Source organism: Aliidongia sp. (assembly GCF_035943795.1).
Taxonomy (GTDB): domain Bacteria; phylum Pseudomonadota; class Alphaproteobacteria; order ATCC43930; family CGMCC-115725; genus Aliidongia.
In genome coordinates, this window is the sequence record NZ_DASZBY010000137.1 from 1 (window position 1) to 54,977 (window position 54,977).

The window sequence follows — 54,977 nt, forward strand, 5'->3', positions numbered from 1 at the left end:
CTTGAGAGCGATGGGCACCAAACTGCGCGGCCGTCGCTGCGCATCACGTCCGCGTTCGATGAAGCCGGCATCCTCAAGCACCTTGAGGTGTTTCGAGATCGTCGGTTGGCTGAGTTCGAACGGCGCCATGAGCTCGGACACTGTTGCCTCGCCCCCGGCGAGACGAGCCAGGATCGCGCGGCGCGTCGGATCAGCCAGAGCGGAGAAGGCCCTGCTCAATCGGTCGGGTTCGGAATTCATAATTGCCATACGGCTATATAGCTATATAGCAATCTATATGTCAAGGCAGTGACGGCCGACGCTCGTCGGGACGCCGCACTGAACGCCGTGGTCAGGCGAGGATCGGCATCAACCCGTGAAACACCGCTTCGAACATTTCGGTCGTCAGGCGCCCGGTGTTCGTGTTGTAGCGGGAGCAATGATAGCTGTCGGCCAGCACCAGCCCGTTCGGCAACATGTGCCGGGCCTGATGGGCGAACTTGTAGGCCGCCTGACGCAGGCCCAGCGTCGCCAGCACCTGGGTGTGGGCCAGTTGGCCGAGCGCCAGGATCGCCTTCAAACGACCGAGTGCCGCGAACTCCGCGATCAGGAACGGGCGGCAGCTTCTGATTTCCGATGGCTCCGGCTTGTTCTCCGGTGGCACGCAGCGCACGGCATTGGTGATGCGGACGTCGTCGAGCCGCAACCCATCGTCGGCCGATTGGCGATAGGTCCCATCGGCCAGGCCGAATTTCAGCAGGGTGGCGTACAGCAGGTCGCCGGCATAGTCGCCGGTAAAGGGGCGGCCGGTGCGGTTGGCGCCTTTGAGACCAGGCGCCAGTCCGACGATCAGCAGGCGCGCGTCGGCACCGAAAGACGGGACCGGCGCATTGTGCCAGTCGGGATGGGCTACGCGATGGCGCTCACGAAAGGCCACCAGTCGGGGGCAGTTCGGGCAATCTCGTCCCGGGCCGGAAAAGGGCAGGTCGGTCATTCGCGAGAACCTGGGCTAATCGTCGTCGGCCTCGTCGTCCTGGGTCGGCGCGTGATATTCCTCGCGCGGCGTATGGGCACGCATGATGCTGGGCGCCAGATCCTGCAGTTCCATGAAGGTGTCGGCCTGGCGCCGCAGTTCGTCGGCCACCATGGGCGGGTTCGAGCGGACGGTGGAGACGACCGTGACGCGCACGCCCTTGCGCTGGACAGCGTCGACCAGTCGCCGGAAATCGCCGTCGCCGGAAAACAGCACGATATGGTCGAGATGTTCTGCCATCTCCATCACGTCGATCGCCAGCTCGATATCCATGTTGCCTTTGAGTTTCCGGCGCCCGGTCGCGTCGGTGAACTCCTTGGTCGGCTTGGTGACCATGGTGTAGCCATTGTAATCCAGCCAATCGACCAGCGGACGGATCGGCGAATATTCCTGATCTTCGATCAACGCGGTGTAATAGAATGCCCGGATCAGCTGGCTGTTCTTGCGGAATACATCCAGAAGCTTCTTGTAATCGATGTCGAAACCAAGAGCGCGGGCGGCGGCGTAGAGATTCGACCCATCGATGAAGAGCCCTAGGCGCTCTTGCGGATAGAAAACCATTTTTTTAAATCCTTTTGGGCGAACGCGCCGAAAAATGCATGCGACTGAAAACATCAAATAGTCGCCACAATTATGGAATGACACGCGGTGGCGAAGCAAGTCCGGTTTTCCGTGCAACTTTGTCGATCAATATGCTCGCCGATGGTGGGCGCACCGGGTAAAGCAGGCAGGTCTGGGTAGTAATGCGAGTCGTATCCGATGATTTACGTGGCCTTGGGCGCCAATCTGCCGAGTCCCATCCACGGCCTTCCGCGCGCGACGCTGGAGGCGGCGCTGGGGGCGCTCGGGCAATCGGGCCTGCGGGTCGCCGCGCGCTCGGCCTGGTACGAGACCGCGCCGGTTCCGGTATCGGATCAGCCCTGGTACGTGAACGGCGTCGCGCGGATCGAGACCATGCTCGGGCCTGCCGACCTGCTGGAGTGCCTGCATCGAATCGAGGCGGCGTTCGGCCGGGTGCGCGAGGTGGTGAATGCACCGCGCGTACTCGATCTCGATCTGCTGGCCTGTGGCGACATGATCTCGGTCGGCTGGCCGCTGTTGCCGCACCCGCGCCTGCACGAGCGCGCGTTCGTGCTGCGGCCGCTGGCCGACGTGGCGCCCGGTTGGCGGCATCCGCTGCTCGGGCTCGATATTGCGGCCATGCTGGCTGCGATCGGGCCGGAGCAGACGACTCGTCCGTTGGTCTGAACCCACCCGCCATGAGCGGGCGACAGGGCTGCGCGGCAAGAGAAGCGGGGCCGCTATGAGGATCGTGGCATTGCACCATGGCGGCTCGCGTCGTATATCTGGCGGCTACCCATTAATTCGGCGGGCTTGATCAGAATGGCGCGTGTAACGGTTGAAGATTGCGTGACGAGAGTGCCGAACCGTTTCGAGCTCGTGCTCGTAGCGGCGCAGCGGGCGCGGGACATCGCGTCCGGCGGCCTGATCACGGTCGACCGCGACAATGACAAGAACCCGGTCGTGGCGCTGCGCGAGATCGCGGACTATACGATCGAAGTCGACGCCCTGCAGAACGCGCTCGTCACCGGCCTGCAGAAGCAGCCGGAAATCGACGAGCCGGAAGAAGACCACGATCTGTCGATCGGCGAGCAAACCTGGCCCGACGGCGCCGGCGCCGTGGCGCTCGAGGAAGAACTCAAGGACGACATGCAGTTCGTCGACGCCGAGGAAGGCGATGCCGAACTCGAGGGCGAGGCCGACGAGCTTTCGGAAGAGAAACTCGGCGGGGCCGAATTCTCCGACGAGATCTGACCGTCCCGGGCGAGCGTCAGGTCGCGTGGCACATCAGCCGGCTTTCCCGATGCGTCGCCCCATTCATGAAGCATTTCCGATGACGGCCCGGCGCTCAGCGCCGGGCCGTTCGTCCCTCGGGGCGGTGCGGCCGTGATCCGTCAGTACGATCTGGTCGAGCGGGTCAAGGCCTACGATCCCAATGCGGATGAAGACGCGCTCAACCGCGCCTACGTCTTTTCCATGCATGCCCACGGTTCGCAGAAGCGTGCATCGGGCGATCCCTATTTCTCCCATCCGGTCGAGGTCGCGGGCATCCTGGCCCAGATGAAGCTCGACTCGGCGTCGATCGTCACCGGCCTGTTGCACGACACGGTCGAAGATACGGTCGCGACGCTCGACGATATCGAGCGGCTGTTCGGTCGCGACATCTCCCGCCTGGTCGACGGCGTCACCAAGCTGTCGCGCCTGGAGCTGCAGTCGGACCAGACCAAGCAGGCGGAGAATTTCCGCAAGCTCGTGCTCGCCATGTCGGAAGACATCCGGGTGCTGGTGGTGAAGCTGGCCGACCGTCTGCACAACATGCAGACGCTCCACTACATCAAGAGCGAGGACAAGCGCCGCCGGATCGCGCGCGAGACGCTGGATATCTATGCGCCGCTCGCCGAGCGCATCGGCATCCATCGGATGAAGGACGAGTTGGAGGACCTGGCCTTCGCCGTGCTGCATCCGGAAGGCCGCGAATCGATCAAGACGCGCTTCGCCTTCCTCAAGGAACAGGGCGGCAGCCTGGTCGGCAAGGTCATCGATCAGCTGACCAAAACGCTGAACGAGGACGGCCTGCCGAACGCGACGGTGACGGGGCGTGAGAAGACGCCCTATTCGATCTGGCGCAAGATGCAGCGCAAGAACGTGGGATTCGAGCAGCTGTCCGACATCATGGCGTTCCGCGTCACGGTCGAGACGGTCGGCGAGTGCTATCAGGCGCTGGGCGTGATCCACAGCCACTATCCGGTCGTGCCCGGCCGCTTCAAAGACTATATCTCGACGCCGAAGCCGAACGATTATCGCTCGCTGCACACCGGCATCATCGGCCCGGAGCGACAGCGCATCGAGGTGCAGATCCGCACCCGCGAGATGCACGAGGTCGCCGAACTGGGCGTTGCCGCGCACTGGAGCTACAAGCAGGACGGCGGCAAGACCGAGGGGCGGCAGTATCGCTGGCTGCGGGAACTGCTCGACATCCTGGAGCACGCGTCGGGGCCGGAGGAATTCCTCGAGAACACCAAGCTCGAGATGTTCCAGGACCAGGTGTTCTGCTTCACGCCGAAGGGCGATCTCATCGCCCTGCCGCGCGGCGCCACGCCGGTCGATTTCGCCTATGCCGTCCATAGCCAGGTCGGCGACACCTGCGTCGGCGCCAAGATCAACGGCCGCATCGTGCCGCTGCGCTCGCAGCTGTCGAACGGCGACCAGGTCGACATCATCACCTCCAAGGCGCAGACGCCGTCGCCGACCTGGGAACGGTTCGTCGTCACCGGCAAGGCGCGCGCGCGGATCCGCCGCTTCATCCGAGCCCAGCAGCGCGCGCAGTATCTCAACCTCGGCAAGGAGATCCTGACCAAGGCGTTCCGCCACGAGCATCAGGACCTGTCGGAAAAGGCGCTGGACGCGGTCACCAAGAATTTCAGCGTGACCAATGTCGAGGACCTCTACGCCGCGGTCGGCGAGGGGCTGGTCACCAAGGGCGAAGTGTTGAACGCGGTCTTCCCGAACCGCGTCGAGCCCAAGACCGCCAAGATCGTGCCGCTGCCCCGGCCACGCTCCAAGTCGTCAGACAATGCGGTGCCCATCCGTGGCCTGATCCCGGGCATGGCACTGCATTACGCCGGCTGTTGCCACCCGCTGCCGGGCGACCGCATCGTCGGCATCGTCACGACGGGCAAGGGCGTCACGATCCATACGATCGATTGCGATACGCTCGAAAGTTTCGCCGATACGCCGGAACGCTGGCTCGACGTCGCGTGGGATACCGCCGACGAAGGGCAGGGCCATATCGGCCGCATTTCGGTCATGCTCGGCAACGAGCCCGGGGCGCTCGGCAACCTGACGACGGTGATCGGCAAGAATGCCGGCAACATCACCAACCTCAAGATCACCAACCGGTCCAACGACTTCTTCGAGATCCTGGTGGATATCGAGGTCAAGGACGTCAAGCACCTGACCAACCTGATCGCGGCCTTGCGCGCGATGCCGTCGATCAATTCGGTGGAACGCGCGCGCGGCTGACGCCGTTCGCCGCCTGTCCCTAGTTCGAGCGAGAACCCATGGCATCCGTCCATCAGCACCTGCGGCTCGGCGTCAACATCGACCATGTCGCGACCGTGCGGAACGCGCGCGGCGGCAGCCATCCCGACCCGGTGCGCGCCGCGCTGCTGGCGGCGAAAGCCGGTGCCGACGGCATCACCGCCCATCTGCGCGAGGATCGGCGCCACATCGTCGATGCGGACATCGAGCGGCTGATGGCGACGATTGCCCTACCGCTCAATTTCGAGATGGCAGCGACCGACGAGATGGTCGCCCTGGCGCTGCGCCACCGGCCGCACGCCGCCTGCCTGGTGCCCGAGCGGCGCGAGGAGCGCACGACCGAGGGCGGCCTCGACGTGGTGGGCGGCCAGGGCGATCTGGGGCCGAAGATCGCGCGCCTGCGCGACGCCGGCATTCGCGTTTCGCTGTTCATCGCACCGGACAAGGCCCAACTCGACATGGCCCGGCACCTGGGTGCGCCGGTCGTGGAACTGCACACCGGTCCCTATTGCCATGCGGTGGCCGGGGCCGAGCGGCAGCATGAAACCACGCGGCTGGCCGACGCCGCGACCCATGGTCATGGCCTGGGACTGGAAATCCATGCCGGCCACGGCCTCGATTTCGAGACGGTCGGCGCGGTCGCGGCACTGCCGGAAATGGCGGAACTCAACATTGGCCATTTCCTGGTGGGCGAGGCGATCTTCGTCGGGCTGGACGCGGCGATCCGCCGGATGCGGGCCGCGATGGATACGGCGCGGGGTGCACGCGCATGATGATCCTTGGCCTCGGCAACGATCTCATCGACATCCGGCGCATCGAGAAGACGCTGGAACGCTACGGCGACAAGTTCACCCAGCGCTGCTTCACGCCGGTCGAGATCGCCAAGGCCGATCGCCGGGCCCAACGCGCCGCGACCTACGCCAAGCGCTATGCCGCCAAAGAGGCCTGCTCCAAGGCGCTCGGCACCGGGTTCCGCTCAGGCGTGTTCTGGCGGGACATCGGCGTGGTCAACTTGCCGACCGGCCAGCCGACCCTGCTCCTGACCGGCGGGGCCAAGGCTCGGCTCGACGCCATGACCCCGGCCGGCATGGTGGCACAGATCCATCTGACCCTGACCGACGAGCCGCCGCTCGCCGAAGCCATGGTCATGATTGTCGCGGTCCCTGCCAGCGCTTGACGCCAGGGCTTGCCCCGCGCTTCATGACGGCCACCTTCCGGCCATCCGCCCGAATCCGATAACCCGAACCCCGCGAGCCCCGATGGCCACCGCCACCAAGAGCAAGACCAAGAACGGCGACAGCCTGTTCGAGATCATCAAGACCGTCGTCACCGTCGGCCTCGCCGTCTTGATCCTGCGGACCTTCGCCTTCGAGCCGTTCAACATCCCGTCGGGCTCGATGATCCCGACCTTGCTGATCGGCGACTATGTCTTCGTCTCGAAATATTCCTACGGATTCAGCCGCTATTCTTTCCCGCTGATCCATCCGCCGTTCTCGGGCCGGATCTTCGGCCGGGTGCCGGCGCGGGGCGACGTCGTGGTGTTCAAGCTGCCGCGCGATCCGTCGATCGACTATATCAAGCGGATCATCGGCCTGCCGGGCGACAAGATCCAGATGGTCGACGGCGTGCTGAACGTGAATGGCAAGCCGGTCGACCTGAAGCGGGCGGAGGATTTCTTCGACGACGAATACCAGCGCAACGTCGAGACGCCGCAATATACCGAGACCCTGCCGGAGGGCCGCCAGCACCCCATCCTGAAGCTGAGCAAGCCCGGCACCGGCACTTACGACAACACGCCGGTCTTCGACGTTCCGGCCGACAGCGTGTTCGCCATGGGCGACAATCGCGACAATTCGCTGGATAGCCGCGTGCCGCCGCGCAACAACGGCGTGGGTTTCGTGCCGTTGGAGAACCTGGTCGGCCGGGCCGAGTTCCGGTTCTTCTCCTACGACGACAATGTCGCGTCCTGGTGGCAGGTCTGGGAATGGCCCTGGGCGATCCGGTTCTCACGTCTGTTCACCGCGGTACGCTGAGCCGCGACGCCTGCCGCCCTTGACGCAGCCCGGTACCGGCGGCTTGATGGCCGCATGAGAAGACGCAGGAAAAGACAGGAAGGCCCGGTGGATATCCTTGGCACGGTTCTCTGGGCCGTGTTGCTGGCGCTGGTGTTCCGTAGCTTCGTCTATCAGCCGTTCTCGATCCCGTCGGGCTCGATGGTGCCGACATTGCTGGTCGGCGACTATGTCTTCGTCTCGAAATTCGCCTATGGCTTCAACCGCTATTCGCTGCCGTTCTGGGCGCCGCCCGTCGACGGTCGGCTGTTCGGTCGGCTGCCGGCGCGGGGCGACGTTGCGGTCTTCCGGCTACCGGCCGATCCCGACCAGGACTATATCAAGCGGATCGTCGGATTGCCCGGCGACCAGGTGCAGATGGTCGGCGGCGTGCTCACCATCAACGGCGAGCCGGTCAAGCGCGAGCCGATGGCCGATCTGGTGATCGACGATGGCGCGGAAAAGCTGTCGCTGCGCCGTTTCGTCGAAACTTTGCCGAATGGCGTCGCCCACGAGATCATGCAGGAGAGAGACGACGGACCGCTCGACGATACCAGCATCTATGTGGTGCCCGACGGCCATGTCTTCGCGATGGGCGACAACCGCGAGCACTCCCAGGACAGCAGGATGTTGACCAAGGTAGGCTATATCCCGCTGGAGAATCTGGTGGGGCGGGCGGATCTGCGCTTCCTGTCGATCGTGCCGCACGAAGCCTGGTGGAAGATATGGCAATGGCCGAGCCGGATCCGCTACGACCGGACGATGCGGTCCGTACGATGAGCGAGCCCGCGACGACCCCAAGCCGCCGCGTCGCGCTCGAGGCGAAGCTCGATCATCGCTTCGCCGACCCGGACCTGCTGGAAGAAGCGCTGACCCATCGCAGCGCCGCCTATGTCGCCGGCGGCCGCAAGGATCGGCGGGGCGCGCGCCGCTCGCTGGGATATGAGCGTTTGGAATTCCTGGGCGACCGGGTGCTGGGCCTGCTGGTCGCCGAAATGCTGATGACGACCTTCCCGCGCGAGGCCGAGGGCGCGCTAGCGCGCCGCCATGCCGAGCTGGTGCGCAAGGAGACCCTGGCCGCCGTTGCGGTCGAGATCGATCTTGCCGAGCATGTCATGCTGCCGCCGCTCGAAGACGGCGGCGCCCGGCACAATCCCAGCCTGCTGGCCGACGTGTGCGAGGCGATCATCGCGGCGCTCTATGTCGATGGCGGCCTCGAGACCGCCCGCCGCTTCGTTGCCGGGCGCTGGACCGATCGGATGAACGCGTCGGTGGCGCCGCCGAAGGATTCCAAGACTGCGCTGCAGGAATGGGCGCAGGGCCGCGGGCGGCCCTTGCCGGTCTACCGTCTGGTCAAGACCGACGGCCCGCCTCATCAACCGATCTTCACGGTCTCGGCTTCGGTCGAAGGCGAGGCCGAGGAACTGGCGAGCGGCGCTTCCAAGCGCCTGGCCGAAGCCGCTGCCGCCACGATATTGCTGGCCCGCATCCGCGGCGCCAAAGGAGAAGCGACATGACCGACAGCCCGACCGATCCGACGGGCGTCCCGCCGACCGAACCGGCACCCAGCGGCCCGACCAAGTGTGGCTACGTCGCCATCCTGGGCGCCCCCAACGCGGGCAAGTCGACATTGCTTAACCGCCTGGTCGGCGCCAAGCTGTCGATCGTCTCGCCCAAGGTGCAGACGACGCGCACCCGCGTGCTCGGCATCCAGGTGCTAGATGCCGCCCAGATCATCTACATCGACACGCCCGGCATCTTCCGGCCCAAGCGGCGGCTCGACCGCGCCATGGTCGCGGCCGCCTGGAGCGGGGCTGCCGATGCCGACGTGGTACTGCTGCTGGTCGATGCCGAGGACGGCCTGACCGAGGAAGTGAAGTCGATCGTCTCCGGTCTCAAGGATGCCGGCCGGCGCGCCGTGCTGGCGCTCAACAAGATCGATGCGACGCGGCACGAGAAGCTGCTGCAACTGGCGAGCGCGCTCGATCTCGAAGGGATCTTCGACCGGATCTTCATGATCTCCGGTCTGAGTGGCGACGGCGTTGCGGACGTCGAGAAGTACCTGCTGGACCGCCTGCCGCTGGGGCACTGGCTGTTTCCGGAGGATCAGCTGTCCGACGTGCCGCAGCGCCTGCTGGCGGCGGAAGTCACGCGCGAGCAGCTGTTCCTGCAGCTGCACGACGAGCTGCCGTACGAGACGACGGTCGAGACCGAGAGCTGGGAAGAGCTCAAGGACGGCAGCGTCAAGATTTCCCAGATCGTCTATGTCCAGCGTCCCAGCCAGAAGGCGATCGTGCTGGGCAAGGGCGGTCGCCAGATCAAGCGCCTGGGCGAACGCTCGCGCCTGGAATTCGAGAAGATGCTGGAGCAGAAGGTCCATCTGTTCCTGTTCGTAAAGGTGCGCGAGGACTGGGCCGAGGACCGCGAGCGCTACGCCGCGATCGGGCTCGAATTCGACCACTGATCCGGCATGGACTGGACCGATCAGGCGGTCGTGCTCGGCGCGCGCAAGCAGGGCGAGGGCAGCCTGATCGTCTCGCTGCTGACCCGCGCGCAGGGGCGGCAGCGCGGACTGGTGCGCGGCGGGGCGAAAAGCCGCCAGCGCGGCGCCTACGAGCCCGGCACCCTGGTCACGGCGACCTGGCGTGCCCGGCTCGAGGAACATCTGGGGCATCTGCAGATCGACCCCGGCACCAGCTATGTCGCCGGACTGCTCGACGATCCGCTGCGGCTCGGCTGCCTCGAAGCCACGGTCGCGCTGATCGAACTCACCCTGCCGGAACGCGAGCCCCATCCGACCGCCTTCGACGGGCTGGTGCGGCTGCTGGGCCATCTCGACCGCGACGATGGCTATGCCGCCGCCCATCTCGCCTGGGAGATCGCGTTGCTGACCGAGCTCGGCTACGGGCTCGATCTGTCCGCCTGCGCCGTCACGGGAACGACGGAGGATCTTGCGTGGGTTTCGCCGCGCACCGGCCGCGCGGTCAGCAAGGCGGCGGGCTTCGCCTATCGTGACAAGCTGCTGGTGCTGCCGCGCGCGCTGGGGGGAATCGGGCGCGAGGGATCGGCCGTCGAAGACCTGCTCGACGGGTTGGCGCTGACCGCGAGCTTTCTCGAACGACAGGCGCTCGCCCCGCGCGGCCAGAGTCTGCCACCGGCCCGCACACGATATGTTGACCGACTCGGGCGGCTCGTGGCCATATCTCGTGGAACATCGAGTTAGGGCAGCTCAAGTCCGTCATCCCCGCGAAGGCGGGGATCCAGCATTACGCGCGGCAGCGCGGAAAAGCGTCACGTCGCCGCAGACGCGGCTCTTGCCGGATTCCCACCTGCGCGGCAATGACGGATAAAAAGGCGGCCGTAGCTCAAGGTCTGATTCGAATACAAGAGCACCCATGGCCTCGACCTCTCTCGCCGGCGAAATTCGCGATACCGAACTGCACGACGCCCTGTCGGAGCGCTACCTGTCCTATGCGCTGTCGACCATCATGGCGCGCTCGCTGCCGGACGTGCGCGATGGGCTGAAACCGGTGCATCGCCGGATCCTGTGGGCGATGCGGCAGCTGAAGCTCGACCCCGGGTCCGGCTACAAGAAATGCGCGCGCGTCGTCGGCGATGTCATCGGTAAGTACCATCCCCATGGCGACGCCTCGATCTACGAGGCGCTGGTGCGCTTGGCCCAGGATTTCGCGGTGCGCTATCCGCTGATCGACGGGCAGGGCAATTTCGGCAATGTCGATGGCGATAACGCCGCGGCGATGCGCTACACGGAAAGCCGCCTGACCACGGTCGCCCGCGCGCTGATGGACGGCATCGAGAACGATACGGTCGATTTCCGCGACACTTACGACGGCGAGGGCGAAGAGCCGGTCGTGCTGCCGTCGCGCTTTCCGAACCTGCTGGCGAACGGCGCCACCGGCATCGCCGTCGGCATGGCGACCAGCATCCCGCCACACAATGTCGGCGAGCTGTGCGACGCCATGCGAATGATGATCGCCGAGCCCGACTGCTCGATCGACAGGTTGGCGATCGCGGTCCATGGCCCGGATTTTCCGACCGGCGGCGTGCTGGTCGAGACGCCGGAGAACATCCGGCAGGCCTATGCGACCGGCCGCGGCAGCTTCCGCCTGCGCGCGCGCTGGGAAAAGGAGCCGCTGCCGCTCGGCGCCTACCAGATCGTCGTCACCGAGATCCCCTACATGGTGCCGAAGGCCCGGCTGATCGAGAAGATCGCCGAGCTGCTGGAGGAGAAGAAGCTGCCCTTGCTGGCCGACATCCGTGAGGAATCTGCCGAACAGATCCGCCTGGTGTTCGAGCCCAAGACGCGCAACGTCGACCCCGACGTGCTGATGGAATCCCTGTTCCGCTCGACCGACCTCGAAGTCCGCATCCCGCTCAACCTCAACGTCCTCGATTCCAAGGGCGTGCCGCGGGTCATGAGCCTGAAGGATGCGTTGCGCGAATTCCTCGACCACCGCCTGGTCGTGCTGGAACGCCGTTCGCGCAACCGCCTCGACGAGATCAGCCGGCGCATGGAGATCCTGCGCGGCCAGATGGTCGTCTACCTGAACGTCGACGAGGTCATCAGGATCATCCGCGAGGCCGATGCACCGAAGCCAGCGCTGATCGAACGGTTCGACCTGACCGACCTGCAGGCCGAAGCGATCCTGAACCTGCGCCTGCGCGCCCTGCACAAGCTGGAACAGATCGCGATCCAGAAAGAACTGGACGAGCTGGCGGACGAGGCGACCGGCATCGAGACCCTGCTGGCCGACGAAGGCCTGCGCTGGCGGGCGATCGACCAGGAAGTGGTCGAGATCAACGAGGAATTCGGGCGGCAGACCGAGCTCGGCAAGCGTCGGACCGAACTGGGCGGTGCGCCGTCCGCGATCATCGTGCCGGTCCATGCGCTGGTCGAGCGCGAGCCGGTCACCGTGCTGTGTTCCGACAAGGGCTGGATCCGCGCGGTCAAGGGCCACAACGTGCCGCTGGCCGACCAGCGCTACAAGGAGGGCGACGGGCCGCGCTTCGCGCTCGAGACCCAGACGACCGACCGGCTGCTGATCTTCGCGTCGAACGGCCGCTTCTTCACGCTCGGCATCGACAAGCTGCCCGGCGGCCGGGGCCATGGCGAGCCGCTGAAGCTGATGATCGACTTGCCGAACGATGCCGAGATCATGGCGCTGCGGGTCTATAAGCCTGGCGAGAAGATGATGCTGGTCTCGACCGACGGTCGCGGCTTCATCGTCAACCAGGACGAGGCGCAGGCCCAGACGCGCGCCGGCAAGCAGGTGATGAACCCGGCGGACAAGGTGACGGCCCGTTTCTGCCTGCCGTTCACCGGCGACGGGCTGGCGCTGGTCGGCGACAATCGGAAACTGCTGGTGCTGCCGCTGGCCGACATCCCGGAAATGATGCGGGGGCGCGGCGTCGTTCTGCAGAAATACAAGGATGGCGGGTTGGCCGACGCCAAGATCATCAACCTGGCCGAAGGGCTGAGCTGGCCGTCGGGTTCGCGCATGCGGAGCGAACCCGACCTCACCGCCTGGAAGACCGGCCGCGGCTCGTCTGGCCGCATGGTCCCGAACGGCTTCCCGCGGCCGACGCGGTTCGAGGGCTGAGGCCCGCGCTCAGACGCAGAGGTTGAACGCGACAGAGATGCGGACGGCATCGCCCGTGTAGGGTTGCACGGCATGGAATAGCCAGGCCGGGAACAGCACCATGTTTCCGGTCTTCGGCTGGAACGTCTCCGACCCGCCGGCGGTCAGGCAGCCCTTGATGCCCATGCGCACGAGCGGCGCGTACATCATGGGCGTCACGCCGCGCGGATCCATCAGCTCCAGCGCGCCGCCGACCTCGACCCCGCCATCGTCGACGTAATAGACCCCCGACCAATAGGCGCCGGCATGGGTATGCATGTCGTTGGTGTTGCCGGCGCGGTTGATATTGGCCCAGGCGTTCGTCTTCCATGCAAACGCCGCGGGGGCGAACCCGTCGGCGGTCTGCACCGCGCTGATCTTGGTCGCGACCTCGCCGGCGAGCGCCAGCATCGCCGCGCCGTCCGGACCCGCCCATTCGGTGAAATCCGTATCCGACTGCCAGCCGCCGCGGTTGCTCTTCAGCACCGAGGGATGGCTTTCGGCCTGGGCCAGGATGCGCGCCTTGAGCCGATCGTTGGCGCCATCGTCGCTGCCCAGCAGCAGCACGACGAGGGGCGTCGGGAACAGCGAGTTGATGTCGAGGTTCTGCGTGACGAACGGCATGAGGAAATCCGATCCGGCGATGATCTGCCGAGCCTAGGCGGCCATGGTTAACGGGAACCTAAGCCGCTGCTGCTGACGAGCATTGACGATCTCCACGCCGCTCGATACCATTCCTAAATACCGGATAGTAGTCTGGTATTTCGGACAATCGACGCTGCACATTTTCCGCGAAGGGGCAGGGCCGGCGTCGCGCATCAGGCTTCCTCAGCATTTTCCCTGCATCGAGCCCTATCAGAAGACGGTCGACAGTGGAGGATGACTCATGGCACCGAACGACAAGAATGACTCCGAACCCGGCTTTTCCCGGCGCAGCCTGCTCATGGGCGCTACGGCGATGACCGCCGTTGGCCTGGTTCCGAAGGCGCTCGCGGCAACCGTCGCAGCGCAGGGCGGCGGCGGGGTTCTGGCCTATGCCGGCTGCTACACGCCGAACGGCGGCGGCATCTATCAGTTCAGGATCAATCTCGCCACCGGGGCGCTAACCCAGGCGAACCTGTTTCCCGGCGTGCCCAACCCGTCCTGGATCACTTTTGGTCTGGGCGGCACCACGCTCTACGCCACCAATGAGATCGATAATTACAACGGCACGACCAGCGGCTCGGTCAGCGCCTTCCGCATCGATCGCTCGACCGGGACGCTCACGGCGCTGAACGTGGTGAGCTCCGAGGGCGGGGCACCGGTGTATCTGAACCCGCATCCCTCGGGCAAATTCCTGTTCGTCGCCAACTATGACGGCGGCTCGATCGCGGTTCTGCCGATCCGCTCCGACGGTAGCCTGGGTGCGGCGACCGACGTCAAGCTCGACACCGGCAATGTCGGGCCGACCACGCCGACCGGCGCGCCGCCGGGCAGCTTCGCCAACAGCGGGCACGATGCGCCCCACGCCCATTTCATCCATAGCGATCCGTCCGGCCGCTTCGTCCTGCATGTCGACCTCGGCCAGGATCGGATCTATTCCTGGCGGTTCAACGCGACCGCCGGCACCCTGTCGCCGGCCGCCGTGCCGTTCGTCGCCGTGGCACCGGGCGCAGGCCCGCGCCACCTGGCCTTTCATCCCAATGGTCGCCTCGTCTATCTGCTGACCGAGGAAAGCTCGACGCTGTCGACCTATGCTTATAACGGCAATACCGGCGCCCTGACCCTGCTGCAGACCGTCTCTGCCCTGCCGCGCGGCTTCGCCGGCACCAGCTACGGTTCGGAAGTGGCGCTGTCTGCCGACGGTCGCTTCCTCTATGCCGCCAATCGCCTGCACGACAGCATCGCCACCTTCGCGATCGATGGCGCGGGCGGCTTGACCCTGGTCGGCCATACCCCGACCATGGGCGATTATCCCCGCAGCTTCGCGATCGATCCGACGGGGAATTTCTTCTACGCCACCAACCAGCACAGCGATGCGATCACGGTCTTCAAGATCGATCGGACGACCGGTCAGCCGGCCTTCACCGGCCAGTACGTGCCGATCGGCAGCCCCGCCCGGTTGGCCTTTCTGATCTAGCGCGAGCGAGGCGGGCGATCGGATGGATCGCCCGCCCTTCTTCGTCAGGCCAGCGGGATCGACTGGCTGTGATGGAAGCGGTTGTTGGGATCCCAGACCTGCTTCGCCTGGATCAGCCGCGGCAGGTTGCCGCCGTAATAGAGCCGCAGCGCCGTCGCCTTGCCATGGGCGTTCAGGTCGACGTCCGGATAGTTGACGTAGCAGCCGTCGACATTGTTGGTCGGATCCTTGGCGGGGTCGGGGATGCCGCCATAGGCCCCATACATCTCGCCGTAGAAATCACGGATCCAGGCGATGTGATTGTCGCCGTTGGCGCTCGGTCCCTCCGTCTGGTCCTGCCAGTAGGTCTGGTATTGCAGCTTGAAGATCGAGCTCCGCTGCCACACCGCGGTCGCCGTCGGCGCCACGGCGTTGATCTGACCGGCATAGGTATCGACCTGGAGGAGCGAGGACGAGAGGTCGACCGGATTGCCCGACCCGTCGGTGCGGCTTTGGGTCAGGTATTTATAGATGGTCTGGACTTGGCTCGTCGGGAAGCCGGCACGCATGTAAGCGGACTTGTACTTGCCCTTCTGGTTGTCGCCGGAGCCGTTCAGGTCCTGCACGACCTCCCACCACCGATAGTCGACATAGGCCGCGGAGCTGGGGGCCGAGACCGGATGGCCGATGATCGCGCCGCGCGGCTGCACGACATTCGCGACGCCATGTTTCGCGAGCATGCTGTTGATCTGCGGCATGACCGTGGCCGAGCCGATCGGGCCGTCGTAGTTCGCCTGGATGATGATCTTCACCTGGCCGGCGCTCGAATGATTGAGTTTGAGCAGGCCGAAGATGCTGTTGCCGCCGGTCTGGGTCAGGTCCTGGAAATAGCTGATGATGCCGCCCAGGTACGAAGCCCCGCCGCCGGCGATGATGTCGGACCAGTTCCAGGCCAGCACGATCAACTCGGCATTCTGCGGCGCGGTCGGCAGATCGGCGAACTCGTACCGGGTGATCAGGCCGAAGTTGCCGCCGCCGCCGCCGGTATGGGCCCAATGGAGCAGCCGGTCGTTGGGATCGCTGCTCTGGTTGGTGACATGGCGCAGCTGGACGCTGTCGCCCTTGCCGATGGTCGCGACCTCAACGCCGGTCAGCCAGTCGACGGTCAGGCCGAACGCGCGGGACATCAGGCCGTAGCCGCCGCCGCAGATATGGCCGCCGAGCCCGACCGAATAGCAGGAGCCGGCCGGAAGCGTCTTGCCGAACTGCCAGTAGAGATGCCGATAGAGGTCCCAGTTCGTGCCGCCGGCCTGGGCGAAATAGGTGCCGCGCTTCTGGTCGTAGCCAATCTGGTTCAGCAGGCTGACGTCGATGATTGCGCGGGTGTCGGCGTTGAAGACGAAATCCTCGTAGCAGTGGCCGCCGCCGCGGACCCGGAAATTCTGCGCCCAGCCGCCGGACACCACATTGGCCAGCGCCTCGGCCGCGCCGGCCTCGGTCAAGGGCACGAATACGACGGCGGCGTTGGGTGCGACCCAGCGGCGATTGAAGCCCTGGGTCAATCCGCGGAACTGGGTGCTCGACGGGTCCAGGATCAAGAGATCCGTCCCGGCCGAGCCGCCCGCGGCCGTCACGAGATCGGCCTTCGCCTGCGCTTCAGCCTTGCCGGTCAGGGCCAGCAGGCCGGCCATGGTTCCGGCGGTCGCGGCGCCGGCCTTCAGGAAATTACGTCGTTCCATCTCGGGGTTCCTCCTGGTGCAGTTCCTCCTTCACGCCACGCGGGCGCAGGGGTTCGAATGTTCCCGTCGAATGAAGGCACAACTCTGGAGCGACGCGGTCCGGTCACAGGCGCGTTGAGAAGACAGGACGCGCGCGTTTTTATCGCTGCATCTGCAAATAATTTAGGCGACCGAGGCGCGTTTTCCTCGGACTTGATCCGAAGAAGCCCATTTGTCTGATATACCAGACCAAAGTCTCGTATAGCGGATGACGGGAAGAATAGATCGATCGCCCGAAGGTTGCAATGGAATTGATGGAAATCGGGAAGAGACCGCTAGCTTGAGCGGCGTCGTTCGGCGCGCGCCCGCGCCTTGGCGCGGCTGCCGCACACTTCCATCTCGCACCAGACCCGGATGCCATTCTTGCTGCGGTCCAGGAACAGCCAGCCGCACTCATGGCCGGGACATTGCTTGAGACGGTCGAGCGGCTCGCTGAGGAGCACATGGGCGGCCGAGCGGGCGACCGGCCCCAGGGGTCCGTCGGGTGCGCCATCGACAGCCGGATAGCGCCAGGCAAATCCCTCGGCAGCCCGGGTCAGGCTCTGGCCGCGATGGCTGGCGGCGAGCGCCGCGTTCAAGCCCGCAAGCGCACTGGTCGGCGGGTCTTCTCCATGTGCCAGGGCATGGAACAGGGAATAGAGCGTGCGGCGGAGCTCCAGCGCCCTGTCGAGGGCGGCGCGCGCCGCCGCGGGGTCTTCCTCGGCCAGCGCGCGCAGGACCTCGGAGTCGGCGGCGGTGATCCCGCCCGCATGGACCGTCCACAGCAGCAGATGCTCGAACTCGAGCAGGTGCTCCTGGCAATGCCCGCTGCCGAGCCCGCTGGTCGTGTTGCAGAAATCGAGCGCCAAGGCGCCCCCGACCAGGGGCAGGCGGCCGGCTCGGGAAACAAAGCCACCGTCACTCATCGAGAATGACTCCACCAAAAAGCATTTTGGTGGTTATAACGGATTGTCGGGTGGGGATCCGGCGAAACAGGGAGGCAGGCATGAAGCGAAGTATACTCGTGGTGGCGGGGCTCGTCGCCGCGCTCGCGGCAGGAACCGCGCGAGCGGACATCAAGATCGCGGTCGCAGGGCCGTTGACCGGACAGTATGCCGCGTTCGGCGACCAGATGAAAATCGGTGCGCTCGCGGCGGTCGACGCCCTTAACGCCGCCGGCGGCGTACTGGGCCAGAAACTGGTGATCGAGCAGGGAGACGACGCGTGCGATCCGAAGCAAGCGGTCGCCGTCGCCAATCAGCTGGTCTCGAAAGGCGTCGTCGCGATCTTGGGTCACTATTGCTCCGGCTCGTCCATCCCAGCCTCGGCGGTCTATGAAGAGGCGGGCATCATCGAGATTTCGCCGGCCTCGACCAATCCGAAATTCACCGACGACGGCAAGTTCAACACCTTCCGCACTTGCGGCCGGGACGATCAGCAGGGCATCGTCGCCGGCGACTACATCGCCGCCCATTTCAAGGGCAAGAAGATCGCGCTCCTGAACGACAAGAGTTCCTATGGCCTCGGTCTCGCCCAGGAAACCCAGAAGCGCCTGAAGGCGCTCGGCATCGAGCCGACGATGAACGAATCCTACACCGCCGGCGACCGGGATTATACGGCGCTCGTCACCAAGATGAAGCAGGCCAACATCGACCTGATCTATCTGGGCGGCTATCACACCGAGGCCGGCCTGATCCTGCGCCAGGCGCGCGAGCAAGGATTGCAGGCCAAGATGATGTCCGGCGACGCCATGGTCACCCAGGAATTCTGGTCCATCGCCGGCCCGGCCGGCGAGGGCATGATGATGACCTTCAGCCCCGATCCGCGCAAATCGCAGGCAGCGGCCAAGGTGGTCGCCGACTTCAAGGCGAAGAAGATCGATCCCGAAGGTTACGTGCTCTACACCTACGGCGCCCTGCAGGCTTGGGCCCAGGCGGTCACCAAGGCCGGCACGACCGACGGCAAGAAGGTCGCAGCCGCACTGAAGGCCAACAAGGCCGACACGGTGCTGGGCATGATCGGCTTCGATGCCAAGGGCGATGTGACTGCGCCGGGCTATGTCGTCTATCGCTGGCACGAAGGCAATTACGACTACGCGGTCGACTGAGCGACCTGGGGGAGCCCTCATGGGCTCCCCTTTTCAATCGTTCAGCTTCAGCAGGTCCCAGCGGTTGCCGTACAGGTCCTCGAACACCGCGACGGTGCCGTAGGCCTCGTGGCGCGGCGCCTCGTGGAACTGCACGCCGTTGGCTTGCAGGCGCTTGTAGTCCCGTTGGAAATCCTCGGTATGCAGGAACAGGAACACGCGGCCACCGGTCTGGTCGCCGATCCGTGCCGCTTGCGCCGGAGTGACTGCTCTCGCCAGCAGCAGACGGGTTTCGCCGCTGCCCGGCGGGGCCATCAGGACCCAGCGCTTGCCGGCACCGAGCGGCGTGTCCTCGACCAGTTCGAAGCCGAGCTTGTCGCGGTAGAAGGCGATCGCCTCGTCATAGTCGCGGACCACGAGGGCGATCGCACCGATATGCTGCGTCAAATGCAGCGGCCGCCGTCGACCTCGAGCGCCACGCCCGTGATGAACGAGCCCTCGTCGGATGCCAGATAGAGCGCCGCATTGGCGATGTCCTGCGGCGTCGACAGCCGGCCGAGCGGCACACTCTGGCGGAATTTCTCGCGCAACTCCGGCGTGTCCCCACCCATGAACTGGCCCAGCAGCGGTGTCTCGCCCGCGACCGGGCACAGCGCGTTGACCCGGATGTTCTCCGGTGCGAGTTCGATCGCCATCGCCTTGGTCAGCGAGATCGCCGCCCCTTTGGAGCCATTGTACCAGGCGAGGCCGGGGCGGGGCCTGAGACCGGCGGTCGATGCGGTGTTGACGAACACGCCGCCGGTGCCCTGCCGCCGGAACACCGGCAGAACATGGCGCGCCGCCAGATAGATCGATTTGACGTTGACCGCGAAGATCCGGTCGAACTCGACTTCCTCGACCTCGAGCATCGGCCGGTTCAGGTGGGTGATGCCGGCATTGTTGATCATGATGTCGATGCGGCCGTGATAGTCGAGCGCCGCCGCGACCAGGCCGGCGACGGACGCGTCGGACGCCACGTCGGTCTGGTGAAAGCACGCGGTCGCCGGGCGATGTTTCTCGTCGATCTCGGCACAGACGCGCATGCCGCCGTCCACCGCGATGTCGGCGATCACCAGCCGGGCGCCTTCGTCGGCGAACCGCTTGGCGATACCCTCGCCGAACCCCGAGCCGCCGCCGGTGACGATGGCGACCTTGTCTTTCAACCGCATACCGCTTCCTCCGCTCGTTTCGTATGAGTATGGAGGCTTCCGTGCGTTTGTTGAAGCGGCCGGATCAGTCCGTGACAAACGCCGCCCAGCCGGTCGGGCCCAACGCCTCGAGCGGCTGGAAGCGGGTCTTGTAGGCCATCTTGCGGCTACCGGCGATCCAATAGCCCAGATAGACATAGGGCCGGCCCAAGTCGCGGGCCCGTTCGATCAGGGCCACGACCAGCCAGGTGCCGAGGCTGCGCTTGGGCTGGTCGGGATCGTAGAAGCTGTAGACGGCCGAGGCGCCGTCGTCGAGATCGTCGGTCAGGCAGACGCCGACCAGGCGCCCCGCCCGGTCGCGCAAGGTGACGAGCCTGGTCGAAACCGGGCTGCCTTCGATCATGGCGCGGTAGTCGCCGAAGCCCATGTTGGCCATGTCGCTTTCGGCATGGCGGGCGAACTGGTACCGGGTGAACAGCCGGTATTGCTCGACGGTCCCAGCGGCCTCGACGGTCTCGATGGCAAGATCGGCGTTCTGCGCCTCCAGGCGCCGGATCGAGCGGCCCGGCACGAAGCCCGCGACCGCGACCCGCACCGGAACGCAGGCGGTGCAGGCGGGGCAGGCCGGCCGGTACGCCAACTGGTGGGAGCGACGGAAGCCGGCGCGCGACAGATCATTATACAGGACCTGCGGCGCCGGGCCGTTCAGTTCGGTGATCACCTTGCGCTCGACGAACCCGTCCAGATACGGGCAGGGCTGCGAACTCGTCCGATAGAAATGATGCAGCGGCGAGACGAGCGGCTTGTTCATCGCGGGTGATGCCTATTGCGGCGGAGGGACGGCCTCGACATCCGGTACCGTCGGCAGCACGCCGAAAAAGGCGACCGCCAGGCGGTTGGTGATGTCGGACAATTGGCATTGTATCAGATCGATGAATTCATGCAGCCCCGCGCCGAGAATCTCGTCGATCGTCTTGGTCGACAGAACGGCGTGCAACTCGTCGACCGCGTTGCAGGCATCGCTGCCGCCGCGCAGCGAATAGCGCGACCGGAGTTCGTTCAGGTAATTGTCGATCTCGCGCAGGCACAGATAGACCGAGCGCGGGAAACGGTGGTTCAGCAGCAGGAAGCCCGCGACCCGTGCCGGCGTGATGCCATTCGAATGCAGGCGTCGGAAGGCGTGGTAGCCGGCGGCCGAGCGCAGCAGCGCGCTCCATTGGCTGGCATCGACCGGCGAGCCGACGTCGGCCGTCTTCGGCAGCAGCAGATGATACTTGATGTCGAGCAGGCGGGTCGTCTGGTCGGCGCGTTCGATGTAGCGGCCGAGCTGGTAGAAATACCAGCCCTGGTCGCGGAAGAACGTGCCCTCGGTGATGCCCGTGTGGGTCTGGCAGGATTCCTTGATCCAGGCGAGCGATCGGGTCAGCGTCCCGGGCGCCAGATCGACTTTGTCGATCGCCTTCAGGCGATTGTAGAAAACGTTCAGGTGCACCCACATCTCGGTCGAGATCAGCGGCCGCAAGGTGCGCGCATTCTCGCGCGCAGCCCGGATCGCCGCGATGATCGAGGTTGGGTTCTCGACGTCGGTCACATAGAACCGGATCACCGCGTCGGCCGTCGCGATCGGGTGCTTTTCGAAGAATCGCTTCTCGTCGGCGTTCAGCTGGACGATCGACAGCCAGTTCTGGCTGCCGCGCGCATCGCGGCTGAAGGTCTCGTTGACGTCGAGGATGCGGGCGAGATCTTCGGCGCGCTCGACGAAGCGAGCCAGCCAGAAGATGCATTCGGCATAGCGGGAGAGGAGACTACTCAAGCACCCACGTGTCTTTCGACCCGCCTCCCTGCGAGGAATTGACGACGAGCGAACCGCGCCGCAAGGCGACGCGGGTGAGACCGCCGGGCAGCACCCAGGTCTTTTCGCCGGTGATCGCGAAGGGGCGCAGATCGACGTGGCGCCCCTCGATGCCGCCATCGACCAGGGTCGGTGAAACCGACAGGCTGATGACGGGCTGGCTGATGTAGTTGGAAGGATCGGCGATCAGCTTCGCCCGGGCCTCGGCCAGTTCGTCCTTGGTCGCCTTCGGGCCGATGGTGATGCCATAGCCGCCGGCCTCGCCCACAGGCTTCACCACCAGGTTGTGCATGTTGTCGAGCGTATACCGCAGCGCATCGGCCTCGCGGCAGATGTTGGTCTCGACGTTGGGCAGGATGGCGTCCTCGCCCAGGTAATATTTGATGATGCGCGGCATGTAGGCATAGACCGCCTTGTCGTCGGCGACGCCGGTGCCGACCGCGTTGGCCAGCGAGACGTTGCCCGCGCGATAGGCGCGCATCAGGCCCGGCACGCCCAGCATGCTGTCGGGCAGGAAGGCTTCGGGGTCCAGGAAATCATCGTTGAGGCGGCGATAGATCACGTCGACCCGCGACAGGCCGCTGATCGTCCGCATGTAGACCTTGTCGTTCTCGATCAGCAGGTCGCGGCCCTCGACCAGCGGCACGCCCATTTCGCGCGCCAGGAACACATGCTCGAAATAGGCCGAATTATAGGTGCCGGGCGACAGCAGGACCACTTGGGGGTCCTCGACGCCGCCCGGTGCGATCTCCTGCATCGCGGCCTGCAGCATCAGGCCGTAATTGTCGACCGGCCGAATGCCGATGCCGTTCATCAGGTCGGGGAAGGCGCGCGCCATCATGTGGCGGTTCTCGATGACGTAGCTGACGCCGGACGGCGTGCGCGCATTGTCCTCCAGCACCAGGAAGGTGCCGTCGCCGCCGCGCACGATGTCGGTGCCGCAGATGTTCACATAGGACTTATGGGGCACGTTCACGCCCTGCATGATCGGGCGATAATTGGCATTGCCCTTGATCAGCTCGGCCGGGACGATGCCGTCCTTCAGGATCTTCTCGTCGTGATAGATGTCGTCGAGCAGCAGGTTGATCGCGGCGACCCGCTGGATCACGCCCCGTTCGATGTGCGTCCATTCCGCCGAGGACAGCACCCGTGGGATGACGTCGAACGGCAGGATCCGGTCGATCGCATCCTTGTCGGAATAGACGGTGAAGGTGATGCCCAGGTTATAGAGCTCGGCCTCCGCATCCGCCGAGCGCCGCTGCAGCCCGTCGATGGTCAGGTCGGCCAACCGATCGCGGATCGGTTGGTTGGCCGCGCTGCGCAGCATTTCACAGTAAAACCCCTTCGGGTCATACCCGTTGAGAACAGAATCGCCGCGTTCATCCGCCATGCTACGCGTCCCGTATGCCGTGCCACGTAATCGCCTGATCGATCGGAATAATTCTGCCGATCGGTTCCTGTCCCACCGATTATTGCCTGCCGCATTGCGAATAAGCCAGCGGGATTATTGCCCATGATTTGGGCGGCGACTTCAGGCTTTTCGGCCGTCGGTGCGAATGATGACGAGGCCCGACAACAGGTCGTGAAGCGCGCGATTCCGCGGCGTTATCAGCGCGACCAGCAGGATCAGCCAGCTGGTCAGCGCGACGGTTGCGTAAAACAACAGCGAAAAGATCAGGGCCTGGACGAAATCCGGGCGCCGGCCGTCGGTGCGCAGCACCCGGATCGAGACCAGCCGCATGCCCCAGGTCGCCGATCGCAGGCCGCCGATGGTGAACGCGCCATAGAGCGTGCCGACCGCCGGCAGCAGAAAGAACAGGACGCCGAGCAGGCCGAGGCTGAAGATCGTCAGCAGGGCGAACAGCGTCTTGAGCAGGCCCGCGATCACGGCGATGAAGACCAGGTCGAGCAGGTAGGCCAGGACCCGCCGCGTCAGCACGTCGCGGAACGCATCCCGGTCGGTCACGATGGACCGCGCGGTGACGGAGGGACGCATGAATTCCCGTCGGGGATCGGCCATGGGTTATTTCTTCGGCGGCGGGGCTGGAGCGCCGGCCGGCGTGGCAGGTGCGGCCGGGGCGGCCTCGGGTGGCGGCTTGTTGTCGCGCAGCACGACGATGCTGATCCTGCGGTTCTGCGGCGAGCCCGGATTGTCCTTGATCATCGGATCGGTATCGGCGCGGCCGACCACCGTCTCGATCCGGTCCGGCGGCAGGCCGGCCGCGACCAGCGCCCGCCGGCTGGCGTTCGCCCGGTCGGTTGACAATTCCCAGTTCGAATAGTTGCCGGGGCGGACGAACGGCGTCGCGTCGGTGTGGCCGGTGATGGCGATCTTGTTCGGCAGCTTCTCGATTGCCTTCGCCACCGTCGACATGAGTTCCTTCGCCTTGTCGTTCATCTCGGTGGCACCGAGCGGGAACATCGAGTTCTTGTCCTGGTCGACCAGCTGGATGCGCAGCCCCTCCGACGTCCGTTCGACCACCAGGTTCTGCGCCAACTGCTTCAAGTCCGGCACCTGCTGGATCGCCTGGCGCAACTCCTGTTCCGCCTTGGAGAATTGCGATTCCTCGCGCGCGGTCTTCAGCTTCTCGAACTGCTCCTGCGTCATCTTGCTGGGGTCGACCTTGCTGAGGTCGAGCTTCGACAGATCGAGCTTGGACACGTCGACCTTGGCGAGGTCGACCTTGTTCGGGTCCAGCAGAGCCTGGTCGGCCTTGGCGTCGTTCGGCTTCAGCGCGTTCGCGCGGTCGTTCGGGTCGTTCTTGGCGCTGTCGGAATTCTGGAAGCCGGACGAATTGGCGTTCGCCTCCTTGTCGTTCGGTGCCTTGCCCGGCTCGTCGTCATTGTCGTCGTCGTCGAAATCCTGGGGCTGGTTGAGCGCGGTCGTGACACCCGGCGGGGCCGAGGTCGAGACCTGCGAGCCCGGCTCGGTCATGGTCCGACCACCCAGCACGCCACCGGCGCCGGACGTGATCGATTTGGTAGCGAGCGAAGGGGCGAAATAGTCGGCGATGCCGCGCTTCTGTGCGTCGGTCGTGGCGTTCAGCAGCCACAGCAGCAGGAAGAACGCCATCATCGCGGTCACAAAGTCGGCGTAGGCCACCTTCCAGGCGCCGCCATGATGGCCGCCGGCAACCTTCTTGACCTTCTTGACGATGATCGAGTTCGACTTGGCCATGCGCGCGTCCGGGATCCGATGCCGTTCGGCCCGTCTTCAAGACGGCCGGGAAGGGCGGGCACCACGAAACTTGCCCACCCTTCCCTATGTGTCAGTCCGAGCTTAACAATCCGTTTAGCATAAGGTCCGGATCAGCCGAGAGCGTGCTTCAGGTCGGCCTTGAGGTCGTCCAGGTCCTCGATGCCGACCGACAGGCGGCACAGCGTGTCGGAGATGCCGAGCGCCAAGCGCTGCGGTGCCGGGATCGAGGCGTGGGTCATGATCGCCGGATGTTCGATCAGGCTTTCGACGCCACCCAGGCTCTCGGCCAGCGAGAACAGGTGGGTCCGCTCGAGGAAGCGCCGGGCATCGGCGATGTCGCCCTTCAGCGTCAAGGTGATCATGCCGCCGAAGCCGTTCATCTGGCGCTTGGCCAGGGCATGATGCGGGTGGCTTTCGAGACCGGGATAATAGACCCGGTCGACCTTCGGATGGGCCTCGAGCCACGCGGCGAGTTCGGCGGCCGAGGCGCAATGCTGCCGCATGCGCAGCGGCAGGGTCTTCAGGCCGCGCAGCGCCAGAAAGCTGTCGAACGGCCCGGCGATGGCGCCGACCGCGTTCTGCAGGAAGCCCAGGCGGTCGGCCACGTCCTGGTTGTCGCCGACCACGACCACGCCGCCGACCATGTCGGAATGCCCGTTCAGGTACTTGGTCGCCGAATGCATGACCAGGTCGAAGCCCAGCTCGATCGGCCGCTGCACGATCGGTGAGGCGAAGGTATTGTCGGCGGCCGAGATGATGCCGCGGCGCTTGGCGAGTGCTGCGACCGCTTCGATGTCGATCAGCTTCAGCATCGGGTTCGACGGCGTCTCGATCCAGATCAGCTTCGTCTCGGGCCGGATCGCCGCCTCGATCGCGTCGATGTCGCCCATGTCGACCAGCGTGAACTTCAGCCCGGCCGAACGCTGGCGCACCCGGTGCAGCAGCCGATAGGTGCCGCCATAGAGGTCGTCGGACGCGATGACATGATCGCCGCTGTCGAGCAGGTCGAGCACGGTCGCGATGCCGGCGAGGCCCGAGGCGAACGCATAGCCGCGCTGGCCGCTCTCCAGGTCCGCGATGCAGCGCTCGTAGGCCATGCGCGTCGGGTTCTGCGAACGGGAATATTCATAGCCCTTGTGCTTGCCGGGGCTCTCCTGGACATAGGTCGATGTCTGGTAGATCGGTGGCATGATCGCGCCGGTCGCCGGGTCCGGCTCCTGGCCCGCATGGATCGCACGCGTCGCGATGCCGAGGCGGTTTTTACTGGTCGAATCAGTCATTTGCAGAAGACTCCTCAGGCGACCTTGTGGCGCAGATGATTGAGCAGGTCGATGCGGGTGATGATGCCGAAGAACCGGCCGTCCTCTTCGACGACGGCGACCCGATCCTGGGCGAAGATCGGCAGCAGGGCCGTGATGTCGGCATTGGGTGCGATCGTCTCGACGCGGGCGACCATGGCCGCGCGGACCGGCTGGTCGAACCCTTTGGGATCGCTGGTGACGGCCAACAGCAGGTCCGACTCGTCGATGATGCCGATCAGCTTGCCGTTCTCGATGACCGGCAGCTGCGAGACTTCATACAGTTTCATACGACGATACACGATCAGCAGCCGGTCCTCGGGCGCCGCGGTGACGGCGCCGCCATCCTCGTAGCGTCGGCTGATCAGGTCCTTGAGGTTGCCCTCGCTGGGTCGGCTGAGCAGCCCCTGGTCGATCATCCAATAGTCGTTGTACATCTTCGACAGGTACTTGTTTCCCGTGTCGCAGATGAAGGTCAGGACGCGTTTCGGCTCCGTCTGTTCGCGGCAGTATTTCAGCGCCGCGGCGAACAGGGTTCCGGCCGACGAGCCACCGAGGATGCCTTCGGTGCGCAGCAGGTCGCGGGCGGCGAGGAAGCTCTCCTTGTCCGAGATCGGATAGGCCGCGCTCACCAGCGAGAGATCGCAATTCGTCGGCACGAAATCCTCGCCGATGCCTTCGACCAGCCAGCTGCCCGGCTCGGTCATCCGGCCGGTCTTGACCAGGTCGGTCAGGATCGAGCCGACCGGATCGGCCAGCACCATCTGGATGGCGGGGTTGACCCGCTTGAAGAAGCGGCCGAGGCCGGTAAGCGTGCCGCCGGAGCCGACGCCGACCACGACCGCGTCGAGCTGATGGCCCATCTGGGCCCAGATTTCCGGTGCGGTCCAGGTCTCGTGGGCCAGGGGGTTCGCAGGATTGATGAACTGGTTGACGTAGAACGAGTTCGGAATCTCGCGTGCCAGCCGCTCGGCGATATCCTGATAATAGGCCGGGTCGCCCTTGACCACGTCGGACCGGGTCAGCCGCACCTCGGCGCCCAGCGCCTTCAGGTGGAACACCTTGTCCTGGCTCATCTTGTCCGGCACGACCAGGATCAGCTTGTAGCCCTTCTGGGCGGCGACCAGGGCCAGGGCCAAGCCGGTATTGCCGGCGGTCGCTTCGATCAGCGTCCCGCCGGGCTTGATCTTGCCCTCGCGCTCGGCCGCTTCGATCATGGTGAGGCCGATGCGATCCTTGATCGATCCGCCGGGATTCTGATTCTCCAGCTTGACGAACAGGCGGCACAGGCCGGTCTCGATCTGCTTGATCTCGATGATCGGCGTATCGCCGATCGATTCCAGAATGTTGCCGTTGATGGCCATGGCGGTTCTCCGAAGCACGATTGGACGGGGCCGTCGTTGGTGGGCGGCCCCTTTGCCATGCCTGATAGCAGCTTTCGAGCAGGTTCGCGAACCCCGCCGCGCATGAGCTTAAGCCGGCAAGTGCCGTAGGAATTCCCAAAGTTTTTGGGCATCCCCGCCAGTATCGGGAAATTTTGAGCCGATGGTACCAGAATGGAGGAAATGTTTTGGCCATGCGGCTCGGCGGCAGGCACAGGGTCGGTGTGCGGAAATCTCACTGGACCCGATAGCTACCTCTGCTTATAAGAAGCTAGCATATCATAAGGTAGCTTATTCATGCCGGACGAGGCGTCGACCGATCAGCTGCTGCATACCCTGGGTTTCCTGATGCACGACGTCGCGCGGATGCACCGCAAGCGCTTCGAGCAGCGAGCCCGCGCGGCCCGGTTCGACCTGACGCGGGCGCAATATTCCGTGCTGGCTCACTTGTCGCGCCATGAAGGCTGCAACCAGAGCTTCCTGGCCCAGATCCTCGAGATCGAGCCGATCACGCTGATGAAGCAACTCGATCGCCTGGAGGAACTGGCGCTGATCGAGCGCCGCGCGGCCCCGGCCGACCGGCGGACACGGCATCTGCATCTGACCGCCGCGGCGCGGCCTTTGCTGGATCGAATCCATGAGATCAGCAAGGAAGTGCGCGAGGAGGCGTTGGCCGGGATCGCCGCGGTCGATCGCCAGCGTCTTTGGGAAATCCTTTCCGCGATGAAGCTCAATCTCGCCGGTCGGGTCGATATGGACCTGGCCAGCGCCCCGGTCGAAGCACGAGGCACCCATGGTTGACGATGGCGCCGTCGGAACGCGCGCGGGCATCTCGCGGGCTCCGGCCAAATCACCGACGCGGTTCGTGCGTCCCGTCCTCCTGGTCCTGGGCCCGGTCGTGGCGGTCGTAGCGGCTGTGACGCTCTATCTCATGGGCGGACGCTACGTCTCGATCGACAATGCCTATGTCCAGGTCGACAAGGTCGCGGTCGCGACCGATGTTTCCGGCCTTGTCGCCAGCGTCGAGGTCGCCGAGCACGAGACGGTCAAGGCGGGGCAGGTGCTGTTCCGGCTGGACGACCGGCCGTTCCGGATCGCGGTCGAGCGTGCGGCTGCGGGCCTGTTGAGCGCCAGGAACGAGCTGGAAAGCCTGAAGGCCGGCTATCAGCAGAAGCAGGACGAGATCCAGCTGCTGCAGGCCGACCTCACGTTCTTCGATCGCGAATTCAAGCGGCAGGCCGATCTGTCGGCCCATGGCGCCGCCACGGCGCAGCAGTTCGACCTGTCCCAGCATCAGGCCGATACCGCCCGCCGCAAGCTGGCCGCGTCCCAGCATGAATTGGCGGCGCTGGGTGCCGAGCTGAGCGGGCAACCGGACCTGCCGATCGAGCGGCAGCCACGCTATCTCGCCGCCAAGGCGATGCTCGATACCGCCCAGTACGATCTCGACCGCACGGTCGTCAAAGCGCCCGACAATGGGGTCGTCGCCAACGTCTCAACCTTGCGGCCGGGTCAATATCTGGCAGCGGGCACGCCGGGCTTCAGCCTGATCGAGACCGATCGGATCTGGATCACGGCCAATCCCAAGGAGACCGAACTCACCTACGTGCATCGCGACCAGCCGGTCGACATCACGGTCGATACCTATCCGGGCGTGACCTGGCACGGCACGGTCGAGAGCGTCAGCCCGGCCAGCGCCGCCGAATTTTCCATGCTGCCGGCGCAGAACAGCTCCGGAAACTGGGTCAAGGTCGTGCAGCGCATTCCGATGCGGGTCAAGATCGTGCACCAGGACGGCCAGCCGACCTTGCGCGCCGGCATGAGCGTGGTGACCGACATCGATACCGGCCATCGCCGCCATCTGGCCGACCTGTTCTCGGGCCTGTTCTGAACGGCCGGGCGGGGTAGCGCCGATGACGGCCAAAACACCCCATCGCGCGGCGATCACGGTCTGCGTCATGCTGGCGACGATCATGCAGGCGCTCGACACGACGATCGCCAACGTGGCGCTGCCCTACATGCAGGGCAGCCTGTCGGCGTCCCAGGACCAGATCAACTGGGTGCTGACCTCCTACATCGTGGCCGCCGCAATCATGACGCCGCCGACGGGCTGGCTCGCCGGCCGGTTCGGCCGCAAACGGCTGTTCCTGGTCGCGGTCGTGGGTTTCACCGTCGCATCGATCCTATGCGCGATCGCGACGTCGCTGCCGCAGATCGTGCTCTACCGACTGCTGCAAGGCGTGTTCGGCGCCTCGCTCGTGCCCCTGAGCCAGGCCGTTCTGCTCGACATCTACCCGCGCGAGCAGCAGGGTTCCGCCATGGCCATGTGGGGCGTCGGCGTCATGGTCGGACCGATCCTGGGTCCGACGCTCGGCGGCTGGCTGACCGAGCATTACGACTGGCGCTGGGTGTTCTACATCAACCTGCCGATCGGCATCCTGACCTTCATCGGGCTCTCCACCTTCCTCAGCGAGACCGCGCGCAATGCCGCGGCCAAGCTCGACTGGTTCGGCTTCGGCATGCTCAGCCTGGCGATCGGCGCCTTGCAGATGATGCTCGACCGGGGCGAGCAGCTCGACTGGTTCAGTTCGATCGAGATCATCACCGAGGCCACGGTCTCCGCCGTCGCGTTCTACCTGTTCCTGGTGCACAGCTTCACGGCCAAGAACCCTTTCGTGCCGCTGCGCCTGTTCCGCGACCGGAATTTCGCGACCGGCATCGGCTTCATCTTCGTGGTCGGCATCATCCTGCTGGCCACGCTGGCACTGCTCACGCCGTTCCTGCAGACCCTGATGGGCTATCCGGTCGTGACCGCGGGCCTGGTGCTGGCGCCGCGCGGCGTCGGCACCATGCTGGCGATGCTCGTGGTGGGGCGGCTGGTCGGCCGGGTCGATGCGCGCCTGCTGATCCTGAGCGGGCTCAGCCTGACCACGCTGGCCTTGTGGCAGATGACCCATTTCACCCAGGACGTCTCGCAAGGCGCGCTGATCGAGAGCGGGTTCATCCAGGGGGCGGGCCTGGGCCTCATCTTCGTGCCGCTCAGCACCAACACGTTCGGCACCCTGGCGCCGGCCGACCGGGCGCAGGGCACGGGCCTGTTCAGCCTGATGCGCAACCTGGGCAGCAGCATCGGCATCTCGGTCGTCTTCAGCCTGCTGACCAGCGAAACCCAGGTCAACCACGCCGATCTGGCGACGCGGATCACTCCGTTCAACCGGCTGCTCCAGGCCCCGCCGTTCGACCATTTCTGGAACCCGGCGACGCTCGCCGGTCGCGCGGCGCTCGACGCCGAGCTGACCCGCCAGGCGACGCTGATCGGCTATCTGGACGCGTTCAAACTGATGCTGATCGTCAGCGTTCTGGCCATGCCGCTGGTGCTGCTGTTGCGCAAGCCGCGGAGCGCCGCGCCCGATCCCCACGCGGCCGCGGCAGCGATGGATTGATGAGGACCATTTCATGCTGAAAGCCTGGGCTTTGCCCTTCGTCGCCCTGTCGTTGCTGGCGCAGCGGGGCCATGCCGAAAGCCTGAGCGACACGCTGGCCGACACCTATGCCGGCAATGCCACCATCCAGGCGCAGCGCCTGGCACTTCGCGGCACCGACGAGCGCCTGTCGCAGGCGATGTCCGGTTGGCGGCCCCAGGTCAGTCTGACCACGTCGATCACGCGCGGTCCCCAGGAATTCGTGTTCGTGCCGAACCACGATCAATGGCTGACCGCCCGGAACGTGGCGCTGCAGATCCTGCAGCCGCTCTATCGCGGCGGCAGCACGGTCGCCGGCGTGGCGCAAGCGAAGGCCGAGATCGGTGCCGGCCAGGCCGAACTGAGCGACGTCGAGCAGCAGCAGCTCTTTGGCGCTGCGGCGGCGTACCTCGACGTCTATCGCGATCAAAGGCTGGTCGAGTTGAGCCGGAACCTGGTCGACGTGCTGTCGGTCAACGAGCGCAATGTCCGCTCGACCTTCCAGGCCGGCGCCGCGACCGAGACCGATACGTCCCAGGCAGCGGCGCGCCTCGAAGGTGCGGTCGCGAGCCGGCTGGCGGCCGAAGGCGGGTTCGCCACCTCGCGGGCGAGCTTCAAGTCGATCGTCGGGCGCGATCCGGGCGCCCTGGAACCGCCGACCCTGCTCGGCGCATTGCCGGCGAACGAGGCCGACGCCCAGACGGTCGCCGCGACGCAGCATCCGGCCCTGCTCGCCGCCCGTCAGCGCATCGAGGCGGCGGGGCAGAAGGTCGATGTCCTCCGCGGCCAATTGCTGCCGAGGGTCGACGCGGTCGGCGCCCTGCAGCATGAGGACGACGTGTTCACCCGCGGCAACCGGCTGAATTCCGCGACGGTCGGGGTGCAGGCGTCCGTGCCGCTTTACGAGGCCGGCCATACCTATTCCGAAATCCGTGCCGCTCGCGAAGCGGTCGCCCAGGAACAGAAGATCGAATTGCAGACCGAGCGAGATGTCGCCCGGCAGGTGACGGCGGCCTGGAACCGCCTCGTCGCCGCTCGCGCCCAACAGGATCAGTTCAAGGCCCAGATCGAGGCCAACCAGGTGGCGCAGCGCACGACCCGCGATCAGGTCACGGCCGGCACTCGCACGCGCCTCGACCTGTTGAATGCGGAGCAGGAGCTGTTTTCGAGCCGAGTCAACCTGGTCGCGGCCCAGCATGACACTTACGAGGCGAGCTTTCGACTGGAGCTGGCGGCCGGAACCTTCACGCCGAAGGCGCTGGGTCTGGCGGTCGACAGCTACGATCCGACGCGGCACCTGGACCAGGTGAAGGACAAGTGGATCGGGACGATGCCACCGGCAGCGGAATGACCGTGCGGCCCTTCGGAAAGGCTATGGCCCCGGCGAGCGCATCGCCGGGGCCATAGGTCGACAGCAGGCCTCAGCTCTTGGTCGGTTCGAGATGGACGTAGGCCGGCAGCTTGATCTCCGCGCCCGCGCCGGCCTTCGGCCACAGCGTGACCTGCTTGCCGTCCTGCCATTGCAGGGTGACGCCGGTGACGTTGTCCGGGCCGTAGATCATCGCATGGGTGAACTCGCTGTCCTTGCCATAGAACTGCACCCGGCCGATCGTGCCCACATAGTCGGTTTTCTCGATCGCATCGACCAGCTTTTCAGGATCGCTCGAACCGGCGCGCTTCACCGCCTCGGCCACCACGTTCACCGCGTCGTGGGTCGAGAAGCCGGTATACGGCGGCGGCTCGCCGAACCGCTTGGAATAGGCTTCCATGAAGGGCTGCGTCTTGGGCGTGAGGGTCGCGCCCGGCGCTGCAGCCGACTGGGTGATCACGCCGGCGGCGGCGCCGTTCGTATCCTTCCAGAACGTGCCAGAAGTCGCCTGCGACGATTGGCCGAGCATCGGGATGGGCACCTGCTGCTGGGCCGCCTGCACGGTGGGCTGGACGCCGACATGGCTGATGCCGGTCACGATGACGTCAGGCTTTTCGCCTTCGATCTTGTTGAAGATCGGCGTGAAGTCGGTCGTATCCGGCGAGAAGCGGATGTGATCGAGCACCTTGACCCCAACCTTGGGCAGGCATTTCAGGTACTCGGCGTCGAGGGGCGTGGTCCAGGCGGCATCTTCGCTGAAGATCACCGCCGTCTTGACGTTGTATTTCGACAGCACCAGCGCCTTCGTGGAGTCACAGACCGAATCTGCGATGAAGGCCGAGGTCATCCATTCGTGGAACGTGTACCGGTTGTGGGCATAGTCGTCATGGACGTGCTTGCTGATGTCGTTGCTGGCGGCGCCCGTGGTGATGAAGGGAACGTGCAGGCGGGCCGACCAGGGTTGCAGCGCCAGAGCCACTTCGCTGATGTAGGTGCCGATGACGGCGCTGACCTTGTCTTCGCTGACCGCGCGCTGGAACGCGCGTACCGCGTCGGTGGACGAGGAATGGTCGTCATAGATCGTCAGCACGATCTTGCGCCCGTCGACGCCGCCGGCCGCGTTGATCTCGTCGGCCGCCATCTGGGCGCCCTTGCTGATACCGGCACCAGCGATCGCCGATTCCTCGGAAATGATGCCGATCTTGATCGGTTCCTTGGTCTGTGCCCAAGCCGGCATGGCCAAGCTGCCGGCGATGGCGGTCGTGGCCAGCAGCCCGACCCGTAGACCGAACGTCCGTTTCGCTATGGTGTGCATGTCCCCTCCCAAAATCGCTCCACCCTGAGTCATTCGCGGGCGGTTCTCCTGCTCCCGTCTTGACCGTGGTTTCTTATGGCTTGATTGGCGCGCAGCACGGTCGGCCAGCAGGATGGGCGCAATCATCACACAAAACGACGCATCAGTGGTATGGCGCAGCGACGCATCCTTTTCGGATCGCATGGCGGGGGGAGACATCGAATTGCAGAGCAAGTTCCGGGGGGCGACGTGCGGGCAGTTCAGGCGAATTGAACCATCCTTTCAACCTCACCGGTGCAACCTGCCATGATCACCTTCTACGACTACCTGCCGTCTCAGAATGGCTGGAAAGTGCGCCAGCTTCTGCGTCACCTTCAGATGCCGTATCGCACGGAAATCGTCAGCATTTTCGAAGGCCGCGGGCAGACCCCGGATTATCTGGCGATCAACCCGACCGGCGCGGTGCCGGCGATCCGCCTCGAGGACGGTCGGGTGCTGGCCGAGTCGAACGCCATCCTCTGCTACCTGGCGCACGGCACGGCCTATCGCCCGACGGACCCGTTCGCCGATGCCAAGGTCCTGCAATGGCTCTCGTTCGAGGCCGACTACGTGCAGAGCACCATCGGCAGCCTGCGCTATTGGACCCTGACCGGAAAGCGTCCGGCCCGGCCGGCCATGCTGGTCAATTCGAAGGAAGCGGCAGGGCAAAAGGCGCTGGCGATTTTGGATAGAGAACTCGGCACCCGCCCGTTCGTGGCCGGCGACAGCTACTCGATCGCCGACATCTCGGTCTTCGCCTACGCGCATCTGGCAGCGGATGCCGGGATTTCGACGGCACCCTATCCGCATTTCGAAGCCTGGATCGATCGCGTCAGGGTGCAGCCGGGGTTCCTCGATGAGGAATATGCCTATGCCATCGACCCGCACGCGAGCGTGGAATTACCCTGATCAGTCGAAGGTCACGCCCAGCGAGGCGAGGGCTTGCCAGTAGCCGGGGTAGGTCTTCGCCACGCAGCCGGGATCGAGGATGCTGATTCCGCGCAGCTTGAGGCCGGCCAGCGCGAAGCTCATGGCGATGCGGTGGTCGGCATAGGTCTCGATCCGGGTCGGCAGGCGCTGTCCGGCGAGCGAGGGATCGGCGGCGACGATCAGGTCGTCGCCGTCCTCGCGGCCAAGGCCCGGCCGGATCCGCGACAGTTCGGTAGCCAGTGCGGCGACCCGGTCGCACTCCTTGACGCGCAGGTTGGCGATGCCGGTAAAGCGGACCGGCGTCGCGTTGAACATGGCCAGCACGGCCAGGGTCGGCACCGCGTCCTGCATCTGCGCGCCATCGATGACGGCCGGCAGGTGAGGGAAGGCGGCAATGAGTTCGTAGGCGCGCGCGTCGGGCTGGGTGAAGGCGTCGGCCGGCGTGCCGAGATCGATCGACCCGCCGGTCAATGCCTCTGCCGCCCAGAGATAGGTCGCGGCCGAGGCGTCCGGCTCGACGACGAAGTCGGTTGCCCGATAGCCGGTCGGGGCAACCCGCCAGGCCGCCGGACTCGTCCGCTCGACCCGGGCGCCGAAGCTCGCCATGGCCGCGAGCGTCAGGTCGACATAGCCGCGGGCGCCGATCTCGGTTCCGGTCAGCGCGACGTCGATCGGGCCACGGCCGCAGGCTGCGGCCATCAGCAGGGCCGAGACATACTGGCTCGACAGGCCGGCGTCGATTTCGACCCGGCCGGCATCGAGGCCCCCACGGCCCTTGATCGTCACCGGCGGGCAGCCGTTTGCCGTCGAAGCCTCGACGCCGAGCGCCCGGAGCGCCGTCACCAGCGGGCCGATCGGCCGCTTGCGCATATGTGGGTCGCCGTCGACCACGACGGTCCCGTCGACGATCGCGGCGGCTGCGGTCAGGAACCGGGTCGCCGTGCCGGCATTACCCAGGAACAGCGGGCGCGCCGGCGCCCGCAGCCGGCCGTCGCCGGTCACCGTGAAGCTGGTCGCATCCGGCTCGGCGATTTCGACACCCATCTCGCGCAACGCCTCGACCATCCGCGCGGTGTCGTCGCTCTTGAGCGCGCCGGTCAGCCGGCTGGTGCCGTTCGCCAGCGCCGCCAGCAACAGCACCCTGTTGGTGATCGATTTCGAACCTGGCGGCGCCACGCGCCCCCGCAACGCGCCGATCGGCGGGTTGATCGTCAATTGGGTGCGGTCGAGGAAAGGGTGGGGCATCGGCATTCCGACTTTCAATGCCGTCGAGCGGTGTTAGTGCGACTTGTCTTCCGAGAACGCCTTGTAGGCGATGACCGTGAAGGTGTCCTTGACGCCCGGCAGGGTCTGCAGCTTCTCGGTCACGAAGCGCCCGATGTCAGTGTCCTCGTCGAGGTAGCACTTCATCATCAGGTCCCACTGGCCCGAGGTCGAATAGACCTCGGAAACCTGCTCGATCTCCTGCACGGACTCGTCGGCAACGATATAGGCCTTGCCGAGTTCGCACTTCACATTGACGAAGATGGTCTTCATGGGCTGCAGGCCTCGGACGATCTTGGAAGGCCGGAAATCAGGCGCCGCGGGCGCTGATCTTCACCGGACGGGCGAGGAAGGCGGGCAGATGATCGCCGAATCCCACCACGCGTTCGTCGTCGTCCTCGTCGCGGCGGCGATGACCGCGGGCGTTCGAGATCGGTGTTACGGTCGCGCCGGCGCTGGTGCCGGTCGGGCCGCCCATCTGGATCGGGGCGGGGCCGCTCGACCGTGTCTCGGTGCGCGGCTCGTGCTTCACCGGCTTGCGATCGCGGTCCCGGCTGCGCTCGCGCTTGGCCGGACGCTCGGCGGCGACTTCCTGCTCGATCGCTTCGACCGGTGCCGCAACCGCTTCGACGGGGGCATCTGCGGCCGGGGTCTCGCGCCTGGAACCACGGCGGGGGCGTTCGCCCCGTCCTGCCGCGGGCTCGCTCCGACCGCCGCGGCTCCGACGACGCGGCGCGTCCTCGGCGTCGAATTCCGGATGCTCGAAGCCTTCGACCGTCAACACGGGGATTTCCTTCGCGGTCAGCCGCTCGATCGCCTTCAGCGCCTTGCCTTCTTCGGGCGTGGCGATGGTGAAGGCGCGGCCCTGGTTGCCGGCGCGGCCGGTGCGGCCGATGCGATGGACGTAATCCTCGGGATGGATCGGCACATCGAAATTGAACACATGGCTCAAGCCCTGCACGTCGAGGCCACGGGCGGCGACATCGCTCGCGACCAGGATGCGGACTTCGCCGGCGCGGAACTTGTCGAGCGTGGCCGTGCGCAGCGACTGCGCCAGATCGCCGTGGATCGGCAGGGCGTCGAAGCCGTGGCGGGCCAGGGATTTGTGCAGGACGTCCACATCGCGCTTGCGGTTGCAGAAGACAATCGCGTTCTTGACGTCTTCGGTCTCGATGAACTTGCGCAGCAGGCGGCGCTTTTCCTCGGCCCAGACGACGGTTACCGACTGGGTCACCGTGATCGCGGTCGTCGCCGGGCGGGCGACGGTGATTTCCTTGGGGTTCGTCAGGAACGCATCGGCGAGGCGCCGGATCTCCGGCGGCATGGTCGCGGAGAAGAACAGGGTCTGGCGGATCTTCGGCAGCAGCGAGACGATGCGCTCGATATCCGGAATGAAGCCCATGTCGAGCATGCGGTCGGCTTCGTCGATCACCAGGATGCGCACGTCCGACAGCAGGATCTTGCCGCGGTCGAACAGGTCCATCAGGCGGCCCGGCGTCGCGATCAGCACGTCCACGCCGCGATCCAGCTTGCGCTCCTGGTCGGAAAAGCTCTCGCCGCCGATCAGCAGGGCCATGGTCAGCTTGTGCTGCGCGCCGTAGGTCTCGAACGCGTTCGAGACCTGGGCGGCCAATTCGCGCGTGGGTTCCAGGATCAGCGTGCGCGGCATCCGTGCCCGGGCCCGGCCCGAAGCCAGGATGTCGATCATCGGCAGCGTGAAGCCCGCCGTCTTGCCCGTGCCCGTCTGGGCGCAGCCCAGCACGTCCCGCCCCTGGAGAACATAGGGGATGGCCTGCTCCTGGATCGGCGTCGGCGTGGTGTAGCCGGCGTCGGTGATAGCCTTCAGCAGGTCCGGCGAGAGACCAAGGTCAGCAAAATCGGTCAAGGGCGTTTCGATCCCCGGTTCAAACAAGTGTGCGAGCATGAATAGCGCTGTAATTGGTCCGGTTTGCGCCAAAAGTCAAAGCAGTTGATGGCTCTTCCCAGGAAGCCCAGCCATGCGGACATCGATTCCTCGTTGAACTCGCGGTCGCCGCCCCGTCTCATGGCGCCTCGGTCCCGGCTCCAGTCCTGGAGTGGCGGGGGCAGCGGGAGGCTTCCATGGCAGAAAAGCAACGGCTCCTACTTTTACCTGGGCTGTTGTGCGATGACGCCCTCTGGCAATTCCAGCGCGAGGCGCTGGCCGATATCGCGGATGTCACGATCGCCGACCTGACCCGCTCGGACTCGATCGTTGCCATGGCCCGCGATGCGCTGGCGGCCGCGCCCGACCGCTTCGCTCTGGCCGGACTGTCGATGGGCGGCTATGTAGCGCTCGAGATCATGCGCCAGGCGCCGGAGCGGGTCACTCATCTGGCGCTGTTCGACACTTCGGCCCGGCCCGACACCCCCGAACTCACCGAGCGGCGCAAGGCGCTGATCGACCTCGCGAACCGTGGCAAGTTCAAGGGTGTGACGCCGCGCCTGCTGCCGTTGTTGCTGCACAAGGACCATCAATTTCCGCCGCTCAGCACGATCGTGGTCGACATGGCAACCCGGGTCGGTCAGCCGGCGTTCATTCGCCAGGAGATCGCGATCATGAACCGATTGGACAGCCGGCCGTTTCTCAAGCACATCAAGGTACCGACCCTGGTGCTGGTCGGCGAGGACGATCAGCTGACGCCGGTGGTGCTGCACGAAGAGCTGGCGGACGGCATCGCGGGATCGGAATTCCAGATCATCGCCCGGTCCGGGCACCTGACGACGCTCGAGAAGCCCGACATGGTGAACCGCGCGATGTTCGACTGGCTGACGACCTGATGGCCATCGCCTCGACGACCGTCGTCGCCGGCCCGCATCCGGGCATGGGGTTCCGGCAGTTCGTGGCGCTGATCGCCGCGATCATGGCGGTCAACGCGCTCGCGGTCGACACCATGCTGCCGGCCCTGCCGCAGATCGGCGATTCCCTCGGCATCCCGACCGAGAATGCCCGGCAATGGATCATCACCGCCTACCTGCTGGGCTTCGGCGTGGCGCAGATCCTCTACGGTCCGCTCGCCGACCATTTCGGCCGTAAGCCGATCCTGCTGGGCGGGCTGGTCTTCTATGCCATCTTCAGCCTGGCGGCGGCGCTGTCGACCTCGTTCGAGATGATGCTGATCGCCCGCGTCCTGCAGGGCATCTCCGCCGCCTCGTCGCGCGTGCTCGTGGTGTCGATCGTGCGCGACTGCTACTCGGGCCGAAAGATGGCGCGCGTGATGTCGCTCGCCTTCATCGTGTTCCTGGCGGTGCCGATCCTGGCGCCCTCGATCGGCCAGGCGATCATGCTGGTGGCGCCATGGCGCGGCATCTTCGTCGGCCTGACCCTGTTCGGAACGGCCGTACTGGTCTGGGCGACCCTGTGCCTGCCCGAGACGTTGCACGAGGAGGATCGGACGCCGACTTCGGTCGCGAGCGTGCTGGCCGCGTTCCGCCTGACCCTGACCAGCCGGGTCGCGGTCGGCTACATGTGCGGCATGACCCTGATGTATGGCGGCCTGGTCGGGTTCATCAATTCCGCCCAGCAGGTGTTCGTCGACGTCTTCCAGGCGCCGCGGATGTTCACGACGATCTTCGCGATGATCGCCGTGTTCATGGCGTTCTCTTCGCTGCTGAATTCGCGCATCGTCGGCCGATTCGGAACGCGCGTCATCTCGCACTCCGCCTTGATCGGCTACATCGTCGTGGCGACGGTGCATGCGGTGATCGCGCTCAGCGGCTACGAGACGATCTGGAGCTTCGCCTTGCTGCAATCCTGCATGATGTTCTGCTTCGGCCTGGTGGGTCCGAATTTCGGATCGATGGCGATGGAGCCCCTCGGCCATGTCGCCGGGACCGCCTCATCGATCCAGGGCTTCGTCAGCACCGTCGGCGGCGCGCTGGTGGGATTCTACGTCGGCCAGCATTTCGACGGCACGGTGGTGCCGCTGACGCTCGGCTTTGCGCTGTGCAGCACCCTGGCTCTGGTCGCGGTGCTGGTGGCCGAGCGGGGACGGCTGTTCCAGCCGACCGCGGGCGGCATCGCCAGCGTCGCCGACATGGTGCACTGAGCCGTCAGCCTTCGGTGCGGACCCGGCTGCGCAGCAGCTCGCCCTGTTCCTTCAGCACGGGATAGGCCGCGGCTGCAACCAGATGGGCGTTGACCCGCTTCAGGTCGCGGATCAGGTCCAAATGCAGCGAGCTCGTCTCCGCCGTGGCGCCGCCGCCGTTGCGCAGGCGCATGAAATGCGCCTGGGTCGCCGCCGCCTCGATGTCGCGGAACGCTTCCTTCTCGTCGGCCAGCAGGCGGGCTGTCCGTGCGTCCTCGGTCATGAACACGGCGGCTGAGGATCGCAGGTTGCGGCACAGCCGGTCGATCATGCCCAGGATCTCGGCCTGCCCATCCTTGGACAGCTTCAACCCGCGCTTCAGCTGGCGGCCGACGATGCCCATGATGTCCCGGTCCAGCACGTCGCCGGCATGTTCGATGTTGGTCGCGAAGGTCAGGATCTCGAGCAGGCGGCGATTGTCGGCGTTCGCCATCGAATCCGGGTCGAACGCGGTCAGATACTCCTTGATCGCCGTATTGAGCCCGTCGAGCGTGTCGTCGATCCGTTTGGTCTCCGCGATCTTGGTCCGATCGCCCTTTTCCAGCGCATCCGCGGCGCTGCGCAGCATTGCCTCCAAGACGTCGGCCATGCGCAGCGCTTCGCGCGAAGCGCCGGCGAGGGCGACCGACGGCAGCTCGCGCGCGGCGGGGTCCAGATAGAGTGGCAGTGACGGATCGGCAGCCTCGAGCCGGTTCGGAATCCACCGGCGCAGGAGGCGGGAGAACGGTTCCAGTACCGGGAAGAACAGCACGGCCAGCGCGAGATTGAAGGCGGTGTGGAAATCGGCCACGGCACGCGAGGCGTCGGGTTCGATGGAAACCAGCGCCGGTCCGATCCAGTCGAGGCAGGCGAGGGCGACGGCGCAGCCGATCACGCGATTGAGCAGGTTGCCGAGCGGCAGGCGCTTGGCCGCCGGATCGTTGCCGCTGGCGCCTTCGAGCACCGGATTGATCGCCGTGCCCAGATTGGCGCCCAGCACGAGGGCGAAGGCGGCGTGCGGCGGGATCACGCCTTTGGCCGCGAACGACATGATCAGCAGGATGACCGCGACGCTCGAATGGGCGAGCCAGGTCAGCGCCGCCGATAGCAGCACGGCCACGATCGGCACGGTCGCGATCATGCCCAGCAGGATCCGCAGGCTCGGTACGTCCTCGAACGGGGTCAGGACGTGCAGCAACTGGCTGAGCGCGATCAGCATCAGGCCCAGCCCGATGCCGACGCGACCGAGGTCGCGGGTCCGGGTCATCGTGCCGCGCCGGAACATCATGACGCCGATCAGCACGAACAGCGGAGCGACGCGCGAGACGTCGAACGACAGCAGTTGGACGATCAGGGTCGTGCCGACGTTGGCGCCCAGCATGACGGTCAGGCCCGAGACCAGATCGATGAAGCCGCCGGCGGCGAACGACGAAACCATGAGGCCGGTCGCCGTACTGCTCTGCAGGATGGCCGTGACGCCCAGCCCCGCCAGAAACGCCTTGAACCGATTGCCGAGCGCCGCACCCAGGATACGCCGCAGATCCGGGCCGAAGGTCCGCTGAATGCCGGTCTGCACCATGTGAACGCCCCAGAGGAGCAGGGCGATCGACCCGGCGAGGTCGATGAAGGTCAAGGTCGTGTCCAAGAGAATTGGGGCTCCGATCGTCCGAGGGCGGAATCCCTAGTGTAAGACCGGCGTCGCGAAATGGAACCCGTTTTCGACCAGAAGCGGGGCGTTGGACTCACGGAAGTCACGGATCCTTCAAGCCGGTTCGGGCGATCTTCGGGAGGTTCAAACTTGAAAGGAGCATTCATCCATGCTGCAGCAATCCACGAAGTTCTTGCCGGTCCTGGTGGCCGGATTGGCGCTTGCGGCGCCGTTCACCGCCCGGGCCCAGACGGCAGTCGCGACCGCGCATCCGCAATATACCAAGGCCCTTACCGATCTGCGCCTGGCCCGGGCGCTGCTGATGGTGCCGGACGACACCCCGGCCAAGAAGTTCTCGGTCACGGCCGCCGGCGACATCGATCAGGCGATGGCCGAGATCAAGCGCGCCTCGATCGACGACGGAAAATCGCTCGACGACCACCCGCCGATCGATGCCAACGTCTCCCATCGCGATCGCCTGCATGAAGCCCAGGCGCTGATCGAAAGCGCAACGCGCGATCTGAATGCCGAGGAAGACGACAAGGCGGCGCTCGGTTGGCGCGCCAAAGCGACCAAGGACGTCGCCGATGCCCACGCCTTCGTGCTGGCCGCCGTCAACAACGAAAAGGACAAGCCGAAGAAGTCGTGATCGTGCTCGGGAGGCATCGCGCTCAAAGGTCGAGCGTGATGCCTCGGTCGGCGAGGGCGGCACGGAACGGCGCGGCAGCCGTGAAGGTGATGGCGTCCATGCCCAGGGCTTGGGCGGCCGCGACATTGTCGGCGCGGTCGTCGACGAACACCACCTCGTCCGGCCGGCAATCCTCGAGTTCCAGCACGCGGCGAAACGACGCCGGATCGGGCTTGATCAGGCCCAGCTCGTAGGACAGGTAGGCATGATGGCTGTGGGCCAGGGTCGGATAATAGGCCGTCACATGCGCCCAATGGGCTGCATTGGTGTTGGAGAACAGGACGACCCGATGGCGCCGGGCGAGCGCACGGACCACCGGCTCCATATCAGGTTCTTCGCTGAAATGGCTGCTCCAGATCCCGAGGAAAGCCTCGTAGGTGGCTGAGAAATCGTAATCGAACACCAGCCGGGCATGTAACTCGAACACGCTCAGATGCCCGGTGCCGATGATTTCGTCATGGACTGCGTCGACCAGCTTCTGCCGGGCGGCGAATGGATCGGCGCAGCGCGCGGCCAGGCGGTCGTACAGCAGCCCATTGTCGTGGCGGACGAGCACGCCGCCGACGTCCAGGATGAAGACGGGCTTGGCAAGCGGCTCGACCGGCCCCGCAGAAACTGTCATGGCGTCACCTCTGGTCCCGCCGGGTGGATCGCCAGCGTGAGATAGCGGACGGTCTTGCTGCCGCCATGAATCTCGGCCCGACCGACCGCGACGAAACCCAGGGCGGCGTGGAACGCGTCCGATGCTGGATTGGGCGGCTGCGCATTCACTTCGCATACCACCTGGTCGTGCCCGGCGGCTTCGGCCCTCGCGATCAGATCGGCATAGAGCTGCCGGGCATAGCCTCGTCCCCGGGCCTCGGCAGCGACCGCGATGCGGTCGATATAGACGAAGCGGGCAAGACGCTCGCGGAACCACAGATAGTTCGGGCTGTCGTAATCGGCATCCTGGTCGAACGCCAGCAGGAAGGCCTCCGCCGCGCCGATCCGGCGCGCATAGAACGCCCCGTCCACCAGGGTGCTCAACCGTGCCGGCTGGAGCAGCGACAATTCGATGGCATGGGCATTGTTGAGCGCGAGGATCTGCGCTTCGACATCCGGCGAAATCGCCTGGGCGATGGAAGCAGGTGCCTCAGCACAGAGGGGTCGGCCAGAGGTCATCGAGGCTCAGATATCCAGATCCCGCGCGAATTGGGCGTTTTCCTGAATGAAGTTATAGCGCAACTCCGGCTTGCGGCCCATTAGGCTTTCGACCAGATCGGGGGTGCGCACATCCTGCTGGCCGACGCGCAGCAGGGTGCGGCTGGCGGCGTCCATGGTCGTGACCTTGAGATCGGACGGCGGCATTTCGCCCAGGCCCTTGAAGCGGCTGATCTCGACCTTCTTGTTCTTGAAGGTCGTTGCCAGCAGCTCGTCCTTGTGCGCGTCGTCGCGGGCGTAGATCCGGGTCTCGCCGGCGGTGATGCGATAGAGCGGCGGCTGGGCCAGGTGCAGGTGGCCGTTCTCGATCAGGCTCGGCATCTCGCGATAGAAAAAGGTCATCAGCAGCGAGGCGATGTGGGCGCCGTCGACGTCGGCATCGGTCATGATGATGACCCGCTCGTAGCGCAGCTTGTCTTCCTGGTAGTGCTTGCCGGTGCCGCAGCCGAGCGCCAGCACCAGGTCCGACAGTTCCTGGTTGGCCTTCAGCTTGTCTGCGGTGGCGCTTGCCACGTTCAGGATCTTGCCGCGCAACGGCAGGATGGCCTGGGTATCGCGCTGGCGCGCCTGCTTGGCCGAGCCGCCGGCGCTGTCACCCTCGACCAGGAAGATCTCGGTGCCGATGGCGCTGTCGCGCGTGCAGTCGGCCAGCTTCCCCGGCAGGCGCAGCTTGCGGGTGGCGCTCTTGCGCTGCAGTTCCTTCTGCTGCTTGCGACGCTGGCGCTCCTCGGCCTTTTCGACCAGGCTTTCGAGCAGCAGCTTCGCCGAGGCGGAATCGTCCGACAGCCAGTGGTCGAACCGGTCCTTGACGGCCTGCTCGACGAGCTTCTGCGCCTCCTGGCTGACGAGCCGATCCTTGGTCTGGCCCTGGAACTGCGGGTCGCGCATGAACAGCGACAGCATGATCGCGGCCCCGCCGACCACGTCTTCGGCCGCGACGATGCTGGCGCGGCGATTGCCGACCAACTCGCCATAGGCGCGGAGCGAGCGGGTGAGGGCGGCGCGCAAGCCCAGTTCGTGCGTGCCGCCGTCCGGCGTCGGGATCGTGTTGCAATAGTAGGACGCGAACCCGTCGGTATCCTCGGGCCAGGTGATCGCCCATTCGACCCGGGCATGGTCGGCGAGTTCGACCTCGCCGACGAAGGGATTGGCGGTTACGGTCGATCGCTCCGCGATGACCGAGCCCAGGTAGTCGGCGAGGCCGCCCGGAAAATGCAGCACTTCCCTGTCGGGTACGCCATCGGGCAGCGGAATGCCCTCGGCGCAGCTCCAGCGCAGTTCGACGCCCTTGAACAGATAGGCCTTGGACCGGCACATCCGGTAGAGCGTGCCGGGATTGAGCTGGCTGCCGCCGCCGAAGATGTCGGCGTCGGGATGGAAGGTGACGCTGGTGCCGCGCCGGTTGGCGACCGCCCCCATATTGACGACCGGTCCCAGCGGCGCGCCGCGCGAATATTCCTGGCGGTAGAGTTGCTTGTCGCGCGCCACCTCGACCACCAGCCGGTCGGAGAGCGCATTCACCACCGAGATGCCGACGCCGTGCAGGCCGCCCGAGGTCTTGTAGGCGTCGCCGCCGAACTTGCCGCCGGAATGCAGCATGGTCAGGATGACCTCGAGCGCTGACTTGTCCGGGAAGCGCGGATGCGAATCGACGGGCATGCCACGACCATTGTCGCGGATCGTCAGCGACAGGTCGGCCGCCAGTTCGACCTCGATCCGGCTGGCATGGCCAGCGACGGCCTCGTCCATGGCATTGTCGAGCACCTCGGCGGCCAAGTGATGCAGCGCGCGCGCATCGGTGCCGCCGATATACATGCCCGGCCGCCGGCGTACCGGTTCCAGACCTTCCAGAACCTCGATATCCTTGGCAGAGTAGCTGTCGGTCTTGCGTGCGGTCGAATCGAATAGGTCCACCATGGACCGCACTATAGGGGCGTTGAAGCCCATGGCAAGCCGCCCCAGAACCCGCCGAAAGAAACCGGAGCATCCCTATGAATCACAAGGATTCCGCCGACGAGACGCCGCCCATGGGCGAAGCGGCGTTGAGCACGATCGCGATGCCGGGCGATGCGAATCCGACCGGCGACATCTTCGGCGGCTGGCTGTTGTCGCAGATGGATCTGGCCGGCAGCATTCCCGCGACCGAGCGCGCGAAGGGCCGGGTCGCCACCATCGCCATCGAGGCGATGAAATTCCATCGGGCCGTCCTGGTCGGCGATCGGGTGCGCTGCTATGCCGAGGTCCAGCGCGTCGGGCGAACCTCGATGAACGTCAGGATCGAAACCTGGGTGTCGCGGCTCGGCGTTGCGGGCATGCTGAAGGTGACCGAGGGCGTGTTCACCTATGTCGCGATCGACGGCAATCGGCATCCGCGGCCGGTCGATCTGTAACGATTTCGCCTATAATTCGGACGCCACAGGGGATCGATAGAGCGATGCAAGCGGGTTTCAGCAAAGTGCCGGAAGTCACGCTGGTCTTCTGGATCATCAAGATCGCCGCGACGACCCTGGGAGAGACCGGCGGCGATACGGTGACCATGACGCTCGATTGGGGCTATCTCGCCGGCACGGCCCTATTCCTGATGCTGCTGATCGCGCTCGTCACGGCACAAATCGCTGCAAAGCGATTCCATGCCTTTCTCTATTGGACCACCATCGTCGCCTCCACGACCTTCGGCACGACGATGGCCGACTTCGCCGATCGCTCGCTCGGTATCGGCTATACCGGCGGTTCGGCGTCGCTATTGGCGTGCCTGATGATCGTGCTCGGCGTCTGGTATCGTTCGGCGGGCACCATCTCGGTCGACACCGTGACGACGCCACGGATCGAAGCGTTCTATTGGGCGGCGATCACCTTTTCGCAGACCCTCGGCACGGCGCTGGGCGATTGGGCGGCGGATACCGACCAACTGGGCTATGGCGGCGGCGCGCTGGCCTTCGGCGGCGGCTTGGCCATCGTCGTGGCGCTGTATTACTGGACCGGCATCTCGCGCGTTCTGCTGTTCTGGGCCGCGTTCATCCTGACCCGCCCGCTCGGTGCCACCGTCGGCGACCTGCTCGACAAGCCGGTGAGCGACGGGGGCATGGCGCTTAGCCGCCCGCTGGCCTCGGGCGTCATCGCCGTCTTCATCATCCTGTGCATCGTCGCCCTGCCGCAGCGGGCCGGACGCCATCCCGGCGCGGCGTGATCTGGTCGCGCTCTAGTCGTTTGCGGGCGGACCCGAGGCAGGCGTCGCGGCATCCGCTTCCTGGACCGGGCTGGTCTCCGGCCGGATTTCGACCCGGGCTACGCCGTGTGCGCGCATCGCCAGTTCGTCGGCGGCACGGGGCGTCAGGTCGATGACGCGGCCGCGCACATAGGGCCCTCGGTCGTTGATGGTCACATGAACGATCCGGCCGTTTTCCAGGTTGGTCACTTGGACCTTCGTGCCGAGCGGCAGCGTCTTGGAGGCGGCCGTCAAGCGATCGGGGTTCATCCGCTCGCCGCTGGCAGTCTTCTTGCCCACGAAATGATGGGCATAATACGACGCTTTTCCGATCACCGGTCGAGACGTCGGGCTCTTTGCCGAAGTCTCTGCAGCGAAGGCCGTCGCCATTGTCGAGCATCCTGCGACCATGGCTATAAGAAGGGTCGTAATACGCTTCGAGTTCACCCTTGATTCCTTTTATTTCCACGTGTCGGCACGGGGATTTTCTGAAGGTTGCAGGGAGATCAACGAACATGATTGTGGCAATGTTCCGGCACTCGAGGAAAATGCCTCATCAATGTCACGCTCGTGGCGTTTTTGGGGCGAATTACTCCGCTGTGAGAATGATCACAGAACAGGACTTCATTTTTGCCCTACTGTTTCCTGGAGATGATTGAAACCGGCGGCACGTAGAATGATACGTGATGCCTTCAAAACGCCTCATATCCGCCAAGTACTCGCCGCGGAGCGCGGGCACTCTACGTTCATTGAGAGTTCGCTGGATGCTCGTCGCGGGGACGGCATCGGAGGGCTCGGATCAGGGGAGTGTGCATCATGCGATGCCAGTGTGACGAGCCCAACCTCAACGACCTGATCGCCGACCCGATGGTGCGCGCCCTGATGGCACGCGACGCGGTCGCCGAAGCGGATCTGCGCCACCTGATGGATCGGGTGCGCGATCGCTTCGTTCATGGAACTCATTCGGCCTCGGCGCCGTTGAACAAGACGCATTGACTTCCTGACACCCGCCCCGCCGCGCGCGGGTCCCCTCCAAGCGCGGCGATCCCCCCAAGACAAACTAAACCCCCGCCGGGTTCTTCGGCGGGGGTCTTTTCTTGCGCGCCCGACGTTACTGCGGGGTTACGGTCGTGGTGCGCTGGACCGTCGTGGTCTGGGTCGCGGGGGGCGCCACGATGATCGGAGCCGGCGTCGTATAGGTCGTCGTCCGCTCGGTCACCGTCGGCACCGCCGGCACGACCTGGTCGGTACGGGTCGTCGTGCGGGTCGTCGACGGGGTCGTACCGATCCGCTGGCCGGTCAGATTGTTGTAGATCGGTGTGCCGGGGGTCGTGACCTGGGTCGTGGTCGTGCTGGTGTCTTGGGCCTGTGCGACCGTGGCGGTCAGCAACAGACAGGCGACACCGGCGGCAAAGCCCTTAACCATTTTCAGCTCCTTCGAATGCGGGCAGTGGCTGAAGCCGCTGCATGCAGGAGAAACGGCTGGGAGCGCCACCTGTTCCCTCGCTTCCGAGGAGATGGCGCGGAGGCTATGGCAAGCCCTTGATCGGGCGGGATCTTTCGGTCCAAGGTCAAAATTGAGGCAGAAAAAGCCCCGCCGGTTTCCCGGCGAGGCTTTCCCTGTCTGGGGGGACCCGCGTTGCCCGCTGGCCCGACCTCTCGTTGGTTCGATCAGACCGAGTAGTACATCTGGAACTCGATCGGATGCGGCGTGTGCTCGAACGCATGCACTTCGTGGAACTTCAGCTCGATATAGGCTTCGATCTGGTCCTTGGTGAACACGTCGCCCTTCAGGAGGAAGTCGTGGTCGGCCTTGAGGCTGTCGAGTGCTTCGCGCAGCGAGCCGCAGACGGTCGGCACATTCTTCAGCTCTTCCGGCGGCAGGTCGTAGAGGTTCTTGTCCATCGCCTCGCCCGGATGGATCTTGTTCTGGATACCATCCAGGCCGGCCATCAGCATCGCCGAAAATGCCAGGTATGGGTTCGCACCCGGATCCGGGAAACGCACCTCGACGCGCTTGCCCTTCGGGCTCGATACGTAGGGGATGCGGCAGGACGCCGAGCGGTTGCGCGACGAGTAGGCCAGCAGGACCGGCGCCTCGAAGCCCGGGATCAGCCGCTTGTAGCTGTTGGTCAGCGGGTTGGTGAAGGCATTCAGCGCCTTGGCATGGCGGATGATGCCGCCGATGTAATAGAGCGCGGTGTCCGACAGGTCGGCGTAGCCCGAACCGGCGAAGGCTGGCTTGCCGTCCTTCCAGATCGACTGATGCACATGCATGCCCGAGCCGTTGTCGCCCTTGATCGGCTTTGGCATGAAGGTCGCGGTCTTGCCGTACTGGTGCGCGACATTGTGCACCACGTACTTGTAGACCTGCATGTCGTCGGCGCTTTTGACGAGCGTGTTGAACTCGACGCCCAACTCATGCTGGCTCGGGGCCACCTCATGATGGTGCTTCTCGACCTTGAGGCCCATGTCCTCCATGACCGTCAGCATCTCGGCGCGCAGATCGACCGCGCTGTCGACCGGATTGACCGGAAAATAGCCGCCCTTGATGCCCGGGCGATGGCCGGTGTTGCCGTCGGGATATTTGGTGAAGCTGTTGTACGGGCCTTCGTCGCTGTCGATTTCGTAGCCGGCGCTGTTCATTCCGACCTTGTAGCGGACGTCGTCGAACACGAAGAATTCGGCTTCCGGACCGAAATAGGCGGTGTCGCCGATGCCGGTCGAGCCCAGATAGGCTTCGGCGCGCTTGGCGGTCGAGCGCGGGTCGCGGCTATAGGCCTGGCCCGTGCCGGGCTCCGCCACGTCGCAGGTGATGATCAGCTGGGTCTGGGCCGCGAACGGATCCATCACGGCGGTCGACAGATCCGGAATCAGAACCATGTCGGACTCGTTGATGGCCTTCCAGCCCTCGATCGACGAGCCGTCGAACATGATGCCGCCGGTCAGCAGATCGGCATCGACCGTACGGATGTGGTGGGCCAGATGCTGCCACTTGCCGCGCGGGTCGGTGAAGCGGAAATCAACGTACTTGACCTCGTTTTCCTTGATCATCTCGAGGATTTTTTCGACATCGGACATCTGCAGGTTCCTTCCTTGAAAGCAGACTTGGTATGGAAAGCGCCGGCAACGGAACACAGACCATCGGCCTGTCCGCGCGACCGTTGCCGGCGGTTGAATGAGGCAGTCACTCTGCCTAATTTTTGGGCGAAGTGCTGCTTTTTTGATTTAGATGGCGTCGTTGCCCCGTTCACCTGTCCGAATACGGATGACCTCGTCGACCGGGCTCACGAAGATCTTGCCGTCGCCGATCCGGCCGGTGTGAGCGGCCTGCTGGATGGCTTCGACGGCGCGCTCGACCAGCGCATCCTCCATGATGACCTCGATCTTCACCTTCGGCAGAAAGTCGACGACGTATTCCGCACCACGGTAGAGCTCGGTATGGCCCTTCTGACGGCCGAAACCCTTCGCTTCGGTAACGGTGATCCCCTTGATCCCGACCTCGTGCAGCGCTTCCTTCACCTCGTCCAGCTTGAACGGCTTGATGACGGCTTCGACCTTTTTCATCGTTACTCCTCTTGGCGCCATACGGGTTGGGGCTACATCGCCAGGGTTCAAAGCATGACCCGTGCCAGTTTCGTTTTCTAGCCTGCGGCGCGTGCCAGAAAATCGCCAAATCGTTTCACGGCCTCGTCGATCGCCTCAAGAGAGGCGGCGTAGCTGAGCCGCAGATAGCCTTCGCCCTCGGCACCGAAGCTGGTGCCGGCGATCGTCGCGATGCCAGCCTCGTCCAACAGTCGCGCTTGCAGGGTCCTGCTGTCCAGGCCGGTCCCGGAAATGTTGGGGAAAACATAGAAGGCGCCGCCCGGCATGACGCAGCTGACGCCCGGCAGCCGATTGAGGGCGGCCACGATCCGGCCGCGACGCTCCGCGAAGGCCTCGACCATGTGCAGCGCCGGCTCGCGCGGTCCCTCGAGTGCCGCGATGCCGGCCCATTGCGCGGCAGCATTGACGCAGGAATGGCTGTTGACGGCGAGCCGCTCGGCATGGGGCAGCAGCGCCTTCGGCCAGACGCCATAGCCCAGCCGCCAACCGGTCATCGCGTAGGTCTTGCTGAAGCCGTCGAGCAGGATCAGCCGATCGGCGATTTCCGGATAGGTCAGCAGGCTGATGGCCTCGGCGCCGTCATAGACCATCTCGCCATAGATCTCGTCGCTCATGATCGCGACATGCGGATGCCGGGCCAGGCCCGCGACCAGCTTGTCGATCTCGGCCTTCGGCACCACGCCGCCGGTCGGATTGGCCGGGCTGTTGAGGATCAGCAGGCGCGTGCGCGGGGTGATGCGGGCCAGCACGTCGTCGGCCGTGAGCGCGAAGCCTGTCGCCTCGCGCAGCGGCAGCGGCACGGGCGTGGCACCGGAAAAACGGATGACGCTTTCGTAGATGGGAAAGCCGGGGTTCGGGTAGATGATCTCGGCACCGGGCTCGCCGAACATCGTGATGGCGAAGAACATCGTGACCTTGCCGCCGGGAACGACCAGCACCTGGGCCGGGTCGACGGTGACGCCATGGCGTCGATGGAGGTCGGCGGAAATGGCCCGGCGCAACTCCGGGATGCCCTGGGCCGGCGTATAGCCGTGGTGCCCGTCGGCAAGCGCCTTGGCGGCGGCCTCGACGATATGGCCCGGGGTCGCGAAATCCGGCTGGCCGATGCCGAGATTGACGATCGATCGGCCCTGGGCCTCCAGCGCCTTCGCCCGTGCCAGCACCTCAAACGCGGTCTCGGTGCCGAGCCGTCCCATCCGTGCCGCGACCGTCAATGCCGTCTCGTCCACCGCGCCCTCCCGCACCCGTTTCGTTACTTCGGGCCACGCTATAGACCGGCGATCGGGTCCGCAACCGGGGGCGGACGGAGGTCGGTGCCCCGTGGTTCGGTGCGGTTGCGCGCCTCCCATGCGCATTCGATGAGTTCGCCCGCTTGACGGGCGCTGCGGCGCTGGACTAGAAAGCGGCCTCCAGTGCGGCGGGTGTAGCTCAGTTGGTTAGAGCGCCAGATTGTGATTCTGGATGTCGCCGGTTCAAATCCGGTCACTCGCCCCAAACTGCCCCTTACAGATCAAGTACTTAACGTCATGCTCTCTTTTGGGCGCCTGTCTGCATGTAAGTTGCTGTATGTGACTCGGCTGGTGCCTCATTGGCGGGCTCAGGAAAATTCAGCCGCCGACCCGGATATTTTTTGCCTCATCGTCGTACGGGATCGCCGCCAACTCGGCCGTGTCGAATGAGCCCAGGTATTGAAGCTTCTTCGTCTTCTTACCGTTTTCGACCAGCGTCACCGAGATGGAGGCTTGGTAGTTGTACCGACCCGACACGTAGACCCCGACGTACTTGCGCGCTTCTTCTCTCGTGGAGCGGAGGCGCACCTGGATATCGACTATGCGATCGACGACGCCGGCTGTGCCTCCATAGGCCGGACAGAAGACTGCACCCGACCAAACGTCAGATCATCAAATCGTGCTTGCAACGCGAGAGCCATCAACAGAGAATCTTCGTTCCCGCGCGTCCTATGAGAGCTCTCGGCACGCTCGCGCAGCCGATGCCCAGCATCGCGGCTCTCTTTGTCCGCAATCCCGTCCGACAATCAATTTGTCCGGAAACTCCAAAAATCCAGGTTGCCGGACCAGTTTGGTCATGACCGCCAAATGGCCGTCCGAGGACAGGCGATTTGACGGCGCTGGCCTCGGCTGGACGCTTTCCGATGCAATCCGAACTTCTGCTTCGCACCCGTGTATGAACCCGCTGCGCGGGATGGGAACTTGGGTCGCGGTCGGGTGCATTCATAGGCGGCGATGAGAGGTTGAACGGGTCCGGGTCGGGCTCCGAGCATGAAGCGTCGCCCTTTAGCTCGAGAGGAAGATCCGATGTTCCCACAAGCAGCGCAAGGACCGCAACGCGATGCTGTCGCCGCAACTGCTCGAGCCGCTGCGGTTTTAGTGGCGCGTGGGCAAGCGGCAGAACATCAAGCCGCCCCATCGTTGGCTGTTCCTGGTCGCAGCGTTGCCGAGCCGGCCTCGACCCGCCGGATCAATCGCGCCGTCCATAAGGCGGTGGAAGCGGCCGGTAATGGCGCCGAGCTGTGGCGCCGCCTCAAGCAGCAGGGTTTTCGTGGCAGCCTGGGGTCGTCGGCGAATCGACGACCCGCTGCCGCCGCCCGCCGCGCAGCGCGAGATCGGCGCTGAGCGTCCGCTGCGTCATCAGATCCAAAGGTTCGGCCCAACGATCGAATTCTCTGACATCGACGGTCTGTGGTCCGGTCCGCACGACGATCTGTTGGCGATCCGCAATGGCCGGCAGGCGAACCGATGCCACCGAAAGGCCCTCGGCGGCCCGGGGGCCTGGAGAGACGGTGGTCAGCGGCGGTTCAACGGAAAGGGTAAAGTCGTCAATCAGCGCGGAATCGGGACCCGCTTTCAGCGTCCAATATTTGGACGCTGTTCACCCCGGATGCTGGGTCACTTTTCCACGCTGCTTTCCAAACATCCCTACGAAGAGGGCGCGCCGCTGCCGGCGGAGCGCTAGTCGGCGATCCTGACCGTCGTCATTCAGACGCCCCATACCGAAGAGCGGCTCCGGCAGAACCCGCTCGGCATCTATATCGATGCGATTTCCTGGGCCCGTGAGCTGGGAGGTGTTCCATGACTCGTTTGCTGCCGCTGTCTTCCGTCTGTGCCTTGGCGCTTGCGGCCTGTGCAGAGAAGCCGCCGACCATCGCCTATGACGATCCACAGCCTGCTCATTTGGAGCCGGAACCCCCGAAGCCGGTCCAAGTCGTCAGCCTGCCGGAGCCTCTGCCTCTGCCGGGGGAGTTGAAGCCGGTCGCGGTCGAGACACCGCCGCCGGAAGCGACGGATCCAGCCCGACGGGTCTAGCGAGCAAATGCCGCCGCCAAGGTCGATCCGATCCGCGACGGCTACGTCAATGCCGTGCAGGTGTTCCCCTATGCCGACGGCGCGCTCTACCAGATCTATGTGGCGCCGGTCCACGTCACCGACATCGCGCTCGAGCCGGGCGAGCTACTCAAATCCGTCGCCCGAACAGCTGATCCCGGCGATGCTGGAGCAGTTCACTACGGGCGGATCGAGGGTTTCGGGCGCAGTCAAAGCGGACGGAAACAGCGACGGAACTCGCCCCTATGACCCCTGGCCCTGGCTCTCGCGAACGGCAAGTGTGATCGTCTCCAGGAAACGGCGCAGCGCGGGATTGGCATTTTCCGCAAGCCAGACGCCGACGATTTCCATTTCGGTGGCGGGGCCGGCGAGAGGGCGTGTCAGCAGGCCCTCGGTGTTCAGGCTCAACAGGCTCGATTCCGGAAACAGCGCGATGCCGAAGCCGGCACGCACCAGGCCGATCTGGCGGCGAGGGCTGCGGATCAAAGTTGCTCTAGGTGTTTAGTCCCGGCATTTGATGGTGCATTCTGTTCGCGAGAATGGCAGGAGGCACTATGGGCCAGGTTCTACACGGCAGCGCCACGACGACTGAGGCAATCCGTCGCTTTTCCGCTGCTCTGCGCCATTCTTTCTTATGGATGTCCAGCCCCTATCCTTCCTCCTCGGCAACTATGCCTCGGATCAGTGCGTCTGAGTGCCGACATGACAAATGTTCACTATTTGTTCGATTTCACTTGACCCTCCGGAATTAAGTCGGTCAAATAGCCCAACATGGCGTAGCCGCGTTCGATCGCGCTTCCGCCGTCACTCGATAACCGCCGCGGGCTAACGCCGCCGGCGGTTTTCTTTTGCTCGACATTCCCGAGGGTCCTTAATGCAGATCATATCGATCGTGCAGGGGCCTTGTCGCGAGTCTACGCGGCCCAGGCTCCTGCTCGCCAAGACGTCGACCGTTTGGTTGTGGCCGGGCATCCCGTTGACCGAGCGGCGCGGCATAACCGTCCAACCGATTTCGCCGGACGCCACGCGCTTCTGGCTGAGCAAGGTAAGCGTCCGGCGAATACCGTCTGCGGTCGAACGAGATCCGCAGGGCGATGAGGCCGCTAAGGGGTGTAGTCAGAGCTGGCCCCGTTCGTTCGGACAGATTGGCGTCTTGATTAAGCTATTCCCAGGTTTCGTTCATGCC

General features: G+C 65.2%; 56 protein-coding genes, 1 tRNA gene and 1 pseudogene. 28 read left to right on the forward strand and 30 right to left on the reverse strand.

Annotation, left to right across the window (positions count from 1 at the left end; translation table 11 throughout):
- The 3 genes from VGV37_RS26095 to VGV37_RS26105 form a co-directional block, all read right to left on the reverse strand.
- Positions 1-249: metalloregulator ArsR/SmtB family transcription factor (locus tag VGV37_RS26095; protein ID WP_326882730.1), on the reverse strand; the 249-nt coding region annotated here is incomplete at its 3' end.
- An 82-nt stretch (positions 250-331) separates the two neighbouring features.
- Positions 332-973, reverse strand: coding sequence for a uracil-DNA glycosylase (locus VGV37_RS26100; RefSeq protein WP_326882731.1), 642 nt, complete (start codon positions 971-973; stop codon positions 332-334).
- A gap of 15 nt (positions 974-988) precedes the next feature.
- Complete coding sequence (locus VGV37_RS26105; protein ID WP_326882732.1) at positions 989-1,573, reverse strand: NYN domain-containing protein; 585 nt, start codon at positions 1,571-1,573, stop codon at positions 989-991.
- Positions 1,574-1,771: 198 nt separating this feature from the next.
- Here VGV37_RS26105 and folK point away from each other — a divergent pair, with 198 nt between their 5' ends.
- From folK to parC, 11 genes are all read left to right on the forward strand, one after another.
- Positions 1,772-2,260 carry a 2-amino-4-hydroxy-6-hydroxymethyldihydropteridine diphosphokinase gene (gene folK / locus VGV37_RS26110; protein ID WP_326882733.1) on the forward strand — a complete coding sequence of 163 codons (489 nt, stop codon included), beginning with the start codon at positions 1,772-1,774 and terminating at the stop codon, positions 2,258-2,260.
- A gap of 135 nt (positions 2,261-2,395) precedes the next feature.
- Positions 2,396-2,827, forward strand: a complete 432-nt coding sequence (rpoZ, locus tag VGV37_RS26115; protein WP_326882734.1) for a DNA-directed RNA polymerase subunit omega — start codon at positions 2,396-2,398, stop codon at positions 2,825-2,827.
- A 132-nt stretch (positions 2,828-2,959) separates the two neighbouring features.
- Entirely contained in the window at positions 2,960-5,095 is a 2,136-nt protein-coding gene (locus VGV37_RS26120; protein WP_326882735.1) for a bifunctional (p)ppGpp synthetase/guanosine-3',5'-bis(diphosphate) 3'-pyrophosphohydrolase, read from the forward strand.
- Between the two features lie 38 nt (positions 5,096-5,133).
- Complete coding sequence (locus VGV37_RS26125) at positions 5,134-5,886, forward strand: pyridoxine 5'-phosphate synthase (RefSeq protein WP_326882736.1); 753 nt, start codon at positions 5,134-5,136, stop codon at positions 5,884-5,886.
- Positions 5,886-6,290: a holo-ACP synthase gene (gene acpS / locus VGV37_RS26130; RefSeq protein ID WP_326882786.1), complete on the forward strand. Its 405-nt coding sequence runs from the start codon at positions 5,886-5,888 to the stop codon at positions 6,288-6,290. Before VGV37_RS26125 ends, acpS begins: the two co-directional genes overlap by 1 nt.
- 82 nt (positions 6,291-6,372) lie before the next feature.
- Positions 6,373-7,146 (forward strand): signal peptidase I, encoded by a 774-nt coding sequence (gene lepB, locus VGV37_RS26135; RefSeq protein WP_326882737.1) that lies wholly within the window; start codon positions 6,373-6,375, stop codon positions 7,144-7,146.
- 87 nt (positions 7,147-7,233) lie between these two features.
- Positions 7,234-7,944, forward strand: a complete 711-nt coding sequence (gene lepB, locus VGV37_RS26140; protein WP_326882738.1) for a signal peptidase I — start codon at positions 7,234-7,236, stop codon at positions 7,942-7,944.
- Entirely contained in the window at positions 7,941-8,681 is a 741-nt protein-coding gene (gene rnc / locus VGV37_RS26145; RefSeq protein ID WP_326882739.1) for a ribonuclease III, read from the forward strand. Before lepB (VGV37_RS26140) ends, rnc begins: the two co-directional genes overlap by 4 nt.
- Positions 8,678-9,628 (forward strand): GTPase Era, encoded by a 951-nt coding sequence (gene era / locus VGV37_RS26150; protein WP_326882740.1) that lies wholly within the window; start codon positions 8,678-8,680, stop codon positions 9,626-9,628. Before rnc ends, era begins: the two co-directional genes overlap by 4 nt.
- Before the next feature lie 6 nt (positions 9,629-9,634).
- Positions 9,635-10,387, forward strand: coding sequence for a DNA repair protein RecO (recO, locus tag VGV37_RS26155; RefSeq protein WP_326882741.1), 753 nt, complete (start codon positions 9,635-9,637; stop codon positions 10,385-10,387).
- A 172-nt stretch (positions 10,388-10,559) separates the two neighbouring features.
- The gene (parC, locus tag VGV37_RS26160; protein ID WP_326882742.1) at positions 10,560-12,785 is read left to right on the forward strand and encodes a DNA topoisomerase IV subunit A; all 2,226 of its coding nucleotides are present in this window, start codon (positions 10,560-10,562) and stop codon (positions 12,783-12,785) included.
- A gap of 9 nt (positions 12,786-12,794) precedes the next feature.
- Here the strand turns inward: parC and VGV37_RS26165 are convergent, their stop codons facing one another.
- Positions 12,795-13,427 carry a 2OG-Fe(II) oxygenase family protein gene (locus VGV37_RS26165; RefSeq protein WP_326882743.1) on the reverse strand — a complete coding sequence of 211 codons (633 nt, stop codon included), beginning with the start codon at positions 13,425-13,427 and terminating at the stop codon, positions 12,795-12,797.
- A 262-nt stretch (positions 13,428-13,689) separates the two neighbouring features.
- On the opposite strand from VGV37_RS26165, the gene VGV37_RS26170 reads away from it, so the two are divergent.
- Positions 13,690-14,922 (forward strand): lactonase family protein, encoded by a 1,233-nt coding sequence (locus VGV37_RS26170; RefSeq protein ID WP_326882744.1) that lies wholly within the window; start codon positions 13,690-13,692, stop codon positions 14,920-14,922.
- Positions 14,923-14,966: 44 nt separating this feature from the next.
- Here the strand turns inward: VGV37_RS26170 and VGV37_RS26175 are convergent, their stop codons facing one another.
- Positions 14,967-16,640, reverse strand: a complete 1,674-nt coding sequence (locus tag VGV37_RS26175) for a BBE domain-containing protein (protein ID WP_326882745.1) — start codon at positions 16,638-16,640, stop codon at positions 14,967-14,969.
- Positions 16,641-16,954: 314 nt separating this feature from the next.
- Entirely contained in the window at positions 16,955-17,584 is a 630-nt protein-coding gene (locus tag VGV37_RS26180; RefSeq protein WP_326882747.1) for a CGNR zinc finger domain-containing protein, read from the reverse strand.
- An 80-nt stretch (positions 17,585-17,664) separates the two neighbouring features.
- Between VGV37_RS26180 and VGV37_RS26185 the strand changes: the two genes are divergently transcribed.
- Positions 17,665-18,765, forward strand: coding sequence for a branched-chain amino acid ABC transporter substrate-binding protein (locus VGV37_RS26185; RefSeq protein ID WP_326882749.1), 1,101 nt, complete (start codon positions 17,665-17,667; stop codon positions 18,763-18,765).
- Between the two features lie 33 nt (positions 18,766-18,798).
- On the opposite strand, the gene VGV37_RS26190 is transcribed toward VGV37_RS26185, so the two are convergent.
- The 9 genes from VGV37_RS26190 to VGV37_RS26230 all read right to left on the reverse strand — a co-directional run bounded on the left by VGV37_RS26190 (position 18,799) and on the right by VGV37_RS26230 (position 27,644).
- The gene (locus VGV37_RS26190; protein WP_326882750.1) at positions 18,799-19,191 is read right to left on the reverse strand and encodes a VOC family protein; all 393 of its coding nucleotides are present in this window, start codon (positions 19,189-19,191) and stop codon (positions 18,799-18,801) included.
- Positions 19,188-19,952, reverse strand: coding sequence for a glucose 1-dehydrogenase (locus tag VGV37_RS26195; RefSeq protein WP_326882751.1), 765 nt, complete (start codon positions 19,950-19,952; stop codon positions 19,188-19,190). The genes VGV37_RS26190 and VGV37_RS26195 overlap by 4 nt, the downstream gene beginning before the upstream one ends.
- Before the next feature lie 64 nt (positions 19,953-20,016).
- Positions 20,017-20,742 (reverse strand): arginyltransferase, encoded by a 726-nt coding sequence (locus tag VGV37_RS26200; protein ID WP_326882752.1) that lies wholly within the window; start codon positions 20,740-20,742, stop codon positions 20,017-20,019.
- A gap of 12 nt (positions 20,743-20,754) precedes the next feature.
- Entirely contained in the window at positions 20,755-21,744 is a 990-nt protein-coding gene (locus VGV37_RS26205; protein ID WP_326882753.1) for an alpha-E domain-containing protein, read from the reverse strand.
- Positions 21,737-23,110: a circularly permuted type 2 ATP-grasp protein gene (locus VGV37_RS26210; RefSeq protein WP_326882754.1), complete on the reverse strand. Its 1,374-nt coding sequence runs from the start codon at positions 23,108-23,110 to the stop codon at positions 21,737-21,739. Before VGV37_RS26210 ends, VGV37_RS26205 begins: the two co-directional genes overlap by 8 nt.
- Before the next feature lie 204 nt (positions 23,111-23,314).
- Positions 23,315-23,803, reverse strand: a complete 489-nt coding sequence (locus tag VGV37_RS26215) for an RDD family protein (RefSeq protein ID WP_326882755.1) — start codon at positions 23,801-23,803, stop codon at positions 23,315-23,317.
- Positions 23,804-23,806: 3 nt separating this feature from the next.
- On the reverse strand, positions 23,807-24,961 hold the full coding sequence (locus VGV37_RS26220) for a flagellar motor protein MotB (protein WP_326882756.1): 1,155 nt from the start codon (positions 24,959-24,961) through the stop codon (positions 23,807-23,809).
- A 131-nt stretch (positions 24,962-25,092) separates the two neighbouring features.
- Positions 25,093-26,262 carry a cystathionine gamma-synthase gene (locus tag VGV37_RS26225; RefSeq protein WP_326882757.1) on the reverse strand — a complete coding sequence of 390 codons (1,170 nt, stop codon included), beginning with the start codon at positions 26,260-26,262 and terminating at the stop codon, positions 25,093-25,095.
- 14 nt (positions 26,263-26,276) lie between these two features.
- Positions 26,277-27,644 (reverse strand): pyridoxal-phosphate dependent enzyme, encoded by a 1,368-nt coding sequence (locus VGV37_RS26230; protein WP_326882758.1) that lies wholly within the window; start codon positions 27,642-27,644, stop codon positions 26,277-26,279.
- 315 nt (positions 27,645-27,959) lie between these two features.
- Here VGV37_RS26230 and VGV37_RS26235 point away from each other — a divergent pair, with 315 nt between their 5' ends.
- From VGV37_RS26235 to VGV37_RS26250, 4 genes are read left to right on the forward strand one after another with little or no spacing between them, the layout of a single operon-like run.
- On the forward strand, positions 27,960-28,463 hold the full coding sequence (locus tag VGV37_RS26235; protein ID WP_326882759.1) for a MarR family transcriptional regulator: 504 nt from the start codon (positions 27,960-27,962) through the stop codon (positions 28,461-28,463).
- Positions 28,456-29,553, forward strand: coding sequence for an HlyD family secretion protein (locus VGV37_RS26240; protein ID WP_326882760.1), 1,098 nt, complete (start codon positions 28,456-28,458; stop codon positions 29,551-29,553). Before VGV37_RS26235 ends, VGV37_RS26240 begins: the two co-directional genes overlap by 8 nt.
- Positions 29,554-29,575: 22 nt before the next feature.
- Positions 29,576-31,105 carry a DHA2 family efflux MFS transporter permease subunit gene (locus VGV37_RS26245; RefSeq protein ID WP_326882761.1) on the forward strand — a complete coding sequence of 510 codons (1,530 nt, stop codon included), beginning with the start codon at positions 29,576-29,578 and terminating at the stop codon, positions 31,103-31,105.
- 13 nt (positions 31,106-31,118) lie between these two features.
- Complete coding sequence (locus tag VGV37_RS26250; protein ID WP_326882762.1) at positions 31,119-32,474, forward strand: TolC family outer membrane protein; 1,356 nt, start codon at positions 31,119-31,121, stop codon at positions 32,472-32,474.
- Positions 32,475-32,544: 70 nt separating this feature from the next.
- On the opposite strand, the gene VGV37_RS26255 is transcribed toward VGV37_RS26250, so the two are convergent.
- Entirely contained in the window at positions 32,545-33,807 is a 1,263-nt protein-coding gene (locus VGV37_RS26255; protein ID WP_326882763.1) for an ABC transporter substrate-binding protein, read from the reverse strand.
- Positions 33,808-34,092: 285 nt separating this feature from the next.
- Here VGV37_RS26255 and VGV37_RS26260 point away from each other — a divergent pair, with 285 nt between their 5' ends.
- Positions 34,093-34,734, forward strand: coding sequence for a glutathione S-transferase family protein (locus VGV37_RS26260; RefSeq protein WP_326882764.1), 642 nt, complete (start codon positions 34,093-34,095; stop codon positions 34,732-34,734).
- On the opposite strand, the gene VGV37_RS26265 is transcribed toward VGV37_RS26260, so the two are convergent.
- The 3 genes from VGV37_RS26265 to VGV37_RS26275 are packed head-to-tail and all read right to left on the reverse strand — an operon-like array spanning position 34,735 to position 37,903.
- Positions 34,735-36,000, reverse strand: a complete 1,266-nt coding sequence (locus VGV37_RS26265) for a 3-phosphoshikimate 1-carboxyvinyltransferase (protein ID WP_326882765.1) — start codon at positions 35,998-36,000, stop codon at positions 34,735-34,737.
- A 33-nt stretch (positions 36,001-36,033) separates the two neighbouring features.
- On the reverse strand, positions 36,034-36,291 hold the full coding sequence (locus VGV37_RS26270; RefSeq protein ID WP_326882766.1) for an Lrp/AsnC ligand binding domain-containing protein: 258 nt from the start codon (positions 36,289-36,291) through the stop codon (positions 36,034-36,036).
- Between the two features lie 37 nt (positions 36,292-36,328).
- Positions 36,329-37,903 (reverse strand): DEAD/DEAH box helicase, encoded by a 1,575-nt coding sequence (locus VGV37_RS26275; RefSeq protein ID WP_414638104.1) that lies wholly within the window; start codon positions 37,901-37,903, stop codon positions 36,329-36,331.
- A 53-nt stretch (positions 37,904-37,956) separates the two neighbouring features.
- Here VGV37_RS26275 and VGV37_RS26280 point away from each other — a divergent pair, with 53 nt between their 5' ends.
- The gene (locus tag VGV37_RS26280) at positions 37,957-38,817 is read left to right on the forward strand and encodes an alpha/beta hydrolase (protein WP_326882768.1); all 861 of its coding nucleotides are present in this window, start codon (positions 37,957-37,959) and stop codon (positions 38,815-38,817) included.
- Positions 38,817-40,085: a multidrug effflux MFS transporter gene (locus VGV37_RS26285; RefSeq protein ID WP_326882769.1), complete on the forward strand. Its 1,269-nt coding sequence runs from the start codon at positions 38,817-38,819 to the stop codon at positions 40,083-40,085. The genes VGV37_RS26280 and VGV37_RS26285 overlap by 1 nt, the downstream gene beginning before the upstream one ends.
- 4 nt (positions 40,086-40,089) lie before the next feature.
- On the opposite strand, the gene VGV37_RS26290 is transcribed toward VGV37_RS26285, so the two are convergent.
- Entirely contained in the window at positions 40,090-41,748 is a 1,659-nt protein-coding gene (locus VGV37_RS26290) for a Na/Pi cotransporter family protein (protein ID WP_326882770.1), read from the reverse strand.
- Positions 41,749-41,920: 172 nt separating this feature from the next.
- On the opposite strand from VGV37_RS26290, the gene VGV37_RS26295 reads away from it, so the two are divergent.
- A complete protein-coding gene (locus tag VGV37_RS26295) occupies positions 41,921-42,400 on the forward strand; it encodes a hypothetical protein (RefSeq protein ID WP_326882771.1) in 480 nt (159 codons plus the stop codon).
- Between the two features lie 22 nt (positions 42,401-42,422).
- Here VGV37_RS26295 and VGV37_RS26300 read toward each other — a convergent pair whose 3' ends face one another.
- The 3 genes from VGV37_RS26300 to parE are packed head-to-tail and all read right to left on the reverse strand — an operon-like array spanning position 42,423 to position 45,556.
- On the reverse strand, positions 42,423-43,061 hold the full coding sequence (locus VGV37_RS26300) for an HAD-IA family hydrolase (RefSeq protein WP_326882772.1): 639 nt from the start codon (positions 43,059-43,061) through the stop codon (positions 42,423-42,425).
- Positions 43,058-43,600 carry a GNAT family N-acetyltransferase gene (locus tag VGV37_RS26305; RefSeq protein WP_326882773.1) on the reverse strand — a complete coding sequence of 181 codons (543 nt, stop codon included), beginning with the start codon at positions 43,598-43,600 and terminating at the stop codon, positions 43,058-43,060. The genes VGV37_RS26300 and VGV37_RS26305 overlap by 4 nt, the downstream gene beginning before the upstream one ends.
- A gap of 6 nt (positions 43,601-43,606) precedes the next feature.
- The gene (gene parE / locus VGV37_RS26310) at positions 43,607-45,556 is read right to left on the reverse strand and encodes a DNA topoisomerase IV subunit B (protein ID WP_326882774.1); all 1,950 of its coding nucleotides are present in this window, start codon (positions 45,554-45,556) and stop codon (positions 43,607-43,609) included.
- A 74-nt stretch (positions 45,557-45,630) separates the two neighbouring features.
- Here parE and VGV37_RS26315 point away from each other — a divergent pair, with 74 nt between their 5' ends.
- Positions 45,631-46,029 (forward strand): acyl-CoA thioesterase, encoded by a 399-nt coding sequence (locus tag VGV37_RS26315; RefSeq protein ID WP_326882775.1) that lies wholly within the window; start codon positions 45,631-45,633, stop codon positions 46,027-46,029.
- 44 nt (positions 46,030-46,073) lie between these two features.
- Positions 46,074-46,826 carry a hypothetical protein gene (locus tag VGV37_RS26320; protein WP_326882776.1) on the forward strand — a complete coding sequence of 251 codons (753 nt, stop codon included), beginning with the start codon at positions 46,074-46,076 and terminating at the stop codon, positions 46,824-46,826.
- Between the two features lie 12 nt (positions 46,827-46,838).
- Here the strand turns inward: VGV37_RS26320 and VGV37_RS26325 are convergent, their stop codons facing one another.
- Entirely contained in the window at positions 46,839-47,234 is a 396-nt protein-coding gene (locus VGV37_RS26325; RefSeq protein ID WP_326882777.1) for a septal ring lytic transglycosylase RlpA family protein, read from the reverse strand.
- 426 nt (positions 47,235-47,660) lie between these two features.
- Here VGV37_RS26325 and VGV37_RS26330 point away from each other — a divergent pair, with 426 nt between their 5' ends.
- Complete coding sequence (locus tag VGV37_RS26330; protein WP_326882778.1) at positions 47,661-47,840, forward strand: hypothetical protein; 180 nt, start codon at positions 47,661-47,663, stop codon at positions 47,838-47,840.
- A gap of 115 nt (positions 47,841-47,955) precedes the next feature.
- Here VGV37_RS26330 and VGV37_RS26335 read toward each other — a convergent pair whose 3' ends face one another.
- The 4 genes from VGV37_RS26335 to VGV37_RS26350 all read right to left on the reverse strand — a co-directional run bounded on the left by VGV37_RS26335 (position 47,956) and on the right by VGV37_RS26350 (position 51,679).
- Positions 47,956-48,270, reverse strand: coding sequence for a hypothetical protein (locus VGV37_RS26335; RefSeq protein WP_326882779.1), 315 nt, complete (start codon positions 48,268-48,270; stop codon positions 47,956-47,958).
- A 245-nt stretch (positions 48,271-48,515) separates the two neighbouring features.
- The gene (gene glnA, locus VGV37_RS26340; RefSeq protein WP_326882781.1) at positions 48,516-49,925 is read right to left on the reverse strand and encodes a type I glutamate--ammonia ligase; all 1,410 of its coding nucleotides are present in this window, start codon (positions 49,923-49,925) and stop codon (positions 48,516-48,518) included.
- 147 nt (positions 49,926-50,072) lie between these two features.
- On the reverse strand, positions 50,073-50,411 hold the full coding sequence (locus VGV37_RS26345; protein ID WP_326882782.1) for a P-II family nitrogen regulator: 339 nt from the start codon (positions 50,409-50,411) through the stop codon (positions 50,073-50,075).
- Between the two features lie 77 nt (positions 50,412-50,488).
- Entirely contained in the window at positions 50,489-51,679 is a 1,191-nt protein-coding gene (locus VGV37_RS26350) for a pyridoxal phosphate-dependent aminotransferase (RefSeq protein ID WP_326882783.1), read from the reverse strand.
- A 188-nt stretch (positions 51,680-51,867) separates the two neighbouring features.
- Between VGV37_RS26350 and VGV37_RS26355 the strand changes: the two genes are divergently transcribed.
- Positions 51,868-51,944: transfer RNA gene (locus tag VGV37_RS26355), tRNA-His, on the forward strand.
- Between the two features lie 113 nt (positions 51,945-52,057).
- Here the strand turns inward: VGV37_RS26355 and VGV37_RS26360 are convergent.
- Positions 52,058-52,267: a hypothetical protein gene (locus VGV37_RS26360; RefSeq protein WP_326882784.1), complete on the reverse strand. Its 210-nt coding sequence runs from the start codon at positions 52,265-52,267 to the stop codon at positions 52,058-52,060.
- 700 nt (positions 52,268-52,967) lie between these two features.
- Here VGV37_RS26360 and VGV37_RS30400 point away from each other — a divergent pair.
- From VGV37_RS30400 to VGV37_RS30385, 3 genes and pseudogenes are all read left to right on the forward strand, one after another.
- Positions 52,968-53,423, forward strand: coding sequence for a hypothetical protein (locus VGV37_RS30400; RefSeq protein WP_326882787.1), 456 nt, complete (start codon positions 52,968-52,970; stop codon positions 53,421-53,423).
- Positions 53,424-53,543: pseudogene (locus VGV37_RS26370) on the forward strand (VirB8/TrbF family protein); the annotation flags it as partial.
- Positions 53,540-53,773, forward strand: coding sequence for a hypothetical protein (locus tag VGV37_RS30385; RefSeq protein ID WP_414638105.1), 234 nt, complete (start codon positions 53,540-53,542; stop codon positions 53,771-53,773). The pseudogene VGV37_RS26370 and the gene VGV37_RS30385, both read left to right, overlap by 4 nt.
- Positions 53,774-54,034: 261 nt before the next feature.
- Here VGV37_RS30385 and VGV37_RS26380 read toward each other — a convergent pair whose 3' ends face one another.
- Positions 54,035-54,277 (reverse strand): LysR substrate-binding domain-containing protein, encoded by a 243-nt coding sequence (locus tag VGV37_RS26380; RefSeq protein WP_326882785.1) that lies wholly within the window; start codon positions 54,275-54,277, stop codon positions 54,035-54,037.
- Positions 54,278-54,977: the final 700 nt, after the last annotated feature.

Coding starts and splice junctions, on each gene's coding strand:
- VGV37_RS26100 (WP_326882731.1), bottom strand. CDS start 973: ATGACCGACCTGCCCTTTTCCGGCCCGGGACGAGATTGCCCGAACTGC.
- VGV37_RS26105 (WP_326882732.1), bottom strand. CDS start 1,573: ATGGTTTTCTATCCGCAAGAGCGCCTAGGGCTCTTCATCGATGGGTCG.
- folK (WP_326882733.1), top strand. CDS start 1,772: ATGATTTACGTGGCCTTGGGCGCCAATCTGCCGAGTCCCATCCACGGC.
- rpoZ (WP_326882734.1), top strand. CDS start 2,396: ATGGCGCGTGTAACGGTTGAAGATTGCGTGACGAGAGTGCCGAACCGT.
- VGV37_RS26125 (WP_326882736.1), top strand. CDS start 5,134: ATGGCATCCGTCCATCAGCACCTGCGGCTCGGCGTCAACATCGACCAT.
- acpS (WP_326882786.1), top strand. CDS start 5,886: ATGATCCTTGGCCTCGGCAACGATCTCATCGACATCCGGCGCATCGAG.
- lepB (WP_326882737.1), top strand. CDS start 6,373: ATGGCCACCGCCACCAAGAGCAAGACCAAGAACGGCGACAGCCTGTTC.
- rnc (WP_326882739.1), top strand. CDS start 7,941: ATGAGCGAGCCCGCGACGACCCCAAGCCGCCGCGTCGCGCTCGAGGCG.
- era (WP_326882740.1), top strand. CDS start 8,678: ATGACCGACAGCCCGACCGATCCGACGGGCGTCCCGCCGACCGAACCG.
- recO (WP_326882741.1), top strand. CDS start 9,635: ATGGACTGGACCGATCAGGCGGTCGTGCTCGGCGCGCGCAAGCAGGGC.
- parC (WP_326882742.1), top strand. CDS start 10,560: ATGGCCTCGACCTCTCTCGCCGGCGAAATTCGCGATACCGAACTGCAC.
- VGV37_RS26165 (WP_326882743.1), bottom strand. CDS start 13,427: ATGCCGTTCGTCACGCAGAACCTCGACATCAACTCGCTGTTCCCGACG.
- VGV37_RS26170 (WP_326882744.1), top strand. CDS start 13,690: ATGGCACCGAACGACAAGAATGACTCCGAACCCGGCTTTTCCCGGCGC.
- VGV37_RS26175 (WP_326882745.1), bottom strand. CDS start 16,640: ATGGAACGACGTAATTTCCTGAAGGCCGGCGCCGCGACCGCCGGAACC.
- VGV37_RS26180 (WP_326882747.1), bottom strand. CDS start 17,584: ATGAGTGACGGTGGCTTTGTTTCCCGAGCCGGCCGCCTGCCCCTGGTC.
- VGV37_RS26185 (WP_326882749.1), top strand. CDS start 17,665: ATGAAGCGAAGTATACTCGTGGTGGCGGGGCTCGTCGCCGCGCTCGCG.
- VGV37_RS26195 (WP_326882751.1), bottom strand. CDS start 19,952: ATGCGGTTGAAAGACAAGGTCGCCATCGTCACCGGCGGCGGCTCGGGG.
- VGV37_RS26200 (WP_326882752.1), bottom strand. CDS start 20,742: ATGAACAAGCCGCTCGTCTCGCCGCTGCATCATTTCTATCGGACGAGT.
- VGV37_RS26210 (WP_326882754.1), bottom strand. CDS start 23,110: ATGCTGCGCAGCGCGGCCAACCAACCGATCCGCGATCGGTTGGCCGAC.
- VGV37_RS26215 (WP_326882755.1), bottom strand. CDS start 23,803: ATGGCCGATCCCCGACGGGAATTCATGCGTCCCTCCGTCACCGCGCGG.
- VGV37_RS26220 (WP_326882756.1), bottom strand. CDS start 24,961: ATGGCCAAGTCGAACTCGATCATCGTCAAGAAGGTCAAGAAGGTTGCC.
- VGV37_RS26225 (WP_326882757.1), bottom strand. CDS start 26,262: ATGACTGATTCGACCAGTAAAAACCGCCTCGGCATCGCGACGCGTGCG.
- VGV37_RS26230 (WP_326882758.1), bottom strand. CDS start 27,644: ATGGCCATCAACGGCAACATTCTGGAATCGATCGGCGATACGCCGATC.
- VGV37_RS26235 (WP_326882759.1), top strand. CDS start 27,960: ATGCCGGACGAGGCGTCGACCGATCAGCTGCTGCATACCCTGGGTTTC.
- VGV37_RS26240 (WP_326882760.1), top strand. CDS start 28,456: ATGGTTGACGATGGCGCCGTCGGAACGCGCGCGGGCATCTCGCGGGCT.
- VGV37_RS26245 (WP_326882761.1), top strand. CDS start 29,576: ATGACGGCCAAAACACCCCATCGCGCGGCGATCACGGTCTGCGTCATG.
- VGV37_RS26250 (WP_326882762.1), top strand. CDS start 31,119: ATGCTGAAAGCCTGGGCTTTGCCCTTCGTCGCCCTGTCGTTGCTGGCG.
- VGV37_RS26255 (WP_326882763.1), bottom strand. CDS start 33,807: ATGCACACCATAGCGAAACGGACGTTCGGTCTACGGGTCGGGCTGCTG.
- VGV37_RS26260 (WP_326882764.1), top strand. CDS start 34,093: ATGATCACCTTCTACGACTACCTGCCGTCTCAGAATGGCTGGAAAGTG.
- VGV37_RS26265 (WP_326882765.1), bottom strand. CDS start 36,000: ATGCCCCACCCTTTCCTCGACCGCACCCAATTGACGATCAACCCGCCG.
- VGV37_RS26270 (WP_326882766.1), bottom strand. CDS start 36,291: ATGAAGACCATCTTCGTCAATGTGAAGTGCGAACTCGGCAAGGCCTAT.
- VGV37_RS26285 (WP_326882769.1), top strand. CDS start 38,817: ATGGCCATCGCCTCGACGACCGTCGTCGCCGGCCCGCATCCGGGCATG.
- VGV37_RS26295 (WP_326882771.1), top strand. CDS start 41,921: ATGCTGCAGCAATCCACGAAGTTCTTGCCGGTCCTGGTGGCCGGATTG.
- VGV37_RS26300 (WP_326882772.1), bottom strand. CDS start 43,061: ATGACAGTTTCTGCGGGGCCGGTCGAGCCGCTTGCCAAGCCCGTCTTC.
- VGV37_RS26305 (WP_326882773.1), bottom strand. CDS start 43,600: ATGACCTCTGGCCGACCCCTCTGTGCTGAGGCACCTGCTTCCATCGCC.
- parE (WP_326882774.1), bottom strand. CDS start 45,556: ATGGTGGACCTATTCGATTCGACCGCACGCAAGACCGACAGCTACTCT.
- VGV37_RS26315 (WP_326882775.1), top strand. CDS start 45,631: ATGAATCACAAGGATTCCGCCGACGAGACGCCGCCCATGGGCGAAGCG.
- VGV37_RS26320 (WP_326882776.1), top strand. CDS start 46,074: ATGCAAGCGGGTTTCAGCAAAGTGCCGGAAGTCACGCTGGTCTTCTGG.
- VGV37_RS26325 (WP_326882777.1), bottom strand. CDS start 47,234: ATGGCGACGGCCTTCGCTGCAGAGACTTCGGCAAAGAGCCCGACGTCT.
- VGV37_RS26330 (WP_326882778.1), top strand. CDS start 47,661: ATGCGATGCCAGTGTGACGAGCCCAACCTCAACGACCTGATCGCCGAC.
- VGV37_RS26335 (WP_326882779.1), bottom strand. CDS start 48,270: ATGGTTAAGGGCTTTGCCGCCGGTGTCGCCTGTCTGTTGCTGACCGCC.
- glnA (WP_326882781.1), bottom strand. CDS start 49,925: ATGTCCGATGTCGAAAAAATCCTCGAGATGATCAAGGAAAACGAGGTC.
- VGV37_RS26345 (WP_326882782.1), bottom strand. CDS start 50,411: ATGAAAAAGGTCGAAGCCGTCATCAAGCCGTTCAAGCTGGACGAGGTG.
- VGV37_RS30400 (WP_326882787.1), top strand. CDS start 52,968: ATGGCGCCGAGCTGTGGCGCCGCCTCAAGCAGCAGGGTTTTCGTGGCA.
- VGV37_RS30385 (WP_414638105.1), top strand. CDS start 53,540: ATGACTCGTTTGCTGCCGCTGTCTTCCGTCTGTGCCTTGGCGCTTGCG.